Annotated in this window: 45 protein-coding genes and 4 pseudogenes (2 of these 49 running past the window's edge); 25 read left to right on the top strand and 24 right to left on the bottom strand. The window is 72.5% G+C overall.

Annotated elements, in window-relative coordinates:
* The 5 genes and pseudogenes from OO52_RS12470 to OO52_RS52605 all read left to right on the top strand — a co-directional run.
* Positions 1-427: the 3' portion of a zinc-dependent alcohol dehydrogenase gene (locus OO52_RS12470; RefSeq protein ID WP_030643387.1), read on the top strand. Its footprint begins 563 nt before the window's first position; only the last 427 of its 990 coding nucleotides appear in the window; the start codon falls outside the window, past its left edge; the stop codon is at positions 425-427.
* Between the two features lie 110 nt (positions 428-537).
* Positions 538-936: a 6-pyruvoyl trahydropterin synthase family protein gene (locus OO52_RS12465; protein WP_030643386.1), complete on the top strand. Its 399-nt coding sequence runs from the start codon at positions 538-540 to the stop codon at positions 934-936.
* The gene (locus OO52_RS12460) at positions 933-2,114 is read left to right on the top strand and encodes a glycosyltransferase family 4 protein (protein WP_030643385.1); all 1,182 of its coding nucleotides are present in this window, start codon (positions 933-935) and stop codon (positions 2,112-2,114) included. Before OO52_RS12465 ends, OO52_RS12460 begins: the two co-directional genes overlap by 4 nt.
* A gap of 721 nt (positions 2,115-2,835) precedes the next feature.
* Positions 2,836-3,894 carry a class I SAM-dependent methyltransferase gene (locus OO52_RS49565; protein ID WP_420711386.1) on the top strand — a complete coding sequence of 353 codons (1,059 nt, stop codon included), beginning with the start codon at positions 2,836-2,838 and terminating at the stop codon, positions 3,892-3,894.
* Positions 3,891-4,925, top strand: a pseudogene (locus OO52_RS52605) (lysylphosphatidylglycerol synthase transmembrane domain-containing protein); the annotation flags it as partial. The gene OO52_RS49565 and the pseudogene OO52_RS52605, both read left to right, overlap by 4 nt.
* Before the next feature lie 200 nt (positions 4,926-5,125).
* Here OO52_RS52605 and OO52_RS47145 read toward each other — a convergent pair.
* Positions 5,126-5,902 (bottom strand): creatininase family protein, encoded by a 777-nt coding sequence (locus OO52_RS47145; protein ID WP_106971976.1) that lies wholly within the window; start codon positions 5,900-5,902, stop codon positions 5,126-5,128.
* Positions 5,903-5,940: 38 nt separating this feature from the next.
* Here OO52_RS47145 and ribA point away from each other — a divergent pair, with 38 nt between their 5' ends.
* The 4 genes from ribA to OO52_RS12425 all read left to right on the top strand — a co-directional run bounded on the left by ribA (position 5,941) and on the right by OO52_RS12425 (position 10,057).
* Positions 5,941-6,612 carry a GTP cyclohydrolase II gene (gene ribA / locus OO52_RS12440; protein ID WP_030643381.1) on the top strand — a complete coding sequence of 224 codons (672 nt, stop codon included), beginning with the start codon at positions 5,941-5,943 and terminating at the stop codon, positions 6,610-6,612.
* Between the two features lie 90 nt (positions 6,613-6,702).
* Positions 6,703-7,848: an NAD(P)/FAD-dependent oxidoreductase gene (locus OO52_RS12435; RefSeq protein ID WP_030643379.1), complete on the top strand. Its 1,146-nt coding sequence runs from the start codon at positions 6,703-6,705 to the stop codon at positions 7,846-7,848.
* Positions 7,845-8,903, top strand: coding sequence for a saccharopine dehydrogenase (locus OO52_RS12430; RefSeq protein ID WP_030643377.1), 1,059 nt, complete (start codon positions 7,845-7,847; stop codon positions 8,901-8,903). Before OO52_RS12435 ends, OO52_RS12430 begins: the two co-directional genes overlap by 4 nt.
* Entirely contained in the window at positions 8,900-10,057 is a 1,158-nt protein-coding gene (locus OO52_RS12425; RefSeq protein WP_030937419.1) for a saccharopine dehydrogenase C-terminal domain-containing protein, read from the top strand. The genes OO52_RS12430 and OO52_RS12425 overlap by 4 nt, the downstream gene beginning before the upstream one ends.
* Positions 10,058-10,066: 9 nt before the next feature.
* On the opposite strand, the gene OO52_RS12420 is transcribed toward OO52_RS12425, so the two are convergent.
* From OO52_RS12420 to OO52_RS12410, 3 genes are all read right to left on the bottom strand, one after another.
* A complete protein-coding gene (locus tag OO52_RS12420; protein ID WP_030643373.1) occupies positions 10,067-11,290 on the bottom strand; it encodes a serine hydrolase domain-containing protein in 1,224 nt (407 codons plus the stop codon).
* 404 nt (positions 11,291-11,694) lie between these two features.
* Positions 11,695-13,065 (bottom strand): MFS transporter, encoded by a 1,371-nt coding sequence (locus tag OO52_RS12415; protein WP_030643371.1) that lies wholly within the window; start codon positions 13,063-13,065, stop codon positions 11,695-11,697.
* Positions 13,062-13,646, bottom strand: a complete 585-nt coding sequence (locus tag OO52_RS12410) for a TetR/AcrR family transcriptional regulator (protein ID WP_030643369.1) — start codon at positions 13,644-13,646, stop codon at positions 13,062-13,064. Before OO52_RS12410 ends, OO52_RS12415 begins: the two co-directional genes overlap by 4 nt.
* Positions 13,647-13,736: 90 nt before the next feature.
* On the opposite strand from OO52_RS12410, the gene OO52_RS12405 reads away from it, so the two are divergent.
* Positions 13,737-14,174 (top strand): PPOX class F420-dependent oxidoreductase, encoded by a 438-nt coding sequence (locus OO52_RS12405; protein ID WP_030643367.1) that lies wholly within the window; start codon positions 13,737-13,739, stop codon positions 14,172-14,174.
* 324 nt (positions 14,175-14,498) lie between these two features.
* On the opposite strand, the gene OO52_RS12400 is transcribed toward OO52_RS12405, so the two are convergent.
* A complete protein-coding gene (locus OO52_RS12400) occupies positions 14,499-15,377 on the bottom strand; it encodes an NAD(P)-dependent oxidoreductase (protein ID WP_030643366.1) in 879 nt (292 codons plus the stop codon).
* A gap of 101 nt (positions 15,378-15,478) precedes the next feature.
* Between OO52_RS12400 and OO52_RS12395 the strand changes: the two genes are divergently transcribed.
* Positions 15,479-16,069 (top strand): TetR/AcrR family transcriptional regulator, encoded by a 591-nt coding sequence (locus OO52_RS12395; protein WP_030643364.1) that lies wholly within the window; start codon positions 15,479-15,481, stop codon positions 16,067-16,069.
* A 455-nt stretch (positions 16,070-16,524) separates the two neighbouring features.
* On the opposite strand, the gene OO52_RS12390 is transcribed toward OO52_RS12395, so the two are convergent.
* Positions 16,525-17,889: an MFS transporter gene (locus tag OO52_RS12390; RefSeq protein WP_030643362.1), complete on the bottom strand. Its 1,365-nt coding sequence runs from the start codon at positions 17,887-17,889 to the stop codon at positions 16,525-16,527.
* Positions 17,890-18,054: 165 nt separating this feature from the next.
* On the bottom strand, positions 18,055-18,720 hold the full coding sequence (locus OO52_RS12385; RefSeq protein ID WP_030643360.1) for a TetR/AcrR family transcriptional regulator: 666 nt from the start codon (positions 18,718-18,720) through the stop codon (positions 18,055-18,057).
* Positions 18,721-18,885: 165 nt separating this feature from the next.
* Here OO52_RS12385 and OO52_RS12380 point away from each other — a divergent pair, with 165 nt between their 5' ends.
* Together OO52_RS12380 and OO52_RS12375 are read left to right on the top strand one after the other, a co-directional pair.
* The gene (locus OO52_RS12380) at positions 18,886-19,770 is read left to right on the top strand and encodes a shikimate dehydrogenase (protein WP_030643358.1); all 885 of its coding nucleotides are present in this window, start codon (positions 18,886-18,888) and stop codon (positions 19,768-19,770) included.
* A 156-nt stretch (positions 19,771-19,926) separates the two neighbouring features.
* Complete coding sequence (locus OO52_RS12375) at positions 19,927-21,717, top strand: sugar phosphate isomerase/epimerase and 4-hydroxyphenylpyruvate domain-containing protein (protein ID WP_030643354.1); 1,791 nt, start codon at positions 19,927-19,929, stop codon at positions 21,715-21,717.
* Here the strand turns inward: OO52_RS12375 and OO52_RS12370 are convergent.
* The 8 genes and pseudogenes from OO52_RS12370 to tkt form a co-directional block, all read right to left on the bottom strand.
* Complete coding sequence (locus OO52_RS12370; RefSeq protein ID WP_030643352.1) at positions 21,704-23,167, bottom strand: hypothetical protein; 1,464 nt, start codon at positions 23,165-23,167, stop codon at positions 21,704-21,706. The two genes, OO52_RS12375 and OO52_RS12370, sit on opposite strands and share 14 nt — an antisense overlap.
* A gap of 124 nt (positions 23,168-23,291) precedes the next feature.
* Positions 23,292-23,879 (bottom strand): histidine phosphatase family protein, encoded by a 588-nt coding sequence (locus OO52_RS12365; protein WP_030643350.1) that lies wholly within the window; start codon positions 23,877-23,879, stop codon positions 23,292-23,294.
* Between the two features lie 6 nt (positions 23,880-23,885).
* Positions 23,886-24,722, bottom strand: coding sequence for a phosphogluconate dehydrogenase (NAD(+)-dependent, decarboxylating) (gnd, locus tag OO52_RS52600; protein WP_234317058.1), 837 nt, complete (start codon positions 24,720-24,722; stop codon positions 23,886-23,888).
* A 6-nt stretch (positions 24,723-24,728) separates the two neighbouring features.
* Positions 24,729-26,276: pseudogene (gene pgi / locus OO52_RS52595) on the bottom strand (glucose-6-phosphate isomerase); the annotation flags it as partial.
* 1 nt (position 26,277) lies between these two features.
* Positions 26,278-27,204 (bottom strand): glucose-6-phosphate dehydrogenase assembly protein OpcA, encoded by a 927-nt coding sequence (opcA, locus tag OO52_RS12355; protein WP_030643344.1) that lies wholly within the window; start codon positions 27,202-27,204, stop codon positions 26,278-26,280.
* Positions 27,201-28,686: pseudogene (locus tag OO52_RS12350) on the bottom strand (glucose-6-phosphate dehydrogenase). Before OO52_RS12350 ends, opcA begins: the two are co-directional and overlap by 4 nt.
* A complete protein-coding gene (gene tal / locus OO52_RS12345; protein ID WP_030643342.1) occupies positions 28,683-29,828 on the bottom strand; it encodes a transaldolase in 1,146 nt (381 codons plus the stop codon). The pseudogene OO52_RS12350 and the gene tal overlap by 4 nt, the downstream one beginning before the upstream one ends.
* A gap of 41 nt (positions 29,829-29,869) precedes the next feature.
* The gene (gene tkt / locus OO52_RS12340) at positions 29,870-31,945 is read right to left on the bottom strand and encodes a transketolase (protein WP_030643339.1); all 2,076 of its coding nucleotides are present in this window, start codon (positions 31,943-31,945) and stop codon (positions 29,870-29,872) included.
* 146 nt (positions 31,946-32,091) lie between these two features.
* Between tkt and OO52_RS12335 the strand changes: the two genes are divergently transcribed.
* A complete protein-coding gene (locus OO52_RS12335; protein WP_030643337.1) occupies positions 32,092-32,982 on the top strand; it encodes a helix-turn-helix domain-containing protein in 891 nt (296 codons plus the stop codon).
* 24 nt (positions 32,983-33,006) lie between these two features.
* Here the strand turns inward: OO52_RS12335 and OO52_RS12330 are convergent, their stop codons facing one another.
* The 5 genes and pseudogenes from OO52_RS12330 to OO52_RS12310 all read right to left on the bottom strand — a co-directional run bounded on the left by OO52_RS12330 (position 33,007) and on the right by OO52_RS12310 (position 40,772).
* The gene (locus tag OO52_RS12330) at positions 33,007-34,401 is read right to left on the bottom strand and encodes a glycoside hydrolase family 16 protein (RefSeq protein ID WP_030643335.1); all 1,395 of its coding nucleotides are present in this window, start codon (positions 34,399-34,401) and stop codon (positions 33,007-33,009) included.
* A 451-nt stretch (positions 34,402-34,852) separates the two neighbouring features.
* Complete coding sequence (locus OO52_RS12325; RefSeq protein ID WP_030643333.1) at positions 34,853-36,688, bottom strand: LamG-like jellyroll fold domain-containing protein; 1,836 nt, start codon at positions 36,686-36,688, stop codon at positions 34,853-34,855.
* A 474-nt stretch (positions 36,689-37,162) separates the two neighbouring features.
* Positions 37,163-37,654 (bottom strand): annotated as a pseudogene (locus tag OO52_RS47135) (DUF4981 domain-containing protein); the annotation flags it as partial.
* A 116-nt stretch (positions 37,655-37,770) separates the two neighbouring features.
* Positions 37,771-39,456, bottom strand: a complete 1,686-nt coding sequence (locus OO52_RS12315; protein ID WP_030643329.1) for a carbohydrate binding domain-containing protein — start codon at positions 39,454-39,456, stop codon at positions 37,771-37,773.
* A gap of 197 nt (positions 39,457-39,653) precedes the next feature.
* Positions 39,654-40,772 carry an ATP-grasp domain-containing protein gene (locus tag OO52_RS12310; RefSeq protein ID WP_030643328.1) on the bottom strand — a complete coding sequence of 373 codons (1,119 nt, stop codon included), beginning with the start codon at positions 40,770-40,772 and terminating at the stop codon, positions 39,654-39,656.
* A 349-nt stretch (positions 40,773-41,121) separates the two neighbouring features.
* On the opposite strand from OO52_RS12310, the gene OO52_RS12305 reads away from it, so the two are divergent.
* Both OO52_RS12305 and OO52_RS12300 read left to right on the top strand, forming a co-directional pair.
* A complete protein-coding gene (locus OO52_RS12305; protein ID WP_030643325.1) occupies positions 41,122-42,027 on the top strand; it encodes a metallophosphoesterase family protein in 906 nt (301 codons plus the stop codon).
* Positions 41,975-42,667 (top strand): 4'-phosphopantetheinyl transferase family protein, encoded by a 693-nt coding sequence (locus OO52_RS12300; RefSeq protein ID WP_030643324.1) that lies wholly within the window; start codon positions 41,975-41,977, stop codon positions 42,665-42,667. The genes OO52_RS12305 and OO52_RS12300 overlap by 53 nt, the downstream gene beginning before the upstream one ends.
* 77 nt (positions 42,668-42,744) lie before the next feature.
* Here the strand turns inward: OO52_RS12300 and OO52_RS12295 are convergent, their stop codons facing one another.
* The 3 genes from OO52_RS12295 to OO52_RS12285 all read right to left on the bottom strand — a co-directional run bounded on the left by OO52_RS12295 (position 42,745) and on the right by OO52_RS12285 (position 44,514).
* Positions 42,745-42,972, bottom strand: a complete 228-nt coding sequence (locus OO52_RS12295; protein ID WP_030643321.1) for a hypothetical protein — start codon at positions 42,970-42,972, stop codon at positions 42,745-42,747.
* A gap of 313 nt (positions 42,973-43,285) precedes the next feature.
* Positions 43,286-43,843 (bottom strand): hypothetical protein, encoded by a 558-nt coding sequence (locus OO52_RS12290; RefSeq protein WP_030643319.1) that lies wholly within the window; start codon positions 43,841-43,843, stop codon positions 43,286-43,288.
* A 14-nt stretch (positions 43,844-43,857) separates the two neighbouring features.
* Positions 43,858-44,514, bottom strand: a complete 657-nt coding sequence (locus OO52_RS12285; RefSeq protein ID WP_030643317.1) for a helix-turn-helix domain-containing protein — start codon at positions 44,512-44,514, stop codon at positions 43,858-43,860.
* A 242-nt stretch (positions 44,515-44,756) separates the two neighbouring features.
* On the opposite strand from OO52_RS12285, the gene OO52_RS12280 reads away from it, so the two are divergent.
* The 9 genes from OO52_RS12280 to OO52_RS12240 all read left to right on the top strand — a co-directional run bounded on the left by OO52_RS12280 (position 44,757) and on the right by OO52_RS12240 (position 57,124).
* On the top strand, positions 44,757-45,428 hold the full coding sequence (locus OO52_RS12280; protein WP_030643315.1) for a hypothetical protein: 672 nt from the start codon (positions 44,757-44,759) through the stop codon (positions 45,426-45,428).
* 366 nt (positions 45,429-45,794) lie between these two features.
* Positions 45,795-46,793: a LacI family DNA-binding transcriptional regulator gene (locus OO52_RS12275; RefSeq protein WP_030643313.1), complete on the top strand. Its 999-nt coding sequence runs from the start codon at positions 45,795-45,797 to the stop codon at positions 46,791-46,793.
* A gap of 128 nt (positions 46,794-46,921) precedes the next feature.
* On the top strand, positions 46,922-48,274 hold the full coding sequence (locus OO52_RS12270) for an ABC transporter substrate-binding protein (RefSeq protein ID WP_030643311.1): 1,353 nt from the start codon (positions 46,922-46,924) through the stop codon (positions 48,272-48,274).
* Between the two features lie 5 nt (positions 48,275-48,279).
* Complete coding sequence (locus OO52_RS12265) at positions 48,280-49,233, top strand: carbohydrate ABC transporter permease (RefSeq protein WP_030643309.1); 954 nt, start codon at positions 48,280-48,282, stop codon at positions 49,231-49,233.
* Positions 49,230-50,111, top strand: a complete 882-nt coding sequence (locus OO52_RS12260; RefSeq protein ID WP_030643307.1) for a carbohydrate ABC transporter permease — start codon at positions 49,230-49,232, stop codon at positions 50,109-50,111. The genes OO52_RS12265 and OO52_RS12260 overlap by 4 nt, the downstream gene beginning before the upstream one ends.
* 33 nt (positions 50,112-50,144) lie before the next feature.
* Entirely contained in the window at positions 50,145-51,752 is a 1,608-nt protein-coding gene (locus OO52_RS12255) for a glycoside hydrolase family 13 protein (protein ID WP_030643305.1), read from the top strand.
* 57 nt (positions 51,753-51,809) lie between these two features.
* The gene (locus OO52_RS12250) at positions 51,810-53,987 is read left to right on the top strand and encodes a discoidin domain-containing protein (RefSeq protein WP_030643303.1); all 2,178 of its coding nucleotides are present in this window, start codon (positions 51,810-51,812) and stop codon (positions 53,985-53,987) included.
* Positions 53,988-54,175: 188 nt separating this feature from the next.
* Positions 54,176-56,224, top strand: coding sequence for a phosphocholine-specific phospholipase C (locus OO52_RS12245; protein WP_030643293.1), 2,049 nt, complete (start codon positions 54,176-54,178; stop codon positions 56,222-56,224).
* 66 nt (positions 56,225-56,290) lie between these two features.
* A complete protein-coding gene (locus tag OO52_RS12240; RefSeq protein ID WP_030643291.1) occupies positions 56,291-57,124 on the top strand; it encodes a phospholipid scramblase-related protein in 834 nt (277 codons plus the stop codon).
* 93 nt (positions 57,125-57,217) lie between these two features.
* Here OO52_RS12240 and OO52_RS12235 read toward each other — a convergent pair whose 3' ends face one another.
* Positions 57,218-57,671, bottom strand: partial view of a hypothetical protein gene (locus OO52_RS12235; protein ID WP_030643288.1) — the final stretch only. 500 nt of this gene lie beyond the right edge of the window; the window shows 454 of its 954 coding nt (coding positions 501-954); its start codon lies beyond the right edge, outside the window; its stop codon occupies positions 57,218-57,220.

Raw genomic sequence — 57,671 nt, 5'->3', positions numbered from 1 at the left:
GCTCGGCGTCGACTTCGCCGCACCGGCCGACGCCCTGGGCGACTGCGACCTCGTCGTCCACGCCAGCGCCACCGAGTCCGGCCTCACCCGGGCCCTGCAACTCCTCGCCCCGGAGGGCACGGTCGTGGAACTGAGCTGGTACGGCGACCGGCGCGTGGCCCTGCCGCTCGGCGAGGCCTTCCACTCCCGCAGGCTCACCGTGCGCAGCAGCCAGGTCGGCACCGTCTCCCCGGCCGCCCGGTCCGGCCGTACCTACGCCGACCGGATGGCGCTCGCCATGGACCTGCTCGCCGACCCCGCGCTGGACGCGCTCATCACCGGGGAGAGCGCTTTCGAGGAGCTTCCCGACGTGATGCCCAGGCTCGCGTCCGGCGAGATCCCCGCCCTGTGCCACCGGGTCCGGTACACGGAGACCGGCCTGACCTGAGAAAAGTAGTGACGAACGGCTGAACACGGGGAAGCGAAGAGCCGTACTACACGGCATCCCCCGGCGGGCAAGGCGGGGGACCAGACGCGCCGCACCTGGAGGGTCGTCCGTTGTTCAGCATCACCGTCCGCGATCACATCATGATCGCCCACAGCTTCCGCGGCGAGGTCTTCGGACCCGCGCAGCGCCTGCACGGCGCCACGTTCCTCGTGGACGCGACGTTCCGCCGCGAGCAGCTGGACGAGGACAACATCGTGGTCGACATCGGCCTGGCCACGCAGGAACTGCGTACCATCACCGCGGAGCTGAACTACCGGAACCTGGACGACGAGCCCGAGTTCGCCGGCGTCAACACCTCCACCGAGTTCCTGGCCAAGGTCATCGCCGACCGGCTCGCCGAGCGGATCGGGAAGGGCGCCCTCGGCGAGGGCGCCAAGGGCCTCTCCGGGATCACCGTCACGCTCCACGAGTCGCACATCGCCTGGGCGAGTTACGAGCGTGGCCTGTGACCGACCTGACCGTGGAGCGGGCCCGCCTCACGTACGTGCCCGCGCAGCCCAGCGCCGCCCCGAACGCCGGAATCATCCCCATGTCCCTGCGCAGTGTGCACTTCGTGATGCCTGGCGGCGTCGACGACCCGGCCGCGCCCAGCGGCGGCAACGCCTACGACCGCCGGGTCTGCCTGGACCTGCCCGGCTTCGGCTGGCAGGTCACCCGGCACGCCGTGCCCGGCACCTGGCCGCGCCCGGACGCCGCCGCCCGCGAAGCGCTCGCCCGCACGCTCCGGAGCCTCCCGGAGGACTCCGTCGTCCTCCTCGACGGCCTCGTCGCCTGCGGGGTTCCGGAGACCGTCGTCCCCGAGGCGCGGCGCCTGCGCCTCGCGGTCCTCGTCCACCTCCCCCTCGGTGACGAGACCGGCCTGGACCCGGCCGTCGCCGCCGACCTGGACACGCGCGAGCGGGCGGTGCTGCGGGCGGTGCCCGCGGTGATCGCCACCAGCGACTGGGCGGTCCGCCGGCTCGTCTCCCACCACGGACTCGCCCCCGACCGGGTGCACGTGGCCGCGCCGGGCGCCGACATCGCGCCCCTCGCACCCGGCACCGACGGCGTCTCCCGGCTTCTGTGCGTGGCCGCCGTGACCCCGCGCAAGGGCCAGCACCGGCTGGTGGAGGCGCTCGCGTCGGTCCGTGACCTGCCGTGGACCTGCGAGTGCGTCGGCGGCCTCGGCCACGACCCCGCCTACGTGACCCACCTGCGGGAGCTGATCGCCCGGTACGGCCTCGCCGACCGCCTGCACCTGACCGGCCCCCGCTCCGGCGCCGAGCTCGACGCCTCCTACGCCGCCGCCGACCTGATGGTCCTCACCTCCTACGCCGAGACCTACGGCATGGCGGTCACCGAGGCCCTCGCCCGGGGCATCCCCGTCCTCGCGACCGACGTCGGCGGCCTGCCCGAGGCGGTCGGCCGCGCCCCGGACGGCGGGGTGCCCGGCATCCTCGTCCCGCCGGAGGACCCCGCCGCGCTCGCCGCCGAACTCCGCGGCTGGTTCGGCGAACCCGACGTGCGCCGCCGCCTCAAGGCCGCGGCCCGCGGCCGCCGCGCCGCCCTCGACGGCTGGGCGACCACCGCCCGCAGCCTGGCAACGGTCCTCGGCCGCCTCCCGGAACCACCGAGGAGGACGGCGTGAGGGGGCACGGGAACGGGGGCGGGAAGCCGGCTCCGGTCCGCTCGCGGACACATGGGCGGCGCGACTCCGCTTCCGCCTCCGTCGGCGACCGGGGACGGGGAGCCCGTACGGGCAGGGTGCGGGGCGGTGAGGCCGTGCCGGTCCGGTCGGGTACGGGGCGGGTTGATTCCGGTTCGGCCGGGGGTCGGTGGCAGGGAGTGCGTATGAGCGGCTTGGGGGACGGCGAGGGCGTGCCGGTCTCGTCCGGTGCGGGGCGAGTTATTCCCGGTTCATCCGGCGACCGGGGACGGGGAGCCCGTACGGGCAGGGTGCGGGACGGTGAGGCCGTGCCGGTCCGGTCGGGCGCGGGGCGGGTTGATCCCGGTTCGGCCGGGGGCCGGTGGCGGGGAGCCCGTATGAACGGCTTGCGGGATGGCGAGGCCGTGCCGGTCCGGTCGGGTACGGGGCGGGTTGATTCCGGTTCGGCCGGGGGTCGGTGGCAGGGAGTCCGTATGAACGGCTTGCGGGACGGGGAGGGCGTGACGGTTCGGTCCGGTGGGCGCGAGCGGGTGTCGGTCGAGTCCGGGCCCGGTGGAGGGGAGTCCGTATGAGCGGGGTGCGGGACGGTGAAGCGGTGCCTGTCCGGACCGGTTCGGATGGGCTGGTTCCGGCTCAGCCCGGGCCCCGGGCGGGCGAGTCCGTGCGGAGAGTCGCGCGTGCGCGGAGCGAGGAGGTACTGGGCGTGGAGATCGTGGACACAGGGCTGGGCGCGGAGGCGGTCGGCGGAGAGACCGGTGCCGGGGGCCCTTCCGGACCGGGGGAGCGCGGCGGCACGCCGAGGACCGGGCCGACCGGAGCCGGCGGCTCCGCCGGCGACCGTGGTGCCGATCCGGTCATCGCCGGTGCCGGGCCCGTGGCCCCTCCGGGCGAGCGGGCCACCGTACGGCTGCGGGACGACGACCCGCAGGAGCCCCCCCGGTACGCGCCCGAGTGGCTGCAACTGCGGGAAGGCGCCGACGCGGCGGCCCGCGCGCAGGAACTGCTCGATCCGCTGCGGATCCGGCTGGCCGACCTGCCGGGCCGGTCCGGTGGAGTGGTCGTGCACGACCTGGGCTGCGGCACCGGCTCGATGGGCCGCTGGCTCGCGCCCCGCCTCGACGGCGCCCAGCACTGGATCCTGCACGACCGCGATCCCTACCTGCTGCACTTCGCCGCCGTGAGCTCCCCGCGCTCCGCCGCCGACGGCAGCGGCGTCACGGTCGAGACCCGGCGCGGTGACGTCGCCCGGCTCACCCCGGACGCGCTGGCCGGGGCCTCGCTGGTGACCGCGTCCGCGTTGCTCGACGTGCTCACCCGGGAGGAGATCGAGGCCCTGGCGGACGCCTGTGCGGGCGCCGGCTGCCCGGCCCTGCTCACCCTCTCCGTCGCGGGACGCGTCGAACTCACCCCGGCCGACCCGCTGGACGCCGAGATCGCCGAGGCGTTCAACGCCCACCAGCGGCGCGCCGGGCTGCTCGGCCCGGACGCGGTCACCGTGGCCCGCGAGGCGTTCGCCGAGCGCGGGGCGACGGTCCGGCTGCACGCGAGCCCGTGGCGGCTCGGCGCCGACGAGGCCGCGCTGACCGAGCAGTGGCTGCGCGGCTGGGTGGGCGCGGCCGTCGAACAGCGGCCGGAACTGGGCGACCGGGCGGAGCAGTACCTGGGCGCCCGGCTCGCCGCCTGCGCGGCCGGCGCGCTCCGGGTCACCGTCCACCACACCGACCTGCTGGCGCTGCCCCGACCGAGGGGCGCAGCGGCGTGAGCGGGAGGACGACGGCGGCGGGGACGCGGGTGCCGGCGGGGGCGGACACGGACACGGGCACGTACGCGCGTACGGCCCCGGCGGAACCGGCACGCACGGCATCTGGGCCGGCTCCTGCGCGCACAGGCGTCCGCGCGGAGCGTCTGCGTCCCGCGGCCGTGCGGCCGGACCCGGCACCGGCGCCCCCGCAAGCAACCCCCGCCCGCCGGCGCGGCAACTCCCGAGCCCTCCGGACCCACATCGGCACCCTCGTCGGAGCCGTCATCGTCACCGCGCTCCTGTGGCGGCTCGGTACCGGGGCTCTGCTGGACGGGCTGCGGCGGATCGACGCCGAGACGGTGCTGGCGGCGCTGGGCATCGGCGTCGTCACCACCGTGTGCAGCGCGTGGCGTTGGCAGGTCGTGGCCCGGGGCCTGCGACTGCGGTTGCCGCTGGGCCCGGCCGTGGCCGACTACTACCGGGCGCTGTTCCTGAACGCGGCCCTGCCGGGCGGGATCCTGGGCGATGTGCACCGCGCGGTCCGGCACGGGCAGAGCGCGGGTGACGTGCGGCGCGGCGTGAAGGCGGTCGTGCTGGAGCGGGTCGCGGGGCAGATCGCGCTGACCGTGGCGGGCGCGGCGGTGCTGCTGACCCTGCCGTCCCCGGTGCGCGCCCAGGCCCGTGGCTTCGCCCCGCTGGTGGCGCTGGCCGCCGTCGGCGCACTGGCCGTCGTACTCGCCGTCCGGATGAACCGTCCGCCGGACCGCCGGCACGGCGCGCTGCGCAAGATGCTCGGCGAGGCACACCAGGGACTGGCGTCCCGGCAGAGCGGCCCGGGTGTCGCGCTGTCCTCCGCGGTCGTCCTGGCCGGGCATCTGGTCATGTTCGTCGTGGCGGCCCGGGTGGCCGGCTCGGCCGCACCGGTCGCGGTGCTGCTGCCGCTCGCCGTGCTCGCGCTGCTGGCCATGGGACTGCCCCTGAACGTCGGCGGTTTCGGCCCCCGTGAGGGCGTCACCGCGTGGGCGTTCGGCGCGGCCGGGCTCGGCGCGGACACCGGAGTCGCGGTCGCCGTCGTCTACGGCGTACTGAGCTTCGTGGCGAGCCTGCCCGGCGCCGTGGTGCTGCTCCGGCGCTGGTACGAGACCCTGCGCACCAAGCCCGCCGCGGCGTTCGGCACCCCCGCCCCCGACGACCGCCCGCCGACCGGGGCCGCCCCCACGGGTCCCGGTCGGCAGGCGGTCGCCGGCCAGGGTCAGTCCCGGTCCGGCGCCGAGGTGAGCAGCGCGAAATACGGGTCGAAGGATTCCGCCAGGCTCGCCAGCAGTTCCTTTCCCTTTTCCGCCGAACCCAGCGAAGGACGGCCGATGACGCCCGATTCGGTATAGGCGGACATTCCCACGGTGAGCAGATGACGGCGGTCGTCGGCGACGAAATCGGCGGACTCGTGACCAGGGCGGACGAATTCGGGGTGAGCGTGCAGCAGAATCGAGGTCTCGATTTCTCCCGCGTGCATGTCGGTGAGCAGCGAGGTGACCACCCCGGCCCGCTCCCGCGCCGCCTCCCAGTCCTCGGCGGCCGGGAACAGCGCCATCCGCTCACCGCGCGCGGAGGCCTCCTGGACGACGTTGCCCAGCACGTAGTTGCCGCCGTGCCCGTTGACGACGACCAGCGCGTCGACGCCCGAGCGGCGCAGCGACGCCGCGATGTCCGAGACCACCGCGTGGAGGGTCACGGCGGAGATGCTGACGGTCCCCGGCCAGGCCGCGTGCTCGTGCGAGCAGGAGACCGTCACCGGAGGGAGGAGGTGCACCGGGTACGCGGCGGCGATCTCCCGCGCCACGGCGCAGGCGACCAGCGTGTCGGTCGCCAGCGGAAGGAACGGACCGTGCTGTTCGAAGCTCCCGACGGGAAGGACGGCGACCTGTGCTGACACGCCCGCCCCCCGGGTCCGTACGTCCTGCGTGGTGTCCGTCGGCACCACGCCGCTCACCACCCCGTACGCCGCCGTCCGCGCGCCCGAACCACTCATCTTTTCACGGCCTTTCGTCTCTGCTTAGGAATCAGATCATGACAGAAAACACCGGCGTCGACATCGGCGTACTCGGCAAGAAGTCCCCGCGGCGTTCCGGCGCGGAACGCGTCGTGAATGCACCGCTGCCCACCGTGTACGGCGAATTCCAGGCGATCGGTTACCTGGACCACGACCGCGGTGACGAGCAAGTGGCCCTGGTGTACGGCGATATCGGCAGCGAGAACGTGCTGACCCGGCTGCACTCGGAATGCCTGACCGGGGACGCGTTCGGCTCCCGGCACTGCGAGTGCGGGGACCAGCTCGAGGCCGCCATGCGCGCGGTGGTCGCCGAAGGCAGCGGCATCGTCGTCTACTTGAGGGGACACGAGGGCCGCGGCATCGGTCTGCTCGCCAAGCTGCGCGCGATGGCGCTCCAGGCGGAGGGCCTGGACACGGTGGAGGCGAACCTCGCGCTGGGCCTGCCGGTCGACGCCCGCGACTACGGCGTGGCCGCCGAGATCCTGCGCGACCTCGGGGTGCGCTCGGTACGGCTGATGTCCAACAACCCGCGCAAGCGGGAGGCGCTGGTCCGGCACGGCGTCCAGGTCGCCGAGCAGGTGCCGCTGCTGATCGAGCCGTGCGAGAGCAACATCACGTACCTGCGGACCAAGCGGGAGCGGATGGACCACCACCTGCCCCATCTGGACGCCGTCGCCCACGGCTCCTGACACGTCCGGTTCGGCGGGCCGCCGGGTGGACAGGATCAGGGACGGTCGTGATCCGCGCGGTGGGACGGAAGCGGTGAAGGAGACGGCGGCGTGAACCTTCGGGCCGAGGTGGTCATCGTCGGCGGCGGGGTGATGGGCACGAGCATCGCCTGGCACCTGGCACGCGCCGGCGTGCGGGACGTCGTCCTCGTCGAACGGGACGAACTCGCCGCCGGCTCCACCTCGAAGGCCGCCGGGGGAGTGCGGGCGCAGTTCTCCGACGAGCTGAACATCCGGCTCGGTGCGCGCAGCCTGGAGGCGTTCGGCCGGTTCCCGGAGGAGGTCGGGCAGGACATCGGACTGCACCGGGTCGGCTATCTGTTCCTGCTCTCCACGCCCGGACAGGTGGCCTCCTTCGAGGCGGGAGTGCGGCGGCAGAACTCCCTCGGGGTGCCCAGCCGCCTGCTCACCCCCGAGGAGGCCCGCCGCCTCTCCCCGCTGATCAGCACCGACGGCCTGCTGGCCGCCGCGTACTCCCCGGACGACGGCCACTGCACCCCGGAGGCCGTCGTCCACGGCTACGCGAGCGCCGCCCGCGCCCACGGCGCCCGCATCCTGCGCCACACCGAGGTCACCGGCATCGAACTGCGCGGCGACACCGTCACCGCCGTCGGCACGACCCTCGGCCGGATCGAGACCGGCACGGTGATCTGCGCGGCCGGTGCCTGGTCCCGGGCGGTCGGCGCCATGGTGGGCGTGGAGCTGCCGGTACGGCCGCTGCGCCGGCAGATCGCCGTCACCGGACCGGTGCCCGGCCTGCCGCCCACGCTGCCCATGACCATCGACTTCACCACCAGCCTCTACTTCCACCGCGAGGGCCCCGGCCTGCTGCTCGGCATGTCCGACCCGGACGAGCGGCCCGGCTTCGCCACCGACACCCACGACCGGTGGATCCCGCGGCTCGCCGAGGCGATGCGGCAGCGCGCCCCCGCCCTGCTCGACCTGCCCCGCACCGGCGGCTGGGCGGGCCTGTACGAGAACACCCCCGACCACAACGCCCTGATCGGCGAGGCGCCCACGGTGTCCCGGTTCCTGTACGCGACCGGCTTCTCCGGGCACGGCTTCCTCCAGGGGCCGGCCGTCGGCGAGGTGATCCGCGACCTGTACCTCGGCCGCGTACCCTTCCTGGACATCAGCCCCCTGAGCGCCGGCCGGTTCGCGGCCGACGCCCCGCGCCCGGAGGCCAACCTGGTATGACCGAGCTGCACCTGTGGCTGCGCCACGAGCCCCGTACGACCGAACGGCGCACGCCCGTCGTCCCCGCCGACGCCCGCCGCCTGGTCGACAGCGGGGTCGCACTGACCGTCGAGGAGTCCCCGCAGCGGATCTTCCCGACCGAGGAGTACGAGGCGGCCGGCTGCCGCCGCGCCCCGGCGGGCTCCTGGGTGGCGGCACCCCGTGACGCCGTGATCCTCGGCCTCAAGGAACTCCCCGACGAACCGGCCGAGTTGATCCACCGGCACGTCTTCTTCGGGCACGCCTACAAACAGCAGCCGGGCGCTGCCGAGCTGCTGCGCCGGTTCGCGGCGGGCGGCGGGGCGCTGCTGGACCTGGAGTACCTGGTGGACGACGAGGGCCGTCGGCTCGCCGCCTTCGGATACTGGGCGGGCTATCTCGGTGCCGCGCTCGCCGTGCTCCAGCACCGGGGCCGGCTGACGGCACCGCTCACCCCCACGACGAAGGACGACCTGGACGCCGTACTGCGGCCCGCCGTCGGGGACACGGAGTTCACGGCGCTGGTGATCGGCGCCCTCGGGCGCAGCGGACGGGGCGCGTCGACGGCCTTCCGCACGGCGGGCGTCGAGGCGACCCGCTGGGACCTGGCGGAGACCCGCGACCTGGACCGGCGGGCCCTGCTCGGGCACGACGTGATGGTCAACGCGGTCCTCGCCACCACCCTGGTCCCGCCGTTCCTGCGCGCGGAGGACCTGGACTCCCCGGCCCGCCGGCTGCGCACCCTGTGCGACGTCACCTGTGACGTCGGCTCCCCGTTCAACGTCCTGCCGGTCTACGACCGTACGACGGACTGGACCGAGCCCGTGCGCCGGCTGCGCAAGGAGCCGCCGCTGGACCTGATCGCCATCGACAACCTGCCGTCCCTGCTGCCCCGGGAGTCCAGCGTCGACTTCTCGGCGGCCCTGCTGCCGCTGCTGCTCGCCTTCGGCCCGGGCGGCGCCTGGGGCCGCTGTCTCGACCGGTTCCACCAGACCTGCCGTGAACTCGGCATCGAGGGAGGGGAGTCGCACCCATGACCGACCGTGTCCCGGCGAGCGGAACCGTGCACTGGGTCGGCGCCGGACTGTCCACCGGCAGCGGGCTCGCCGGCCTGTGCCGTACGGCCGGCCGCGTCCTGCTGTGGCACCGCACCGAGGACCGCGCGGCCCAGGCGCTGGCCGGCCTCGGCCTGACCGGACGCGCCGAACCCCGCGCCCTGACCGCCCCCGCCGCCCTCGCCGCCGCGCTGGAGCCCGGCGACGTCGTGGTGTCGATGCTGCCGGCGCCGGAGCACGCGGAGCTGCTGGCCGTCTGTATGCGGGCCGGGGCGCACTTCGCCTGCTCCAGCTACGTGTCGCCGCAGCTGCTGGCGCACGCGGAGGCGGCACGGGCGGCGGGCGTGGTGGTGCTCACCGAGGCCGGCCTGGACCCGGGCATCGACCACCTCTTCGCGCACAGCCTCATCGGCCGGGCCCGGGCGCGCGTCGGCGAGCACACCCCGGCTTCCTACCGGCTCACCTCGTACTGCGGCGGTGTCCCGGCCGTGCCGAACGACTTCCGCTACCGCTTCAGCTGGGCGCCGCTCGGCGTACTGGGCGCCCTCCGCTCGCCCGCGCGGTACCTGGAGAACGGCGTCGAGACCACGGCCGACCGGCCCTGGGAGGCGACCCGGCCGCTCGTCCTGGACGGCGAGACCTTCGAGGCCTACCCCAACCGCGACAGCATCCCGTTCATCGCCCAGTACGGCCTGCCCGCCGCCTGGACCCCGCGCACCTTCGTCCGGGGCACCCTCCGGCTGGACGGCTGGCTGAAGGCGTGGGAGCCGGTCTTCGAAGAGCTGACGACGGGCGACGACGAGCGGATCGCCGCGCTGGCACGGCGGTTGGCGGCCGCCCACCCGACCACGGACGCCGACCGCGACCGGGTGGTGCTCTCCGCCTCCCTGGAGGTCGACGCGGGCGAGGGCAGGCCGTGGACGGGCGCCTACCTGCTCGACCTGACCGGTGACGCCGAGGAGTCCACGATGGCCCGCTGCGTCTCCCGCCCGCTCGCCCTCGGCGTCCGGCACATCCTGGACGGCAGCCTGCGGGCCGGTCTGCACCGGGCGGCGGAGACCGCCCAGCGCGCGGACCGGTGGCTGGCCGAACTCGCCGACGAGGGACTGGAGTTCACACTGACCCTGGGCCAGTAGGCCCCCGGGTCAGTCCGTCACCGCCTCGTGCACCAGCCGCCGCAGCTCGGGGAAGACCTTCAGCTTCTTCGGGCGCACCTGGCTCATGAACTGCACGGTCAGGTCGTGGTCCGGGTCGACCCAGAACGCGGTGGTGGCAACGCCGGTCCAGCCGTACGTGCCGAGGTGGGACGGGGCCAGGGTGCGGGCCGGGTCGGTGACGACGGAGACGTTGAAGCCGAAGCCGAGGCCGTCCATGCCCGGTTCCTGGTGGACGGGGGCGCCGAAGGAGCGGATGGTGGCGCCGCCCGGGAGCTGGTTGCGGGTCATCAGGGCGAGCGTCTCCGGGGCCAGCAGCCGTACCCCGTCCAGCTCGCCGCCCCGGCGGAGCAGCTCCATGAGCCGGTGGAAGTCGTACGCCGAGGACACCAGGCCGCCGCTGCCGGACAGGAACCGGGGCCGGCCGCGCACCGGCAGACCCGGCACCGGCTCGATCCCGCCCTCGTCCGTCTCGCCGTACAACTCGGCCAGTCTGTCCGCCTGTTCGGCCGCGATGTGGAAACCGGTGTCGGTCATGCCGAGCGGGCCGAGGATCCGCTCGGCGAAGAACGCGTCCAGCGGCTGCCCGGACACCACCTCGATCACCCGGCCCAGCACGTTGGAGGCGACCGAGTAGTTCCACTGGGTGCCCGGATCGAACTGCAACGGCATGCGCGCGTAGACCTCGACGGTCTCCGCGAGGTCCTTGCCCGGCGGCACCGAGTACTCCAGGCCCGCCTCGCGGTAGAGCGCGTCCACGGGGTGGCGGTAGTAGAAACCGAAGGTCAGGCCCGCGGTGTGGGTGAGCAGGTGCCGGATCAGGATCGGTCCGGCGGCCGGGCGGGTACGCACGTCGGCGCCCGAACCCTCCACATACACGCGGGGGTCGGCGAAGGCGGGCAGATGGCGGTCCAACGGGTCGTCGAGGGACAGCCGGCCCTCCTGCACCAGCATCAGCACCGCGACGGCGGTGACCGGCTTGGTCATCGAGTAGATCCGCCACAGCGTGTCCGGTTCGACCGGCAGCCCGGCGGCCACGTCCCGCAGTCCGTACGTCGTCAGATGCGCGACCCGGCCGCCGCGGGCCACGGCCACCAGGAAGCCGGGCAGGCGTCCCGCGTCGACGTGCTGGGCGAAGTGCCGGTCCAGGCGGTCCAGCGCCCCGGCGTCCAGCCCCGCCTCCGCCGGCTCCACATCCTGTCGCAGCTGTCCCATCGCTCTCCTCCGGTCGCGTCGTCCCCGATGCGTCCCGACTCCCGCGCGGGCCCGCACCCACCTCTCATCGTCGCGCAGGACCGCTGGTCCGGAGGGGGCCATCCGAGGAGTATGTGATCGATTCGACGTGGGGGGGAGCCAGGGGAGACGGCGCCGGCGGGCGGGGCCGGTGGGTGCGTGCGGCTGCTCCCGACGGGGCGGGGCGAGGGCCGGTGGGTCGCGTCGTCATGGGGTGTCCGGGTCCCCGCGGGGCCCCTCATGGAGCGTCTCGAATTGCCGCGGGCATCCCTCTCAGCGCCGCGGAGGAGCACCGGCCGGTGACGGGGGGCGTGGCCGACGGGGCGGGGAGGGGGCCGGTGGGTGCGTCGGTCAGGGTGCGTGGCGGCTTCCTGTGGCGGCGTTGGTCATGGTCGCGGAGGAGCAGCGGCCCGGCTCGGTGCCTCCGGGGTGTGGGGAACCGGGGGCGTGGCCGCTGCCGACGGGGCCCGACGTGCGCGGGTGGGCAGCGCGCGGGTCGCCGGCAGGGCGAGGGCGGTCAGGGCCGCCAGGGTGAGCAGGGTCGGTCCGGTGCCGGCGCTCAGCAGCGCGGTCGCGCCGGCCACGCCCACGGCGGGGCCGACGTTCAGCGCGGTCTGCTGCAACCCGCCCGCGACCCCGGCCACCGCCACCTCCGCCCGCCGCACGATCACCTGGGTAGCCGCCACCATCACCGTGCCGAACCCGGCGCCCAGCAGCGCGAACCCGCACCCGAGCGCGGGCGTGCCGGTGGCCCCGGACAGCACCAGGACGCCGAGCGCGAGCACCGCCGTGGCCCCCGCCGTCGCCGCCCGCGCACCGCACCGGCGCAGCAGGGCGGGGCACAGCGACGCCGCCACCACCATGAGCACGGCCAGCGGCAGGCTGCGCAGGGCGCTGTGGAACGGGTCGAAGCCGAGGTGGCGCTGGAGGACGTACGTGGCGACGAACAGCGTGCCGAACAGGGACGCGGAGACGGCGACCAGGATGCCGAGCGCCGCCCCGACCGCACGCGAGCCGATCACCTCGGGCGGCAGCAGCGGGCTCGCCGTACGCCGCTCGTGCCGGACCAGGACGGCGGCCGTCACCCCGGACAGGGTGAGGCCCGCCCCGGAGACCGGCCGTGCCGTGACCGCGTACACCAGGCCGGCCAGGGTCACCGCGAGCAGGACGGCCCCGGGCAGGTCCAGCGGGGTCCGGGCGGGTACCGGGCGCCGCTCCGGGCGGAGCAGGGCGGGCAGGCCGAAGCCGAGCGCGGGCAGCACGTTGACGAAGAACACCGCCCGCCAGCCGAGACCGGTCACCAGCGCCCCGCCCACCAGCGGACCCGCTGCCGCCGCCAGCCCGATCGCGGCGGTCCGCACGGCCAGCGGCGACGCGAGCCGGTCCGGCGGGTAGGCGGCCCGCAGCATGCCCAGCGTGGCCGGCTGCAACAGCGCCCCGAACACGCCCTGCGCCGCCCGCAGTCCGATCACCCATCCGACCCCGGGCGCGAGGCCGATGCCGACCGAGGCGGCGCCGAAGCCCAGCATGCCGAGCCCGAACACCCGCCGCTGCCCGTACCGGTCGCCGAGCCGCCCCGCGAACACCAGCAGGCTCGCCACCGCCACCAGATAGGCGGTGCTGGTCCACTGGACCTCGGCGAACGACGCGCCCAACTCCCGTTGCAGACTGGGTTGCGCGACGGTGAGGACCGTACCGTCGAGCGCGACGACCACCGCGCCCGCCACGCTGCTCGCCAGTGTCCAGGGCCGGTTCACCGGCCGCCCCCGGGGCCGCCGAGGTACGCGGCGAGGACGGTGTCGAGCAAGGGGCCGAAGTCCTCCTCTTCCAGGGCAAGTTGCAGGCTGCGCCAGCGCCAGAGCTGGGCCGTTCCGTGCAGGTTCGCCCACAGGGCGCCCGCCACCCGCCGGGCGTCGGCCCCGGGGTCCGCGTCGCCGATCAGCCGCGCCAGCAGGGTGAACAGCGGAAGGCTCGAGTCCCGCAGACCCAGGTGACCGCTCTCCAGCAGATCATGACGGAACATCAGCTCGTACATACCGGGACGCTCCAGCGCGAACTCCAGGTATGTCCGTGCCAGCGCCGCCACTTGGGCGCGCGGCCCCCCGGTCTCCCGCTCCAGCGCCGCGTGCGCCCGCCCGGCCAGCTCGGTGAAGCCCCGCCGGGCGATGGCGGACAGCAGTTCCAGGTGGGTGGGGAAGTAGCGGCGCGGCGCCCCGTGCGACACGCCCGCGCGCCGGGCGATCTCCCGCAGGGTCAGCGCCTGCGGGCCGTCGGTGGCGAGCAGCTCCACGCCCACGTCCACCAGCCGGGCCCGCAGGCCCGCGTCGGAGTCAGTCATAGACAGTGTCTACCAGGCCTCGGTAGACACTGTCTACCGAATCCTCGTCGGTTGGGAATGCGCCGGGAGCCGCCGTGAGTTGACCCCGATATGACTCAGGACTCCACGCAGGACGCGCTGCTCGGCCTCCTCTCCGCGGGACACGCCGGCGTACTGGTCACCCTCAGGCGCGACGGCCGCCCCCAGCTCTCCAACGTCAGCCACGCCTACTACCCCGACGAGCGGGTCATCCGGATCTCGGTCACCGACGACCGCGCCAAGACGCGCAACCTCCGCCGGGACCCGCGTGCCTCGTACCACGTCACCAGCGACGACCGCTGGGCCTACACGGTCGCCGAGGGCACCGCCGAGCTGACGCCGGTCGCCGCCGACCCGCACGACGAGACCGTCGAGGAGCTGGTCCGGCTCTACCGGGACGTCCTCGGCGAGCATCCGGACTGGGACGACTACCGGGCCGCGATGGTCCGCGACCGCCGCCTCGTGGTGCGGCTGCACGTCGAGCGGGCGTACGGCATCCCGAAGGGCTGACCCGCGCCGGGCCGCCCGCTTACGGCGCATCGAGGGGCGACGGGTCCGCACTGGGATGCCCGCTTACGGCGCCTCGAAAAGCGACAGGCCCGTGCCCGGCCGTCCGTTCACGGCGCTTCGAGGAGCAGCGGGTTCGCGCTCGGATACCCGCTTACGGCGCATCGAGGGCCGACGGGTCCGCGCTCGGATGCCCGCTTACGGCGCCTCGAAAAGCGACAGGCGCGTGCCCGGCCGTCCGTTCACGGCGCTTCGAGGAGCAGCGGGTTCGCGTCCGACTGCCTGGTCACGGCGCCCGGAAGAACCGGTCCACGCAGAGCCGCCCGGTCACGGCGACTCCGCGGTCCGTGCCTCGATCGCGCGCAGGACGGCGACCATGTCCTCGCCGCCGTACCCCCGCGCCACCGTCTCCTCGAACAGGGTGTGGCAGACGTCGAGGAGCGGTGAGGCGAGGTGGGCCTTGCGGGCGGCCTCGGCGATCAGCCGGTTGTTCTTGAGGACGTCCAGCGCCGCCGCCTGCACCGCGAAGTCCCGCTCGCGCAGCTTGGGCGCCTTCATCCGGGACACCCCGCTGGCCATCGGGCCCGCGTCCAGGACGTCCAGGAACAGCCGGCGGTCCAGGCCCTGCCGCTCGGCGAAGTGGAACGCCTCGGTCAGCCCGGTCACCTGGGTGATCAGGAAGATGTTCACCGCCAGCTTCATCAGCAGCGCACCCGGCACCGCACCGCACACGAACGCCTCCCGGCACATCGGCGCGAGCAGCGGCCGCACGGCGGCCACGGCGGCCTCCTCCCCGGCCAGCATGCCCACCAACTGCCCCTGCTCCGCCGGCACCCGGGACCCGGAGACGGGCGCCTCGACATACCGGCCGCCGGCGGCGCGGATCTCGGTCTCCAGGGTGTGGGAGTACTCCGGGGAGGTCGTGCCCATGTGGACGACGGTCCGGCCCGCGACCCGCGCGGCCAGCCCGGGCGTGCCCCGGTCGAGGACCGCGTCCATCGCCGTCTCGTCGGCGAGCATCAGCAGCACCACCTCCGCCCGCGCGAACACCTCGCCGGCGTCCGCGGCAACCTGGGCGCCGGCCGCGCGCAGCGGCTCCGCGCGCTCCGGGGTCCGGTTCCAGACCACCAGAGGGGTGCCGGCCGACGTCAGGCGCAGGGCCATGGGCCGGCCCATCACTCCAAGACCGATGAATCCGACGTGCATGGCAGGCCGCCCTCCGCGCCACGGTCGACTATGACACCGGTCATAGTAGCCGCCGCTATGACGGCGGTCATAGAGTGGCGGCGGAGGAACGGAGGTCGACGATGACGCAGGCGCGGCGCGGACCGCGGGAGCGGATGGTGTTCAGCGCGGCCCAGCTCATCCGGCGGCAGGGGGTCACCGCGACCGGCATGCGCGAGGTGGCCGCGCACGCGGAGGCACCGCGCGGCTCCCTCCAGCACTACTTCCCGGGCGGCAAGGAACAGTTGGTCAACGAGGCGGTCGCGTGGGCCGGCCGGTACGCGGGCAAGCGGGTCGCCCGCTTCCTCGCGGGACTCGACCGGCCGACGCCGAGCGGCCTGTTCGCGGCGATGGCCGCGCAGTGGGCCGACGAGTACGCGGCGGACGGCTTCGCGGCGGGATGCCCGGTCGCCGCCGCCACCGTCGACTGCGCCACCTCCGGCGACTCGACCCGGGAGGCGGCGGCCACCGCGTTCGCGACCTGGCGGGGTCCGGTCGCCGGGGCGTTGACGGACATGGGCGTACCGCCTGCCCGCGCCGAGTCCCTGGCCACCCTCATGATCAGCACGTTGGAGGGCGCGATCCTGATGGCGCGCGCCGAGCGGGACGTACGGCCGCTCACGACGGTCGTGGAGGAACTCGGCCCGCTGCTGGACGCCGCCAAGGGCTCCTGACCACCCCGGCCCGTGGCCGCGGGCCTCCGGTCACCCAGTCCCGGTGACGGCCGTGGCACACCGGGCCGGCGATGATCGGGCGCACGCCCGGACCGGGGTGCCCAGGGGCCCACGACCGCGCGCCGGAACCCGACCGCCGGCCCGGTGCTCGGCGACCGGCCCCGGGCCGCCTTGTTCCGACCGGCCCTGCGATACCTTCCGTGTCCTCCGGTGTCAGGCCGGAACCCGTTCCCGGCGGGCGCCTCACCACCGACACCGTGCTCGGCGACCAGCCCCCGGCCTCCTCGTTCCGGCCGGCCCGGTGATCGTCCTCCGTGTCCCCCGGTGTGCGGCCGGAACCCGCTCCCGGCCGGACGCCGCCCACCCCGACCGCACCACCGGCCCGGTGCTCGGCGACCAGCCCCCGGCCTCCTCGTTCCGACCGGCCCGGTGATCACCCTCCGTGTCCTCCGGTGTCAGGCCGGAACCCGTTCCCGGCGGGACGCCTCCCGCGTGGTCCGCTCGCCGAGCAGTTCCGTCGGCACCCGGTGCGTCTCGCGGGCGGTGAGCGCGGCGAGCGCCGGCGGGACGCACAGCGCGGCCGTGAACAGGGCCACCGCCGCCCAGTCGTCGCCGCCCGGACCGGCGATCTCGGCGGCGAAGGTGACCGCGAACCCGGCCACCGCGAACCCGGTCTGCGTGCCGATCGCCAGGCCGGAGAGCCGGACCCGGGTCGCGAACATCTCGCCGTAGAAGGCGGGCCACACGCCGTTCGCCGCGCTGTAGACGATGCCGAAGGCCACGACGCCGAGGAGCAGCGTCAACGGATAGGAGCCGGTGGAGATCGCCCACAGGTAGCCGGTCATCGCCACCGCGCTGCCGACCGCGCCGATCAGGTACACCGGCCGGCGCCCGATCCGGTCCGAGAGCGTCGCCCACAGCGGGATCGCGCCGAGCGCTACCAGGTTGGCCAGCGCGCCCACCCACAGCATCGCGGTACGGGACATGCCGACCGCGTCGCTCGTGGCGTAGGCCAGCGCCCACACCGTGAAGACCGTGCTGACCGACGCGATGAGCGCGCCCGCGATCACGCGGAGCACGTCCGCCCAGTGCTCACGCAGCAGCACCGCGAGCGGCAGCCGGGCCACGCCCCCGTCCGCCGCCTGCCGGGCGAAGGCCGGGGTCTCGTGGAGCCGGCGCCGGATGACCCAGCCGACGACGGCGACGGCCACGCTCAGCCAGAACGGCACCCGCCAGCCCCACGACAGCAGTTGGTCCTCGGGAAGCCGGGCGACCGGGATGAAGACGAGGGTGGCGATGAGCTGGCCGCCCTGGGTGCCGCTGAGCGTGAAGCTGGTGAAGAAGCCGCGCCGGTCCGGCGGCGCGTGTTCCAGGCTCATCGAACCGGCGCTCGCCTGCTCGCCGGCCGCCGAGACGCCCTGGAGGACGCGGCACAGCACCAGCAGGACGGGCGCGAGCGTGCCGACCTGGGCCCGGGTGGGCAGACAGCCGATCAGGAACGTCGACAGGCCCATCAGCATCAGCGTGAACACCATGATCTTCTTGCGACCGAGCCGGTCGCCGACGTGCCCGAGGACCAGCGCGCCGAGCGGCCGGGCCGCGTAGGCGACGCCGAAGGTGGCGAGCGAGAGCAGGGTCGCGGTCGCCGGGTCGGAGGCGTCGAAGAACACCTTCGGAAAGATCAGGGCGGCGGCGCTGCCGTAGAGGAAGAAGTCGTAGTACTCCAGGGCGCTGCCGATCCAGGCGGCGGTGGCCGCCTTCCAGGGCTGGCCGGGCGGGGCCGCGGAGCCGGGGGCGGGAGCAGGGGCGGGGACGGACACGGCGGTGCTCCTTCGGGGAGGACTCCACCCTGCGAGGAGAGGGGGGAGCGAGCGGCGGGACGCGGGCCGGATCACGGCAGCTAATTAACCCACTGGGTAGTTAGTCGCGGTGGGTGGGATGTTGCGCCCGCGTTTCCCCGGTGTCAAGAGCAGTGCGCGAAAGCGTCAGCCGGCCGCCCGCTCCGCCGTCAGGTAGGCGATCACCATGTCGCCGAGCATGGTCTGGTAGTGCTCCCGCTGCGCCGGGTCCACCAGGTCCCGGCCGAACAGGGCGCCGAACGTGTGCCGGTTGGCGACCCGGAAGAAGCAGAAGGAGCTGATCATCGCGTGCAGGTCGACCGCGTCCACGTCGGCCGTGAACAGCCCGGACTCCTGTCCGGCGGCGAGGATGCGGCGGATGACGTCCAGCGCCGGGGAGCCGATCCGGCCCAGCTTCTCGGAGGCCGCGATGTGCTCGGCGCCGTGGATGTTCTCGATGCTGACCAGCCGGATGAAGTCCGGGTGCCGCTCGTGGTGGTCGAAGGTCAGCTCGGCCAGCCGCCGGATCGCGGCCACCGGGTCCAGGTGGTCGACGTCCAGCTCCTGCTCGGCGTCCCGGATCACCCCGTACGCCCGCTCCAGCACGGCCGTGAACAACTGCTCCTTGCCGCCGAAGTAGTAGTAGATCATCCGCTTCGTGGTGCGGGTGCGGGCGGCGATCTCGTCGACGCGGGCGCCGTCGTAACCGGCGCGGGCGAACTCCTGCGTGGCCACGTCGAGGATCTCGGCCTTGGTACGGGCGGCGTCGCGCACCCGCCCGCCGGGTCGTACCGGTTCGTCGACGCTGGTCATCGCTGTCCTCCGGGCCGTGAGGCGCCGGGGCGGCGCGCTCGTTCGCGTGCCGGTGATTGTAGAAGCAGGGCCCGGGGACGCGGCGAGGGTCTTCCGGATGGTCCCTGCGGCTGATATAGCTAACGTACTAGTTCGTACATTAGCTTCGTCCCGGGAGGTCCCCGCGTGGCCAAGGACTCGTATCTCGTCGGGCTGATCGGGGCCGGGATCGGCCCCTCGCTCAGCCCGGCCCTGCACCACCGGGAGGCGGACCGGCAGGGCCTGCGGTACCTGTACCGGCTCCTGGACACCGATGTCCTCGGCGTGTCGCCCGAGGCGGTCGGCGACCTGGTCCGCGCCGCCCGCGACCTCGGTTTCGACGGCCTCAACATCACCCACCCCTGCAAGCAACTGGTCCTGCCGCACCTGGACGCGCTCGACCCACGGGCCGAGGCGCTCGGGGCGGTCAACACCGTCGTCTTCGACGGCGGCCGGGCCGTCGGCCACAACACCGACGTCACCGGCTTCGCCGCCTCCTTCGCCCGGGGTCTGCCGGACGCCCCCATGGAACGGGTCGTCCAGCTCGGCGCGGGCGGCGCCGGCGCGGCCGTCGCGCACGCCGTCCTCACCCTCGGCGCCGGCCGGGTCACCGTCGTGGACGCCCGGCCCGAACGGGCCGCCGACCTCGCGGCCTCCCTCCAACGGCACTTCGGCCCCGACCGGGCGGGGGCGGCGACGGCGGACCGGCTGGGGGCGTCGCTGCGCGATGCCGACGGTCTCGTGCACGCCACGCCCATCGGTATGGCCGCCCATCCCGGTCTGCCGTTGCCGGCGGAACTGCTGCGGCCCGGGCTGTGGGTCGCCGAAGTGGTGTACCGGCCGCTGGAGACGGAGCTGGTCCGGGCCGCGCGGGCGGTCGGCTGCGCCGTGCTGGGAGGGGGCGGCATGGCCGTTTTCCAGGCGGCGGACGCGTTTCGGCTCTTCACCGGGAGGGAGCCGGACAGTACGCGGATGTTGGCCGACATCGAGGAACTGGCCGGGGTGGAGCACTCGGGGAGCACCGCCGGCTGACGGATGCGGACCCACCGCGGCCGGGGTCGCGCCCGAGCCGGCCAAGGGTCGCCGACCGCCGTGGCCGGTCGCGCCCACGCGGCGGAGCCGCACGTCGAACACAGCCCGCGCCCCCCGGGCGCGGCTCAGTCACCGTGCACACCAAGGAGCAGCGTCTTGCACACCTCCATCGCCACCGTCTCCCTCAGCGGCCCTCTCACCGAGAAGCTCACCGCCGCCTCCCGTGCCGGGTTCGACGGGGTGGAGATCTTCGAGAACGACCTCCTCGCCAGCCCCCTCTCGCCCGAGGAGATCCGCGCCCGCTGCGCCGACCTCGGTCTGGCCGTCGACCTCTACCAGCCGATGCGGGACATCGAGGCCGTGCCGGACGAGGTCTTCGCACGCAATCTCCGCCGTGCCCGGCACAAGTTCGAGCTGATGCGGCGGCTCGGCGCCGACACCGTGCTCGTCTGCTCCAGCGTCTCCCCGGACGCCCTGGACGACGACGCCCTCGCCGCCGGGCAGCTCAGCCGACTCGCCGACCTGGCGAGCGAGTTCGGCATCCGGGTGGCCTACGAGGCGCTCGCCTGGGGACGGCACGTCAGTACGTACGACCACGCCTGGCGCATCGTGGAGGCCGCCGGGCACCCGGCCCTCGGCACCTGCCTGGACAGCTTCCACATCCTGTCCCGGGGCAGCGACCCCAAGGGCATCGAGGACATCCCCGGCGAGAAGATCTTCTTCCTCCAGCTCGCGGACGCCCCACTGCTCGCCATGGACGTCCTCCAGTGGAGCCGCCACTACCGCTGCTTCCCCGGCCAGGGCGGCTTCGACCTCGCGGGCCTGCTCACCCATGTGCTGCGCACCGGCTACTCCGGCCCGCTCTCCCTGGAGGTCTTCAACGACGTCTTCCGGCAGGCCGACGCCGGTCCCACCGCCGTCGACGCCCAACGGTCCCTGCTGCTCCTCCAAGAGTCCGTCGGCGTGGCCGAGTTGCCCGAGCCCGTCGTCCCGACCGGGGTCGCCTTCGCCGAACTCCTCACCCCGGACGCCGAACCCGTCACCGCCCTGCTCGGCGCCCTCGGCTTCACCCGGGCCGCCCGGCACCGCGGCAAACCCGTCGACCTGTGGCAGCGCGGCGACGCCCGCGTCCTGGTCAACACCGGCCCGGCCGCGCGCCGCGCGGGCACCCGGCTCGCCGCGATCGGCCTGGAGTCCCCGGACCCGGCCGGCGCCGCCCGCCGCGCGGAAGCCCTGCTGGCCCCGGTGCTGCCCCGGCGGCGCGCCCCCGAGGACGTCCCGCTCGACGCGGTGGCCGCACCCGACGGCACTGAACTCTTCTTCTGCGCCACCGGGCACCCCCGACTCCCCGACTGGCGTGCCGACTTCGAGCACCTGACGGACGTCCACGGGCCGGCCGCCCGCATCGACCATCTCGCGCTCGCCCAGCCCTGGCACCACTTCGACGAGGCGACGCTCTTCCACCGCAGCGTCCTCGGCCTGCACGCCCAGGAGAGCGTCGACCTCGCCGACCCCTACGGGCTCCTGCGCAGCCGTGCCGTCACCAACGCCGACGGCAGCGTCCGGATCGCCCTCGCGGTCGGGGCGGCCCCCGGTGACGACACCGTGCACGCGGCGCACATCGCCCTCGCCGTGGACGACGTGGTGGCCGCCGCCCGCGCCTTCCGTGCGGCGGGCGGACGGCTGCTGCCGGTACCGGCCAACTACCACGACGACCTCGCCGCCCGGTACGAGTTCGCCGACGGGGAGCTGGAGACCTACCGGGACCTCGGCATCCTCTACGACCGCGAGGCGGGCGGCGCCTTTTGGCACTGCTACACCGAGACCGTCGGCCGGGTCTTCTTCGAACTGGTCCAGCGCGATCCGGGCTACCAGGGGTACGGCGCCGTGAACGCGCCGGTGCGGCTGGCGGCCCAGCACGCGGCACGCGGCCTCACTGGCGGCTGACCGTGCGGGTGACACCGGCGATCACCGTCGTCGCCAGGATCCAGCCGGCGAGGACGAGGACGTAGGCGAGCACCTGGTAGCCGTCGCGCGGCGCGAACGCGGAGTCCTGCCCGAAGGAGATCACCGGCAGCAGCAGGTCGAGCGTGTAGAACACCGGGTGGAACGGCGGTGCCTCGCCCGCCTTCAGCGGCCGCGGGTGGTGCAGCGCGAAGACGACGGAACCGAGCGCGAGCAGCGACAGCAGCCAGCCGGCGGCCCGCAGCGGCCGGAAGCCGTAGCCGACGGTGACGTCCTGGACGAGGCCCCACAGCCGGCCGTACCAGGGGAGCGTGTGGCGGTGCCGGCGCTGCTTGGCGAGCTGCACCAGCCGGGCCGCGTGGTCGTCGCCGACGCGGCGGTAGGCGGCCGTCAACTGCTCGTAGGCGTGCGGGATGTAGCCGTCGCGGTCCCGCTCCAGCATGGGCAGGCGGCGCTCGGCGGGTTCGTGCGGGACGAGGGAGGTGTACGACAGGTGGTTGAGGAGCACCTTGCCGGGCGCCGACTCCGGTTCCAGGAACAGGACGTCGATCTGCGCGCGCCGCAGGTTGAGGGCGCCTTCCATGGGCGGCCCCTTGCGCAGCCACAGCTCGCCGATGGTCGTGCTGCTGGCCCGTAGCGCCGAACTCCCCGGATGGGAAAGGGCGGTGTACGACAGGTCGAGCCGCCCGGCGATGCGGGCGCCGCGCAGGCCCGTCGAGCCGCGCACCTGCGCGTACCGCACCAGCATGTCGCCGTCGACGGTGAAGGTCTCCGCCTCCAGCGCGGCGTGCCCGGGGTTGTCGAGCCGCGCCTCGCTGAGGTTGACCGACCCGGCGACGGTCGCGCCGCTCAGCCGTGTCTGCCCCTGGGTGCGCAGCCCCGGTGCCCACAGGTCGGCGCCGACCGCGGCCTGGTTGAGCTGGAGCACCGGCTCCGCCGCGTCCGGCGCGGCCACCTCGGCGCCCTCCAGGTACAGGCTGCCGGCGATCCGGGCGCCGCCCAGCCGCACGATCCCGGTGCACCGGGCCCGGGTCAGCCGTATGACACCGTCGACCTGCACGGCGTGAGCGACCAGTCCGGGCAGGACGGACTCGCTGAGGTTGAGTTCGCGCAGCCGGGCGGCGTGGCACCGCGGGGCCTCGTCGAAGTGGCAGTGCCGCAGCCGCACCGGGTGGTCGATGGTCGCGTACTGCAGATCCAGCCGGCCCGTGATCCGGGCGCCCGCGAGACTGAGCGCGGCCGTCTCGCCGTCCTGCCGCGGCCCGCCGAGGAGCAGCGCCCGCAACACCCGCGCCCGCACGGTCCGTTCGGCGCCCCAGCCCGCACCGTCGGCGGGGTCGTCGTCGGGTGACGCCCGGAAATCCACGGCCTCCCCGCGCGGAAACGCCCGCCACACCCGTTCCTCGGCCGCCGTCAGATCGTTGATCTCCACCAGCGGGACTCTCACCCGAGGGCCAGGTACCTGTCAATCCGCCCGGACCGCCGGGAGGTTGCACGCGTGTGCCCCCGGTGCGCCGCTGTCGGCGGACCGGGGGCACACGGCTGTGCGGTGCCGGCTACGGCCGTACGTTCCACTCCGTGATCACCGGGCGGTCGTGTTCCGTCGACAGACGGCTGACCGTGCCGGTGGCGAGCTGGAACAGCCGGCCATCGGCGGGCGGCAGGCCCAGCCGGCGGGCGGTGAGGACACGCAGGAAGTGGGCGTGGGCGACGAGGACCACGTCCCCCTGCGCGAGGGCCGGGGACAGGCGGGCCAGGACCCGGTCGGCGCGGGCGCCGATCTCCTCCGGCGACTCGCCCGGGTGTCCCTCGGGGCCGGGCGGCACGCCGTCGGTCCACAGGTCCCAGTCGGGCCGGGTGCGGTGGATCTCGGCGGTGGTGATGCCCTCGTAGCCGCCGTAGTCCCACTCGTGCAGGTCGGGGTCCGGCACGACCCCGGGAATGCCCGCCAGTTCGGCGGTGCGCAGGGCGCGGCTCAGCGGACTGGCGAGCGCCAGGGCGTAGGTCCGGCCGGTGAGGAGCGGGGCGAGGGACTTGGCCTGTTCCTCGCCGTGCTCTGTGAGGGCCAGGTCGGTCCAGCTGGTGTGCTGTCCCGACAGGCTCCACTCCGTCTCACCGTGGCGGACCAGCAGGAGGTCCCCCACGGCAGGTCAGTCCTTCTTCTCGACCGCGTGGCCGCCGAACTGGTTGCGCAGCGCGGCGATCATCTTCATCTGCGGGGAGTCGTCCTGCCGGGAGGCGAACCGGGCGAACAGGGACGCGGTGATCGCGGGCAGCGGCACGGCGTTGTCGATGGCCGCCTCGACGGTCCAGCGGCCCTCGCCGGAGTCCTCCGCGTAGCCGCGCAGCTTCTCCAGGTGCTCGTCCTCGTCCAGGGCGTTGACCGCGAGGTCCAGCAGCCAGGAACGGATGACCGTGCCCTCCTGCCAGGAGCGGAACACCTCGCGGACGTTCTCCACCGAGTGCACCTTCTCCAGCAGCTCCCAGCCCTCGGCGTAGGCCTGCATCATGGCGTACTCGATGCCGTTGTGGACCATCTTGGAGAAGTGCCCGGCGCCGACCCGGCCCGCGTGGACGTAGCCGTACGGGCCCTCCGGCTTGAGCGCCTCGAAGATCGGCTGGAGCCGGTCCACGTTCTCCTTGTCGCCGCCGACCATCAGTGCGTAGCCGTTCTCCAGGCCCCACACACCGCCGGAGACACCGGCGTCGACGAAGCCGATGCCCTTGATGCCGAGCGCGGCGGCGTGCTTCTCGTCGTCCGTCCAGCGGGAGTTGCCGCCGTCGATGACCGTGTCGCCGGGGGACAGCAGGTCGCCGAGTTCGTCGACGACGGTCTGGGTGGCCGTGCCGGCCGGGACCATCACCCACACATGGCGGGGCGCTTCGAGCTTGTCGACCAGTTCGGCGAGGCTCTTGACGTCGGAGACCTCAGGGTTGCGGTCGTAGCCGACGACGGTGTGGCCGGCGCGGCGGATCCGCTCGCGCATGTTGCCGCGCTTGGCGAGGACCTTGCCCAGCTCCACGCCCCACTGGTCGAAGGAGTCGATGTTCCACACCGCGCCCTGCACGAACACCTTGTGCTCGTAGAGGGCGATCAGCTGGCCGAGCACCGACGGTGTCAGCTCGGTGGCGAGGATCGTGGTGGTGGGGTGGTCGCCGCGGAAAGTGCGGTGCGCGACCTGTTCCTCGGCCACGCCCTCCGCGCGGACCTCCTCGGCCGTCTTGCCGAAGGCGAGGGCCTGGGTCTGGGCGAAGAAGTTGGCCATCAGCAGGTCGTGCTGGGACTTGAGTTCCTCGCTCAGTTCGCCGATGGGGCGGGCGAAGCCGATGAAGTCGGCCGGGATGAGCTTGGTGCCCTGGTGGATCAACTGGTAGTAGGCATGCTGGCCGTTGGTGCCCGGGGTGCCCCAGACGACCGGGCCGGTCTGCCACTCCACCGGGTTGCCGTCGCGCTGGACCGACTTGCCGTTGGACTCCATGTCGAGCTGCTGGAGGTAGGCGGTGAACTTCGACAGGTAGTGCGAGTACGGCAGCACCGCGTGGGTCTGGGCGTCGAAGAAGTTGTCGTACCAGATGCCCAGCAGGCCCAGGAGCAGCGGGGCGTTGGCCTCGGCGGGCGCGGTGCGGAAGTGGTCGTCGACGATCCGGAAGCCGTCCAGCATCTCGCGGAAGCGGTCCGGGCCGATGGCGATCATCAGGGACAGGCCGATCGCGGAGTCGTACGAGTACCGGCCGCCGACCCAGTCCCAGAACTCGAACATGTTGTCCGGGTCGATGCCGAACTCGGTGACCTTGCCGGCGTTCGTGGACAGCGCCACGAAGTGCTTCGCGACCGCCTTCTCGTCGCCGTCGAAGGCCTTCAGCAGCCAGGAGCGGGCGGAGGTGGCGTTGGTGATCGTCTCGATCGTGGTGAACGTCTTGGACGCCACGATGAACAGGGTCTCGGCCGGGTCGAGGTCGCGGGTGGCCTCGTGCAGGTCGGAGCCGTCCACGTTCGACACGAACCGAAACGTCAACTCCCGCGCGGTGTAGGGGCGCAGGGCCTCGTAGGCCATCGCGGGGCCGAGGTCGGAGCCGCCGATGCCGATGTTGATCACGTTGCGGATGGGCTTGCCGGTGTGGCCGGTCCACTCTCCGGAGCGGACCCGGTCGGCGAAGCCCGCCATCTTGTCGAGCACGGCGTGCACCTGCGGGACGACGTTCTCGCCGTCGACCTCGATCACCGCGTCCCGGGGGGCGCGCAGCGCGGTGTGCAGCACGGCCCGGTTCTCGGTGAGGTTGATCCTCTCGCCGCGGAACATGGCGTCCCGCAGCGCGAACACACCGGTGGCGGTCGCCAGTTCCTGGAGCAGGGCCAGGGTCTCGTCGGTGATCAGCTGCTTGCTGTAGTCGATGTGCAGGTCGCCGACCCGCACGACGTACCGCTCGGCGCGGCCGGGGTCCGCCGCGAACAGCTCGCGCAGGTGCGGCTGGCCCTGGGCGCGGTGGTCGGCCAGCGCCGTCCACTCGGGCCGGTTGGTGAGCTTGGGGTACTCGGCCATCTCAGGCGTTCTCCTTGGAGCCCTCGCCCTGGAGGGCGATGGCGTACATCTCGTCGGCATCGAGCCGGCGCAGTTCCTCGGCGATCAGTTCGGAGGTCGCACGCACCTTCAGCGCGAGGGTGCGCGGCGGCTGGCCCGGCAGGGTCAGCGTGGCCAGCGGGCCCTCGGGCCGGTCGACGACGATCTCACCGTTCGCGGTGCCCAGACGTACGGCCGTCACGAACGGGCCGGCGCTGTGCACCCGGTCCACCGGGACGCCCAGGCGGGCCTGGAGCCAGCGGGCGAGCAGCTCGGCGCTGGGGTTGTCGGCCTCGGCCTCGACGGCCGCCGAGGTCACCTTCACGCGGGCCTGGTCCATGGCCGCGGCCAGCATCGACCGCCACAGGGTCAGCCGGGTCCAGGCGAGGTCGGTGTCGCCAGGGGCGTAGGTGCGGGCCCGGGTGTCCAGGACCTCCAGCGGCCGCTCGACGGCGTACAGGTCGGTGATCCGGCGCTGGGCGAGCGCGCCCAGCGGATCCTTGGACGGCGCCTCGGGCGCGTCCACCGGCCACCACACGACCACCGGGGCGTCCGGCAGCAGCAGCGGCAGCACCACCGAGTCGGCGTGGTCGGACACCTCGCCGTAGGTGCGCAGCACGACCGTCTCGCCGGTGCCGGCCTCGGAGCCGACCCGGACCTCGGCGTCGAGCCGCGAGTGGGTGCGGTCCCGCAGGGTACGGGCCTGCCTCCGGATGACGACCAGGGTGCGCGAGGGGTGCTCGTGCGAGGCCTCCTCGGCCGCCTTGATCGAGTCGTAGGCGTTCTCCTCGTCCGTGACGATGACCATCGTCAGGACCATGCCCACAGCGGGCGTCCCGATGGCGCGGCGGCCCTGCACCAACGCCTTGTTGATCTTGCTTGCCGTGGTGTCGGTCAGGTCGATCTTCATGGCCTGCGCCAGCTCCGTCCGTCTCGTGCGAGCATCTCGTCGGCTTCCCTCGGTCCCCAGCTGCCCGACGCGTACTGCGCCGGCCTGCCGTGCGCCGCCCAGTACTCCTCGATCGGGTCGAGGATCTTCCAGGACTCTTCCACTTCCTGGTGACGGGGGAACAGGTTGGCGTCGCCGAGCAGTACGTCCAGGATGAGCCGCTCGTACGCCTCCGGGCTCGACTCGGTGAACGACTCGCCGTAGGCGAAGTCCATCGACACGTCCCGGATCTCCATCGACGTGCCCGGCACCTTCGAACCGAACCGCACGGTCATTCCCTCGTCCGGCTGGACGCGGATGACGATCGCGTTCTGCCCCAGTTCCTCGGTGGCGGTGGAGTCGAACGGCGAGTGCGGGGCCCGCTTGAAGACCACCGCGATCTCGGTGACCCGGCGGCCGAGCCGCTTGCCGGTGCGCAGGTAGAAGGGGACGCCCGCCCAGCGGCGGTTGTCGATGCCCAGCTTGATCGCGGCGAAGGTGTCGGTCTTCGACTTGCGGTCGATGCCGTCCTCCTGGAGGTAGCCGACGACCTTCTCGCCGCCCTGCCACCCGGCCGCGTACTGGCCGCGCACGGTGTGCCGGCCCCTGGAGCAGGTGGTTCTGGATGACGTCCCGGGCGGCGCCGATGCCGTCGTAGTAGCCGGCCCGGCCGCCGATGCCGATGTCCTCGGCCATCGTGATCTGCACGTGGTCGACGTAGGACCGGTTCCAGATCGGCTCGTACATCTGGTTGGCGAAGCGCAGCGCCAGGATGTTCTGGACGGTCTCCTTGCCGAGGTAGTGGTCGATCCGGAACACCTGGTCCGGCTCGAACACGTCGTGCACGATCGTGTTCAGCTCGCGCGCGCTGTCCAGGTCGTGCCCGAACGGCTTCTCGATGACCGCGCGCCGCCAGGAGCCCTTCGGCGGGCTCGCCAGCCCGTGCTTCTTGAGCTGCTGCACCACCTTGGGGAAGAACTTCGGCGGCACCGAGAGGTAGAAGGCGAAGTTGCCGCCGGTGCCCCGGGAGGAGTCCAGCTCGTCGACGGCGTCCTTCAGCTGCTTGAACGCGGTGTCGTCGTCGAAGTCGCCGGGGATGAACCGCATGCCCTCGGCGAGCTGCTGCCACACCTCCTCGCGGAACGGGGTGCGGGCGTGCTCCTTCACGGCGTCGTGCACGACCTCGGCGAAGTCCTGGTCGGCCCAGTCCCGGCGGGCGAACCCGACGAGGGAGAAGCCCGGCGGCAGCAGACCGCGGTTGGCCAGGTCGTACACGGCCGGCATCAGCTTCTTGCGGGACAGGTCACCGGTCACTCCGAAGATGACCAGGCCCGACGGCCCGGCGATGCGGGGGAGCCGGCGGTCGCGGGCGTCCCGCAGCGGGTTCACCCAGTCGGCGGCCGGGGCAACCGGCACGCGCACCTCCTCGGGTGCGGGCGCCTGGGCGGGTGCGTTCTCGGTCATCGGGCGTCAACTCCCTTGCTCTTCAGGGACTTCGCTACGGCGTCCAGAAGGTCCTGCCAGGCCACCTCGAACTTGGCGACACCCTCGTTCTCCAGTTGCCGGACGACCTCGTCGTAGGAGATGCCGAGCCGCTCGACGGCGGCCAGGTCGGCGCGGGCCTGGGCATAGCCGCCGGTCACCGTGTCCCCGGTGATCTCGCCGTGGTCGGCGACCGCGTTCAGCGTGGCCTCAGGCATGGTGTTGACGGTGCCCGGCGCGACCAGCTCGTCCACATACAGAGTGTCCTTGTACGCGGGGTCCTTCACACCGGTGGACGCCCACAGCGGGCGCTGCTTGTTCGCCTTGTCCGCGGCGAGGGCCAGCCAGCGGTCGGACGCGAAGACCTCCTCGTACGCCTCGTAGGCGAGGCGGGCGTTGGCGAGGGCCGCGCGGCCCTTGAGGGCGAGGGCCTCGTCGGTGCCGAGCGCGGTCAGGCGCTTGTCGATCTCGCTGTCCACGCGGGAGACGAAGAAGGACGCCACCGAGTGGATGGTGGCGAGGTCGACGCCCCGCTCGCGGGCCTTCTCCAGGCCGGCCAGGTAGGCGGCCATGACCTCGCGGTAGCGCTCCAGGGAGAAGATCAGGGTCACGTTGACGCTGATGCCGAGGCCGATGACCTCGGTGATCGCCGGCAGGCCCGCCTTAGTCGCCGGTATCTTGATCATCACGTTGGGCCGGTCGACCAGCCAGGCGAGCTGCTTGGCCTCGGCGACGGTGGCCTCGGTCTCGTGGGCGAGCCGCGGGTCGACCTCGATGGAGACCCGGCCGTCCCGGCCGCCCGAGGCGTCGTACACGGGACGCAGGATGTCGGCGGCGTCCCGCACGTCGGCGGTGGTCATCATCCGTACGGCCTCGTCGACCGTCACCCCGCGTACGGCGAGGTCGGTCAGCTGCTCCTCGTAGCCCTCACCGGAGCCGATGGCGGCCTGGAAGATGGACGGGTTGGTGGTGACACCGACGGCGCTTCCGCTCGCCACCAGCTCGGCGAGGCTGCCCGAGGTGATCCGCTTGCGGGACAGGTCGTCCAGCCAGATCGACACGCCCTCGTCGGCGAGGCGCTTGAGGGCTCCCGGGGTCGGGATTGCTTCGGTCACTGTGCTCATCTCTCTTTTTGTGCGTCGGTGTGCGTCGGTGTGCGTCGGTGTCAGGCGCGCGCGGCGGCGAGCGACTCGCGGGCCGCCGCGGCGACGTTCTCGGGGGTGAAGCCGAACTCGGCGAACAGGGTCTTGGCGTCGGCGGAGGCACCGAAGTGTTCGAGCGAGACGATGCGTCCGGCGTCGCCCACGAACCGGTACCAGGTCAGGCCGATGCCGGCCTCGACGGCGACCCGGGCCTTCACGGCCGGCGGCAGCACCCGCTCGCGGTACTCGCGCGGCTGCTCCTCGAACCACTCCACGGACGGCATGGACACCACCCGCGTGCCGATCCCCTCGGCCTCCAGCCGCTCCCGCGCGGCCACGGCGAGCTGCACCTCGGACCCCGTCGCGATGATGATCACCTCCGGGACCTCCGTCGAGGACTCGCGCAGCACGTAGCCGCCCTTGGCCGCGTCCTCGTTCGGCGCGTACACCGGCACGCCCTGGCGGGTGAGCGCGAGCCCGTGCGGGGCGGGGTGCGTGGCGTGCCTCTTCAGGATCTCGGCCCAGGCGATCGCGGTCTCGTTGGCGTCGGCCGGGCGGACGACGTTCAGGCCCGGGATGGCGCGCAGCGAGGCCAGGTGCTCGACCGGCTGGTGGGTGGGGCCGTCCTCGCCGAGGCCGATGGAGTCGTGCGTCCACACGAACGTCACCGGCAGCTGCATGAGCGCCGACATGCGCACCGCGTTGCGCATGTAGTCGGAGAAGACGAGGAAGGTGCCGCCGTAGATCCGGGTGTTTCCGTGCAGGGCGATTCCGTTCATCTCCGCGGCCATGGAGAACTCGCGGATGCCGAAGTGCACGGTACGGCCGTACGGGTCCGCCTCGGGCAGCGGGTTGCCCTCCGGCAGGAAGGAGCTGGTCTTGTCGATGGTGGTGTTGTTCGAGCCGGCGAGGTCGGCGGAGCCGCCCCACAGCTCGGGGATCACCGGGCCGAGCGCCTGGAGCACCTTCCCGGAGGCGGCGCGGGTGGCGACGGACTTGCCCTCCTCGAAGACCGGGATGCTCTGCTCCCAGCCCTCGGGCAGCTCGCCCTTGCTGACGCGGTCGAACAGCTCGGCCCGCTCGGGGTTGGCGGCACGCCACTCGGCGATCCGCTTGTCCCAGGCCGCGTGCGCCTCGGCACCCCGGTCCAGGGCCCGCCGGGTGTGCTTCAGGACCTCGTCGGCCACCTCGAAGGTCTGCTCCGGGTCGAACCCGAGGAGGCGCTTGGTGGCGGCGATCTCCTCCGCGCCGAGCGCGGAGCCGTGGGAGGCCTCGGTGTTCCGCGCGTTCGGGGCCGGCCAGGCGATGATCGTGCGCATCGCGATGATCGACGGCCGCTCGGTCTCGGCCTGGGCGGCCTTCAGCGCGGCGTGGAGGGCGGGGACGTCGATGTCGCCCTCGGCGGTGGGCGCGACGCGCTGGGTGTGCCAGCCGTAGGCCTCGTACCGCTTCAGCACGTCCTCGGAGAAGGCGGTCGCGGTGTCGCCCTCGATGGAGATGTGGTTGTCGTCGTAGAGGAAGACCAGGTTGCCGAGCTTCTGGTGGCCGGCGAGCGAGGAGGCCTCCGCGGAGACGCCCTCCTCCAGGTCGCCGTCGGAGACGATGGCCCAGACGGTGTGGTCGAAGGGGGAGGTGCCCGCGGGGGCGTCCGGGTCGAACAGGCCGCGCTCGTAGCGGGCGGCCATCGCCATGCCGACGGCGTTGGCGACGCCCTGGCCGAGCGGGCCGGTGGTGGTCTCCACACCCGCGGTGTGCCCGTACTCGGGGTGGCCCGGCGTCTTCGAGCCGTGCGTGCGGAAGGCCTTGAGGTCGTCGAGCTCCAGCTCGTAGCCGGCGAGGAAAAGCTGCGTGTAGAGGGTCAGCGAGGTGTGGCCGGGGGAGAGGACGAACCGGTCACGGCCGGTCCACTCCGGGTCGGCCGGGTCGTGTTGCATCACCTTCTGAAAGATCGTGTACGCGGCAGGCGCCAGGCTCATCGCGGTGCCCGGGTGTCCGTTGCCCACCTTCTGCACGGCGTCGGCCGCCAGAAGTCGGGCGGTGTCCACGGCGCGCCGGTCGAGGTCGGTCCACTCGAAGCTCTCGGAAGTCTGCGTAGTCATCTTCAAGAAGTCCTCGTTCAGTGCGGGGAGGCTGGCCGGACGCGTTCAAACTTAAAAGTCTGACTTTTTCGAGGAAAGGTCGGGGTGTGTCAGCCTGTGGTGAATCTGGGACAGTGATCACGAGACAGAGATGGGACGAACCGGGCATGGCTGGCATAAGACACCAAGCTGAGGGTGACGGGATCAGAACGTTCCCCTTCCCGGCCGACCTGGCCGTCGGCGGCGTCGGCATGCAGATCGGCCCGATGGGCACCGACCACCGCTGGCACGTCGACGCCCCCCTGCACCGCGTCCACCGTATCGACTTCCACGTCGTCATGCTCTTCACCGGCGGCCCGGTACGGCACATGATCGACTTCGCCGAGTACGAGGTCACGGCCGGCGACCTCCTGTGGATCCGCCCCGGACAGGTCCACCGGTTCTCCCGCGACTCCGTGTACCGCGGAACCGTCCTGACCATGCAACCCGGCTTCCTGCCCCGCGCCACCGTCGAGGCCGCGGGCCTGTACCGCTACGACCTGCCGCCGCTGCTGCACCCCGGCCCGGCACAGCTCGCCGCGCTCCAGGCGGCCTTCGACCAGCTCCGACGCGAGTACGAGGACACCGAGACGCTCCCGCTCAGCCTGCACACGGCCGTCCTGAGGCACAGTCTGACCGCGTGCCTGCTGCGCCTCGCCCACCTCGCCGCCAGTTCGGCCGAGACCTCCCGGCAGCACACCGACAGCACCTTCACCCGCTTCCGGGACGCCGTCGAACAGGGCTTCCCCACCAACCACAGCGTCAGCGCCTACGCCGACGCCCTCGGTTACTCCCGCCGCACCCTGGTCCGCGCCGTCCGCGCGGCCACCGGCGAGACACCCAAGGGCTTCATCGACAAGCGCGTCGTCCTGGAGGCCAAGCGCCTCCTCGCCCACACGGACCTGCCGATCGGCCGCGTCGGGGTGGCCGTGGGCTTCCCCGACGCGGCGAACTTCTCCAAGTTCTTCCACCTGCACGCCGGTCAGACGCCGGTGGCCTTCCGGGCGGAGCTGCGTTGAGCGCCGCGCCGCGGGTCTTTCCGGTCAGTGACCGAAGTCGAACCAGTTCACGTTCACGAAGTCGGCCGGCTGACCGCTGGTGAAGGTGAGATAGACGTCGTGCGTGCCGGTCACCCCGCCGATGTTGGCCGGGACCGTCCGCCAGGACTGCCAGCCGCCCGTGTTCGCCAGGGCGAAGCTGCCGACGGGTGCGTTGGCGCGGCTGTCCAGGCGCACCTCGACCAGACCGCTGACCCCGCCGGCCGCACCGCTGGCGACCCGGGCGTAGAACTGCCTCGCCGCGGTGGAACCGAAGTTGACGCCCTTGTACAGCGCCCAGTCGCCGTTCGCGAGGGATCCGATGTCCTGGCCGCCGCCGGTGTCCGTGGTGGTCTCCGTGACGACGCCGGACTGGCCGTCGTAGGACTCGGCCTGGACGGGGCTGTAGGCGTCCCGGTCGCCGGTCGGCGGGGGAGTTGTGCCGCCGCCGGAGGACCGCAGGACCTGTACGTAGTCGACGACCATCGGGTGGCCCGGCTCGGTCCCGCTGTCGGGACCGCCGCCGAACGCGGCCGGGAAGCCGCCGCCCATGGCGACGTTGAGGATGATGAAGTAGCCGTGGTTCGTGGCGTTCGCCCACGTCGTCGCGTCCACCTGGTTCGCCCTGACCGTGTGGAAGTTGACGCCGTCGAGGTAGAAGCGGATCTCCTCGGGGCTGGTCGAGCGGTCCCACTCCATCGCGTAGGTGTGGAAGCCCGCCTGACAGGTGGTGCCGGTGCAGGAGGTGGAGTTGCCGATGCCGGAGGTCTCGTTGCAGGGGCCGCTCGGATTGGTGCCGCAGTGCATCGTGGCCCAGTCGGTGTTCAGACCCTGGACGTTCTCCATGATGTCCAGCTCGCCGATGCCCGGCCAGTTCCAGTAGTTGCCGCGGAACGGCGCGCCGAGCATCCAGAACGCCGGCCAGTAGCCCTTGGCGGCGGCGCCGGTGACGTTCGGCATCTGGATCCGCGCCTGGACGCGCAGCTTTCCGCCCGCCGGGGGCTGGAAGTCGGTGCGGGTGGTCTCGATCCGACCGGAGGTCCAGTTGCCGGAGGCGTCGCGGCGCGGGGTGATGAGCAGGTTGCCGTTCCCGTCCAGTGCGACGTTGCCGGTGCTCGACGTCATCGTCTCGACCTCGCCGGTGCCCCAGTTGGCGGCCCCGCCGGGGTAGGACGTCCCGGTGTCGTACTGCCAGTCGGTCGTGTTGACGCCGGAGCCGGCCGCGCCGTTGAAGTCGTCCACGAAGACCTGCGTCCAGCCCGAGGGCGGGGTGGGCGCGGACGCGTCGGCGGGCGCGGTGGCGGCCGTGGCGAGGGCCGCGGCCAGGCCGAGGGCGGCGACGGCGGTGGCGAACGCGCGCCGCAACGGGCGGGGTCTGGGGATGCCGGAGGATGCGCTCATGGGGAGCCTCTCGGGTGCGGGTGTGTGCGGGGTTTCCGTGAGAGCGCTCCCAAGGGTGCTGTGGCACGCCTGCTTGAGAGCGCTCTCACGGTGCCGCCAATGTGCTCCCCGACTCCGGGACCGTCAAGACTTGAAGCAAGGAAAGTCCTTGCCGCGTAAGGAAGTTCAGGGGGTGAAGCCGCCCGTACCGGCTCAGACCGCGCTGCCCGCCGTCCGGTCCGCCCAGGACAGGGTCCAGCCGTTGAGCCCGTTGGCCGGGCCGACGGTCCGCTCGCCGGAGCTCCGGACGATCACCACGTCCCCGAGGTGGCCGGCCGCTGGGCGCGCGGCACGTCCGGTGAAAGGGGGGGTGCTTCCTGACATGCCGGCGAGAACGACGGGCCCGCGCCGGGGCGCCCCGGCGGGCCGGCGCCGCCTCAGGCACCCGTCAGGTCGGTGATCCTCGCGGGGCTCAGTGGGTCATGAAGGAGGTGACGGGCAGCGCCCGGGACACGATGCGGACGTCACCGAGCCGCCCGTGCAGGATCTGGTCGATCTTCCCGGCGTACTCGTAGCCGCCGAGCAGCCAGGGCAGCCCGGCCGAGGCGATGCCGACGGCGGTGGCGTGCGGGTTGCGGGCCACGGGGCAGCCCTGGACGTACATCGTCGTGTGCCGCCCGTCGTTGACCACGGCCACGTGCCACCACTTCTCCCGGGCGGTCTCGTCGCCCCAGTTGGTGGCCAGCCGCCGCTGGTCGAGCGGATGGGCCGCCCACTGCGGACCCGGGCCGTCGGAGATCGACAGCGTGGCCAGCGGCTCGTCCGGGTCGTCGGTGACCGGGCCGACGGAGCCGTTGCGGCCGGTGCGGCCGACCAGACCGGACCAGGCATGGTGGCCGGCGTCCCAGTCGGCGGGCAGACGGTAGAACGCCTCGATGGTGTAACCGCGCTCGAAGGTCGCCGAGTTGAGCGGAGCGCCGTCGACCGTGCGCAGGTAGGCGCCCCGCAGCGGGGACTTGAAGCCCTGGAACTCCAGGCTGCCGTGGCCGGGCTGGTCGGGATGGTGATCGGAGGACCAGGTCAGCGTGCCGCCGCCGACGGAGACCACGGTGAGGTCGTTGCCGCGCCCGGACAGATCACGGACGGTGCCCGTCACCGCCGTACCCTCGGCGTGGCCGTCGAACCGCCAGTAGGCGACCGTGCCCGGTACCAGCAGCCGGGACACGGGCCGCGCAGGGCGAGCCGGTACCGGGTCGAAGCCGGAGAACCGGTCGCTGAAGTCGATCTCGACGGAGAAGCGGTCGGTGTCGCCGCTCAGCTCGATCTCCTGCCGCTCCAGCTCGTTGAGGCCCTGGGCGGCCCGGCCCAGGATCCATGGGGAGATCGTCTCCACGTCGATGACGTCGCGGTCCAGGTCGAACCGGTAGAGGCGGATCATCGCCGCGCCGCCGAAGTAGCGGTTCTGGTAGTTCGTCAGGTGCAGGTGCACCTCGTGGCCCGCCGCGTTCTTGCGGACCGCCCGGCCCGCGGGCCAGTAATGGCCGTTCAGGGTCAGGAAGATCTGGTCGTGGCCCTCGATCAGCCGGTCCCACAACTGCTGCCCGTACGCGGACAACGTGTTGTCCTCGACGACCAGTTCGTGGGTGATGAGGACGACCGGCGTCCTCGGGTGCCGGGCGAGGACGTCCTCAGCCCAGGCGTACCCCTGGTCCGACAGCCGCCAGTCCAGCGCGAGCACCATCCACTCGCGGCCGGCCGCCTGGAACAGGTGGTAGGTGTTGTACCCGTCCGGAGAGGCGCCGCCGAAGGTCGGCCTGCCCCGGAAGCGCTCCGGGCCGAAGGTGTCCAGGTACGGGGTCGGGCCGCGCTGGTCGTCGGTCGAGGACCGGACGTCGTGATTGCCGGCGAGCACGCTGTAGCCGACGCCCCGCCGGTCCAGGACGGCGAACGCCTCCCCGATCGCGGCGCATTCGGCCTCGGCGCCGTTCTGCGTGAGGTCGCCGAGGTGGGACAGGAAGACGATGTTCTCGTCCCGGCCGTGCTCCAGCAGGTACCGCAGGGACGCCTCGACCGGTCGCCGGTCGATGCTGGGCCCGTCGTACAGGTACTGGGTGTCGGGCATCACGGCGAGGGTGAAGCGGCGGCTGTCCGGGTCCGGCCGCCAGGCCGGGGCCGCCTCGGCGGTCGCGGGCAGCGCCGCACCGGCGGTGGCGACGGCGCCGAGCAGCGCGGTCGCCCTCAGGAAACCACGCCGGCCGGCACCGGTCCGCGCGGCCTCTTCCTGGGCGGGGTCATGCGATGTGCACACGGGTGCTCCGTAAAGGTGACAGGGAGGACGAAGGTGACGGAGAGGCAAGGGTCAGGGGACGTGCCGGGTCGGCGTGGTGGTGGTTCTGGCTGCGGTGGGGTGCGGGGGTGTGGTGGCGGTCGTGGCGGCGGCGGGGCGCGGGAGTGTGGTGGCGGTTCTGGCGGCGGCGAGGTGGGAGGGCGCAGGGGCGGTTCTGACCACGGCCTGGTGGGAGGGCGTAGTGGTGGTTCTGGCTGCGGCGGGGTGCGGGGGTGTGGTGGCGGGCGTGGCCACGGAGAGGTGCGAGGGCGCAAGGTCGGTTCCGACCACACCCTGAGGGGAGGGCGCGAGGTTGGTTCTGACCAGGGTCAGGCGTGAGGGTGCCGTGGTGGGACCGTGGGCAGTCGTGCGCGGAGCGAGCCCCGCCGCGCGGCCCGGGGCCGGTGGCGCCGAGCCGTCCGAGCGGGCCGTCGTCGGAACGCGGCCGGTGACGACCGCCCGCAGCGGGACGCACGGCGCGCACACCTCCGTACCGCGCGGTGCCCCCGGCCGGTCCTCGGCCGTCACCACGCGCAGCGTCAGCCAGGCCGGAACGCCGTCCGCGGGCAGCCTCCACGGCAGGGGTACGGCCGCGGTCTCGCCCGGCCGCAGATCCGGCAGCTCGGCGGGTGCGGTCAGCCCACGGCCGTCGGCCAGGGCCAGTTCCCAGGTGGCCGCCAGCCAGCCGAGGCCCCGGACGCGCTGCCGGTTGGTGACCACGATCCCCTCGTGCCGGTGGCACCGGATGCCGACCGGCGCCGAGACGTCGCCGCCGTACGCCGAGCGGCGGCCGGGCGCGGCCACACCGCTGTCGTCCGCCCCGGTGCCCACGGGCCCAATCGGTCTTCCGTCGTTCACGCGCCGCACGATTCCGTGGCCCCGGGACCCCCCGGTGAAGCCGCACTGAAGACCCGGCGTTGACTCGATGGCCGCCCAGTGATCCACGAGCGCACGCCCGCGGACGCGTCGAGCGCCGCACCGAGGTCCACCCGGGCCTGGGGCCACTCGCATGAAAACGGAGGGCCGCTCCGCCGAGCGGCCCTCCGCGTCACCTCACCGTCGCGTCAGCCGGTGAAGCCGGCCGTGATCGAGGTGAACTGCCAGTTGCTCTGGCTGATGCCGGAGCAGTTCTCGGCGACACCGCCGCCCGGGCAGGGCCGGTCGCGGTTGACCGACCAGAAGGCCAGCCGCGCGATGTGGTGCGAGTTCGCCCAGTCCCGGATCTGCGTCCAGATCGCGGGAGTCGTCGTCTCCTGCTGGTCGGACAGGCCGTTCATGCCGGAGATGCCGATGTGCGCGTAGGCGGTGGCGTCGTCCCAGCCGAAGGTGGACTTCAGCTTGTTCTTCAGCCCCTCCGCCGCGTTCACCGTGTTGCCGTACATGTCCGAGCCGCCGCCGAAGTCGAACGGCATGATGGTGAACACGTCGATGTTCGCGCCGAGCGCCTGCGCCTGCTCGATGAGCCGGTTGCCGTAGTACGTCGGCCCGGTGGTGGACGTGCCGAACGTGACGATGGTCTTCAGGCCCGGGTTGTTGGCCTTGACCGTCTTCAGCGCGGTGAGGATCTTCGCCTGGACGGCCTCGTTCTCGAACTCGTCGCTGTTCTCGATGTCGAAGTCGATGGCCTTCAGGCCGTAGGCGTCGACCACCTTCTGGATCGCCCCGGCGAGCGCGCTCGCCGAGGAGCAGTTGGCGCCGAGCTTGCTGCCCGACCAGCCGCCGAACGACGGCACGATGTCACCGCCGGTGGACCGGATCTGGTTGATCGCCGACTGGTCCACGCCGCCGGTCAGCGGCCGGCTGCCGTCCCAGGCCGGGGTGCAGCCGCCGGAGTCCAGTACGAACGCCATCGTGAACCACTTGGTCCCGGTCGCGTTCATCACCGTCGTCGGGTTCGGCGGATCGCCCCAGCCCTGGTACAGGTACGGCGCCGCCTGCTTGAAGCCGGTGCCGCCGCCGGTGCCCGCGTCCGTCGTCACCGTCACGGAGTTGGAGGCCGGCGAGGTGTTCCCGGCCGCGTCCCGTGCCTTCACGGTGAAGGTGTAACCCGTGCTCGGGGACAGCCCGCTCACCGTGGCCGACGTACCGGAGACGCTGAGGAGCTGGTTGGCGCCGCTGTAGATGTCGTACGCCGTCACGCCCACGTTGTCCGTGGCCGCGTTCCACTTCAGCGACACGCTCGACGACGTCTTGCCGGTGGAGGTGAGCCCGCTCGGCGCGGTCGGCGCCTGGGTGTCCCCGCCGCCCCCGCCGCCCGGGCCGTCCAGGCCGATGTCGTCGGCGTAGTAGGTGCCCTGGCCGTACCAGCCGTGCACGTAGATGGTGGCGCTCGTCTGCGAGGCACCGGTGGTGAAGGAGACGCTGAGCTGGCTGTACGCCGACGGGGACGAGGTCCACGTGGACGCGCCGCCGTTCACGCCGAGGTACACGTAACTGCCGCGCACCCAGCCGCTGAGGCTGTACGTCGTGTTCGGCTGCACGGCGACCGTCTGGCTGCACTGCGCGTTGTCGCTCGACGTCACCGCGCCTTGCAGCGCCTTGGTGCCGCCGTGCACGGGGGAGGAGACGACCGAACCGAGGTTGCCGGTGCAGGTCCAGGGGGAGAGGCCGCCGGACTCGAAACCGGGGTTGGTGAGGATGTTGGCCGCGTGGGCCGTACCGGGGAGGGCGATGGCCCCGCCGACCGCGAGGGCGGCGGAACCGAGCAGAGCGAGAAGCCGGCGTCTGGGACGCCCGAGTGTGTCGCGCACGCGATCTCCCTGTCAGGGGTGGGGTGTTCGGGAGTGCAGGGGAGTGCGGAAGCGTTGCGTCAACGAATTTGGTATGGACCAATCCACCCTGTCAAGGCGAAGAACGGAATTGGTCCATACCGGTGTGCACCAGCGCCCCGGTGGGGGCGCGGGGAACCGCGCGACGGGCCACGGCGGACCCGCAGCCGGCCGGCGGCCTAGAGCGGCAGTACCTCGCCCGCCGAAGCCGCCCGCACGGGCGCCGGCACCGCGGGCAGCAGCACCTCGGACTCCACCCGTTGCCGCGGAAGCGACGCGGGCGCCAGCGGACGCGGCCCCGACACCACCGTGTAGTCCTGGCCCAGGAACGGCGGCTCGATCACCCCGGGGTCCTCACCCAGCGCCAACTGCACGGCGGCCCACGGTGCGTTCACCCCACAGAGCGACAGCTGGTGCAGGCCCCCGGCGGGCCGGGTGTTGACGTCCAGCAGCACCGGCCGGTCGCCGAGCATCCGGAACTGGATGTTGGACAGATGGTGCAGCCCGAAGCCCTCCGCGATCAGCCGGGCCGACGCCAGCCACCGCTCGTCCAGGGTGAAGCCCCGGCGGCGGCCGTTCTTGGTGCGGCCCACCGCGAGCCGCACCCGGTTGTCCGGCCCGGTCAGGCAGTCGACGGACACCTCGGGCTGCTCCAGGCGCGGCATCACCAGCCAGTCCACGGGCTCCTCGGCCCGTCGCAGCGCCTCCACGACCAGGTCGAGCTGGACGTACGGGCCCGGGAAGCCGGTCAGGTGGCTGAGCGAGAAGGGGGAGCGGGTGATCATCCGGAAGCCCACCCCGCCCGCGCCGGCCGCCGGCTTGAAGCACGGCCGGTGCCCGGCCGCCTCCAACTCCTCCACCGCGGCGATGAGTTCGTCCGCCGTGCGGACCCGGTGCCACGGCGGTACCGGGACGCCCACCGAGCGGACCGCCTCGTACGCGACCGCCTTGTCCTCGAACACGGCGACCGCCTCGGGCGTCGGCGCCAGCAGCGCCGTACCGGCCGCCGCGAACTCGGCCCGCTGCGCCACGATCGCGGCCTGGTGCAGCCGGGGCACGAACACGTCGATGCCGCGCCGAGCGCACTGGTCTAGGGCGTACTCGACGTACGCGGCCGGGGACAGGCCCTCCGGCTCCAGCTCGGCGGTGTCGGCGGCGGCCAGCACGGGGGAGTCCGGATCGCCGTGCGTGGCGTGGATCTCGACCGCGCGGTCGCTGGGATTTCTCCGCAGCTGATCCATGAAGAACACGTTCTCCGCGTACGTGCGGTTGAGCCAGACGCGTACGCGAGAGAGCATGCAGGCCGCCTTTCGGGTGTGCGGGCAGGGCGGAGCGGCCCGTGCCCGGGCAGGAGGGAGGAAGGGTCACCAAACAGCCCCGGAAAGAAGGGGGGTTGAGGGCGCTGGTGTTGGGGCGATCATACGGCTTTCCAGGGGTCCCTCGTGCAACGCGGGTGTTACGGATTCGCGGGGTCTCCGGTCACGGATTCGCAGGGCGCCCGGTCACGGATTCGCGGGCCGTCCGGATCGGGGACGCACCCGAGGCGGGCCGGGCCCGGATCGCGACACGCGGCGAGGGAACCTCTTGTCCGGTGCCGGGGACATGTGCTCTCGTTGTTCCATCGGATGATCGGAAGGGGTGTGCGGGGTGGACTCGACGGCCGGGGCCGGACAGCTGCTGGCCATCAGCGACCTGCACATCGGTTATCCGGACAACCGCGCCCTGATCGACGGCATGCGGCCCGCCGGCGACGACGACTGGCTGATCGTGGCCGGTGACGTCGCGGAGACCGTCGCCGACATCCGCTGGGCCCTCGGCACGCTCGCGAGCCGCTTCGGCAAGGTGCTGTGGGCACCCGGGAACCACGAGCTGTGGACCCATCCGAGCGATCCGGTCACCCTGCGTGGCGTCGCCCGCTACGAGCACCTGGTCGAGGTGTGCCGCGAGCTGGGCGTCGTCACCCCCGAGGACCCCTACCCCGTGTGGCACGGCGCGGGCGGCCCGGTCGCCGTGGCCCCGCTCTTCCTGCTCTACGACTACTCGTACCTGCCTGCCGGCTCCGCCACCAAGGCGGAGGGCCTGGCCTACGCGGAGAGCACGGGCATCGTCTGCAACGACGAGTTCCTGCTGCACCCCGACCCCTACCCGAGCCGTGAGGCGTGGTGCCGGGCGCGGGTCGCAGAGACCGAGCGCAGGCTGGCCGAGCTGCCCGAGGACCTGCCGACCGTGCTGGCCGGGCACTGGCCGCTGGACCGGCACCCCACCGAGGTCCTGTGGCACCCCGAATTCGCCATGTGGTGCGGTACCACGCTGACCGCCGACTGGCACCGCCGGTTCCGGGTCGCCACCATGGTCTACGGCCATCTGCACATCCCGCGCACCACCTGGCACGACGGAGTCCGCTTCATGGAGGTCTCCGTGGGATACCCCCGCGAGTGGCGCAAGCGTCCGGATCCGCCGGGAAGGCTGCGCCGCGTCCTGCCGATGGAGGTCGAAGCAGGTGATCGAGGAGCTGCTCCCGGAGTCGGTCGTGGCCGTGGAGGCGCGCGCTGACGACCCGCTGTGGGACTCCCCGCTCCACCCGGCGGAGGAGGCGCTCGTCGCGCGCTCGGTGGCCAAGCGGCGCCGTGAGTTCGCGGCCGTCCGGGGCTGCGCCCGGCGCGCCATGGAGAAGCTCGGCGTGCCGCCGCAGCCCGTGCTCACCGGCGAGCGGGGTGCCCCGCTCTGGCCGGACGGGCTGCTCGGCAGCATGACCCACTGCGACGGCTACTGCGCCGCCGCGCTGGTCCGCGCCACCGACCTCGCCTCCCTCGGCATCGACGCCGAACCGCACGGGGCGCTGCCGGAGGGCGTGGGCTCCTCCGTCTTCCTGCCCGCCGAGGCCGAGCGGCTCGACCGGCTGGCCGCGCGGTGGCCGTCCGTGCACTGGGACCGGCTGCTGTTCAGCGCCAAGGAGTCCGTCTACAAGGCGTGGTTCCCGCTCACCCGCACCTGGCTGGACTTCTCGGAGGCCGACATCACCGTGCGGCTGGACGCCGACGGCGAACCGTCCGGCGCCCTGCACGCCGAGCTGCTCGTCCCCGGTCCCGTGATCGGCGGCCACCGGCTCCAGTCCTTCGAGGGCCGGTGGACCGTGCGGCACGGCGTGGTGGCCACGTCGGTGGTCATACCGCACCCCGCCCCACGGCCCTGACGGCGATCCCACCCGGCCCCACCGCCACCGTCGCCCTGCCGTGCGGGTGACGGCGGCGGCGCTGGCCGCCCCGGCGCTCAGACGGGCCGGCACCAGTTGCGCAGGAGCCGGAAGAACTCCGCCTCGTTGCCCGCGAGTCCCGCCCGGGCCAGTGCCCGTTCCGCCTCCGCGAGCACGACGGGCGGGACGACGGCGGGCCGGTCGTGGTCCGGCGGCCCGTCGAAGGCGGCGCGCACCGTATGCAGCAGGCGCAGGTAGGCCTGTACGGCGGTACGCTCACGGTCGGTCAGTACGGCGGTGGGCATCGGTCGGCTCTCCCCGAATAGGCGTCACGGTCACGCGCCCTGCGGCGCCGTGCACCGCGTCGTACGGCGCACACTCCCAGCTTGCCGCCCACCACTGACAACGCCGCCCGGCTCCGCGCCGGTTAGCCCGCTTAGCCGAGGAGGAACCGCCCCGTTCGCCCCGCGCGATGGGCCACCCGATCCGGCGAAACGTTTCTCAACTTCCGCGCGCCACACCCCGCTCCGGGGCGGCGAGCCGCCGGCTCCCCGCGCGGACGGCGTCGAGCGCACCCCGAGCGCCACCGGGCCGCTCGGCCGGCGCGCCCGGCCCGGTTCAGCCCTGCGGGCCCGGGTACCCCAGCGACGCCTCGATGCGGCCGGCCACGCCGTCCCGCTGCACCGGCCCACGCAACGACGAACCGGCCAGCCACGTACGGCACTTGCTGGCCAGCAGCAGCCCGAACGTCTCGGCGTCCCGCTCCTCGGCGACGTCGAAGCGGCTGCGGGCCGCGACGCGTTGCACCGCGGCCTGGAGCGCTTCCTGGTCGGTGTCGTCGCGCAGCAGCCGGGTCGCGGCGCCGACACCGTCCATGTGGAGCCCGCAGTGGTCGGCCTGCATGTGCCACAGCTCGTGGCCGAGGATCACCAACTGGTGGTCAGGTGCGGTGCGTTCCTCCACCACGACGACGTCCCGGTCGGTCAGGTCCAGCCAGAGCCCGCTGGCCGTGCCGGGCGGGAAGGCGGCCGTACGGAAGTGCACCGGACGCCCGCGCCGGCGGCTCATCGCCTCGCACAGCGCGCGGTACAGCTCACCCGCAGGCGCGGGCACGGGCAGCGTGAGCCCGCCCACCAGTTCGTTGCACAGCCGGCGCATGTCCCTGCCGATGCCCACAGTTCTCCCCCGGCTCACGACTCGGGCCGCTTGACGCTCTCCAGGAGCATGTCGAGCCACTCGGCGACCTTGTCCCGGTGCTGGTCGGTGGGCAACTGCGCGGCCCGCCAGGCGATTCCGCGGACCCCGTGGTCCTGCAGCAGTCGCTCCAGCGGATCCTCCGGGTCCTCGGCGGCGGCCCGCTCCCGGTCCGCGAGCTTCTGCAGCAGCTCCTGCTCGGTGCGCTGCAGCGCGCCCGCGAGCGCCTCGGGGTCCTCCGCGGTGAGGAAGCCGGCGTGCACCCGGAAGAAGCGCTGCAGGGCGTCGCAGTGCTCCATGGTGGGCCGCCGGTCGCCGTTGATGAGGGCGCCGGCCTGCTGCCGGGACATGCCCGCGCCGTCGGCGATCTCCTGCTGGGTGTACCGGCGTCCGCCCGGCTTCAGCCGGGTGCGGCGCAGCAGGTCCAGGCGCTGCAGGAAGCGGGCCTGGACGTCCGGCTCGCCCGCGGGCCGACCGCTGAGCAGAGCCTTGACCACTGGCTCCGGCACCCCGCAGGCGATGGAGAGCCGCCCGACGTCGAAGACCTCGGCATGCGGGACGCCGAGGCGGTCGGCGAGCGCGGTGACGCGGGCGACGACGGCCGGCAGCTGGGCGGTCGCCGAGGCGCCCGGATCCTCGTAGCCATCCGTCACCGACAGAACTCCTACGTCTCTAGAGGGCTTCAGATGCGTCCGTGCTTCTCACGAGCGATCGCCGTGAACTTCCCGGAGATTAGCGGGTGTCTCGAACTCACATCCAGGTGTCGCCACAACTGTGGCGAATTTCAGCCGTCAACCGGCACGAAATGCCACGATAGTTGACATGGCTCTTGCCTGGGCAGCAGGATCGCACTCGCCGCGAGAAAGGCCGCAGAGGCAAGAGGGGTGACCTCCCGATGGCATATCAGGCAGGAGGGCAGCGGCCGGCACCGCGGCCCGTCCCCGACACCTGCGAGATCCAGGCGTACCTCCAGGACTACGGAGCGCTGCTGGAGTCACAGTCCTGCCCGTCCCTGGTCGTCGACCACCACTGGAACGTGGTCATGGCCAACAGCGCGTTCGAGACACTTTTCCTCGGTGTGCGCCCCCACCCGACGGCCATGCCGGGGGAGAACTTCCTCCGGTTCGTGCTCTTCCACCCCGACGCCGGCGAGGTCCTCGGCGAGCACGAGTCCGGCTGGTGCCTGCCGATGCTGGCCCAGCTCCGGACCGTCCTGGAGACCCACGGACACGACCACGATCTCCAGGCGGTCCGCCGGGAGATCGCCCAGGACCCGATCATGGAGGCCGCCTACCGGCAGGGCCTGCCGCACTGGATCCGGGCCGTCGGCGAGGCCGCGACCCGCCTCGACGGCGCCGTACGCCTCCTGCACCACCCGGACCCGCGGCGCGGGCGCACCGAGTGCCGCATCGTCGAGGAGATCCCCCAGCCGCTGCGGGAGCTGGGGTACCGGCGTCTGACGATGGTCCTGCGCGACCCCCGCCGGCCCGCCGCACCGGTGCGTCGTCCGCGCCGCTCGCGGGACGCCTCCTCGCACCTGACGGTCGTGCCGTCCACGGAGGACTGACCCGGCACCGCCGGCGTTCAGGTCGCCGACGGCGCCGGGCCGGCACGACGGCTCCGCCGGCCGGCGCGGGCCTGCCGTTTCTCTGGCGGGCGCCCCGAGTTCTTGCGCACCCGTGGGCTCGTGCGGACGCCCCCGAGTTCGGGCGCCACGCCTCTGGCTCGTGCGGGCGCCACAGACTCCTCACGCACGCCACAGCCTGGTGCGGGCGCCACAGCCTCCTCGCACACCACCGACGCTCGTGCGGGCTCCACCCGCTCCTCACGCACCCCACCGACTCATGCGCACGCCACCCACTCCTCACGGACCCGATGCCCCGCCGACGTCGCAACGCAAGCCACTTGCGTGATTTGCGCTACGCTTGCGTCCATGACGCGACGACTTGCGGAAGTGGCGAAGAAGGTCGGGGTCAGCGAGGCCACGGTCAGCCGGGTCCTCAACGGCAAGCCCGGAGTCTCCGAAGCCACCCGGCAGGCGGTGCTGACGGCTCTCGACGTCCTCGGCTACGAGCGCCCGACCCAGCTGCGCGGTGAGCGCGCCCGGCTCGTCGGTCTCGTCCTGCCCGAGCTGCAGAACCCGATCTTCCCGGCGTTCGCCGAGGTCATCGGCGGTGCCCTGGCCCAGCTCGGGCTGACCCCGGTGCTGTGCACCCAGACCAAGGGCGGGGTGTCGGAAGCGGACTACGTCGAGCTGCTGCTCCAGCAGCAGGTCTCCGGCGTCGTCTTCGCCGGCGGCCTGTACGCCCAGGCCGACGCGCCGCACGACCACTACCGGCTGCTCGCCGAGCGCAACATCCCGGTCGTGCTGGTCAACGCGGCCATCGAACACCTCGGCTTCCCGGGCGTGTCCTGCGACGACGCCGTCGCCGTCGAGCAGGCCTGGCGGCACCTGGCCTCCCTCGGCCACGAGCGCATCGGGCTGGTGCTCGGCCCCGGTGACCACGTGCCGTCGGCGCGCAAGCTGGCCGCCGCCCGGGCGGTCGCCGGCGATCTGCCGGACGAGTTCGTCGCGCGGGCCATCTTCTCCATCGAGGGCGGCCACGCGGCCGCCGCACGGCTGATCGACCGGGGCGTCACCGGCATCATCTGCGCCTCCGACCCGCTGGCGCTCGGCGCCGTGCGGGCGGCGCGCCGCAAGGGGTACGACGTTCCGGGCCGGATCTCGGTCGTCGGCTACGACGACTCGGCGTTCATGAACTGCACCGAACCCCCGCTGACCACAGTCCGCCAGCCCATCGAGGCCATGGGGCGCGCGGCCGTGGAACTGCTGAACGCGCAGATCGGGGGCACCGCCGTACCCGCCGAGGAGCTGCTGTTCGAGCCGGAGCTGGTGGTGCGCGGCTCCACCGCGCAAGCCCCGCGGGACTGAACTCCGGAAGATCCAGCCTGCTGTCGAACAATTGCAGATTCTGCGCGACATCTTGCGGTCCGATGTCGGCGGTGCTTGAGTGTGCGACGCCCACCGCTCCTGCCATGAGTGCCATGAGGGGTCCACCGATGAGACACACCGGGTTCCGCCGTGCCGTCCTCGCGATCGGCGTCTGTTCCTCCCTCGCCCTCGCCGCCACCGCCTGCGGGTCCGGTGACGACGGCTCGGCGAGCGGCAAGACCCGCATCACCGTCAACTGCGAGCCGCCCAGGAGCGCCAAGCTCGACCGCTCCTTCTTCGAGGCGGACATCGCGGCCTTCGAGGAGGCCAACCCGGACATCGACGTCGTCGCGCACGACGCCTTCCCCTGCCAGGACCCGAAGACCTTCGACGCCAAGCTCGCCGGCGGCCAGATGGAGGACGTGTTCTACACGTACTTCACGGACGCGCGGCACGTCGTCGACGTCCGCCAGGCCGCCGACCTCACCCCGTACCTCAAGGAACTCAAGAACTACGACAGCATCCAGAAGCAGCTGCGGGACATCTACACCGTCGACGGGAAGGTCTACGGCATCCCGCGCACCGGATACTCGATGGGGCTGATCTACAACCGCGCGCTCTTCGAGAAGGCCGGCCTGGATCCCGACAAGCCCCCGGCGACCTGGGACGAGGTCCGCGCCGCCGCCAAGAGGATCGCCGCCCTCGGCGACGGCACCGTCGGCTACGCCGACTACAGCGCGCAGAACCAGGGCGGCTGGCACTTCACCGCCGAGCTGTACTCCCAGGGCGGCGACGTCGTCAGCGCGGACGGCAAGAAGGCCACCATCGACACCCCCGAGGGCCGCGCCGTCCTGAAGAACCTGCACGACATGCGGTGGACCGACGACTCGATGGGCAGCAAGCAGCTCCTCGTCATCAACGACGCGCAACAGATGATGGGTTCGGGCAAGCTCGGCATGTACCTCGCCGCCCCCGACAACATCCCGATCCTCGTCAAGGAGAAGGGCGGCAACTACAAGGACCTCGCCCTGGCCCCCATGCCGGGCGGCAAGGGCACCCTCATCGGCGGCGACGGCTACATGTTCAACAAGAAGGCCACGCCCGCCCAGATCCGGGCCGGCCTGAAGTGGCTCGACCACATGTTCCTCACCCCCGGCAAGGGCTTCCTCGGCGACTACGCGCGCGCCAAGAAGCACGACGCCCCCGTCGGCCTGCCCGAGCCGCGCCTGTTCACCGGCGCCGCCGACGCCACCGACCAGCGGGTGAAGAAGGCCAACGCCAACGTCCCGGTGGAGAACTACCAGGCGTTCCTCGACGGCAACCACAAGCTCCAGCTGAAGATCGAGCCGCCGCACGCCCAGCAGATCTACTCCGTCCTCGACGGCGCCGTCTCCGCCGTCCTGACCAAGAAGGACGCCGACATCGACCAGCTTCTCAAGGAGGCGTCCGGCAAGATCGACAGCATTCTGGCCCGGAGCTGACCACCATGACGAAGACGGCCGAGCGACGGCCCGAGGCGCAGGCCTCGGCTCTCCCGGTCCAGGCGCCGCCCCCGGCAGGGGACCGGAGGCGGCGCCGCCTGACCGACCAGATCCGCGCCTACGGCTTCCTCCTCGGCGGCCTGCTCTGCTTCGCCCTGTTCTCCTGGTACCCGGCGATCCGCGCGGTCGTCATCGCCTTCCAGAAGTACACCCCGGGCTCACCGCCCGAGTGGGTCGGCACCGCCAACTTCACCCGGGTCCTGCACGACCCCGAGTTCACGGCCGCCTGGCGCAACACCCTCACCTTCACCCTGCTGGCCCTCCTGATCGGCTTCGCGATCCCCTTCGTCCTCGCCCTCGTGCTCAACGAGCTGCGGCACGCCAAGGCCTTCTTCCGGGTCGTGGTCTACCTGCCGGTGATGATCCCGCCGGTGGTCAGCGCCCTGCTGTGGAAGTGGTTCTACGACCCCGGAGCCGGCCTGGCCAACGAGACGCTCCGCTTCCTGCACCTGCCCACCTCCAACTGGTCCAACGGCGCCGACACCGCGCTGATCTCGCTGGTCATCGTCGCCACGTGGGCCAACATGGGCGGCACCGTCCTCATCTACCTGGCCGCCCTCCAGTCCATCCCCGGCGAGCTGTACGAGGCGGCCGAACTGGACGGCGCGAACCTCCTCCAGCGCGTCCGGCACGTCACGGTCCCGCAGACCCGGTTCGTGATCCTGATGCTGATGCTCCTTCAGATCATCGCCACCATGCAGGTGTTCACCGAACCGTTCGTCATCACCGGCGGCGGCCCCGAGAACTCCACCGTCACCGTCCTCTACCTCATCTACAAATACGCCTTCCTCTACAACGACTTCGGCGGCGCCTGCGCCCTCAGCGTGATGCTCCTGCTGCTGCTCGGCGCCTTCTCCGCGGTCTACCTGCGGCTCACCCGCTCCGAGGGGGACGCATGACCACCGGCACCCGCACCCTGATCTCCCCGGCCACCCTCGCCCGCCCGCGCGGCAAGGCCCTCTACTGGACGGTGTTCACGGCCGTCGTCGTCCTCTTCGCGCTCGCCTTCCTCTTCCCCGTCTACTGGATGGTGACCGGCGCCCTGAAGTCCCCGGACGAGGTGGCCCGGACCCCGCCGACGCTCCTCCCCGAGCACTGGCACCTCAGCGGCTACACCGACGCCTGGGACCTCATGGAGCTCCCGCGGCACCTGGGGAACACGCTCGTCCAGGCGGCCGGTGCCTGGGCCTTCCAGCTGGTGTTCTGCACGGCCGCCGCCTACTCCCTGTCCAAGCTGAAGCCCGCCTTCGGCAAGGTGGTGCTCGGCGGCATCCTCGCCACCCTCATGGTCCCGGCACAGGCGCTGGTCGTCCCGAAGTACCTGACCGTCGCCGACCTGCCGCTGATCCACACCAGCCTGCTCAACGACCCCCTGGCCATCTGGCTGCCGGCCGTCGCCAACGCCTTCAACCTCTACCTGCTCAAACGGTTCTTCGACCAGCTCCCGCGCGATGTCCTGGAGGCCGCCGAGATCGACGGCGCCGGCAGGCTCCGCATCCTGTGGTCCGTCGTCCTGCCCATGTCCCGGCCGGTGCTCGGCGTGGTGTCGATCTTCGCGCTGGTCGCCGTCTGGCAGGACTTCCTGTGGCCGCTGATGGTCTTCTCCGACACCGGAAAACAGCCGATCAGCGTGGCCCTGGTCCAGCTCTCGCAGAACATCCAGCTCACCGTGCTCATCGCCGCGATGGTGATCGCCAGCATCCCGATGGTGGCGCTGTTCCTCGTCTTCCAGCGGCACATCATCGCCGGGATCAGCGCGGGCAGCACCAAGGGCTGACGCCGCCGCCCCGTCTACAGAAAGGCAAGCTCAGTGGGACAGCCCAGCCATGCCCGGAAAGACCCTGACTGGTGGCGCTCGGCCGTCATCTACCAGGTGTACGTCCGCAGCTTCGCGGACGGCGACGGCGACGGCACCGGCGACCTCGCGGGCGTCCGCGCCCGGCTGCCGTACCTCGCCGAACTCGGCGTTGACGCCCTGTGGTTCACGCCCTGGTACGTGTCTCCGCTGAAGGACGGCGGCTACGACGTCGCCGACTACCGGGCCATCGACCCCGCCTTCGGCACCCTCGCCGAGGCCGAGAAACTCATCGCCGAGGCCCGTGAGCTGGGCATCCGGACCATCGTCGACATCGTGCCCAACCACGTCTCCGACCAGCACCCCTGGTTCCGGGCCGCGCTCGCCGCGGGGCCCGGCAGCCCCGAGCGCGAGCTGTTCCACTTCCGGCCCGGCCGCGGCGCGCACGGCGAACTCCCGCCGAACGACTGGCCGTCCCAGTTCGTCGGCTCCACCGAGCCGGTGTGGACCCGGCTGCCCGACGGCGACTGGTACCTGCACCTGTTCACCCCCGAGCAGCCCGACCTCAACTGGGCGCACCCGGCGGTCCGCCAGGAGCACGAGGACATCCTGCGCTTCTGGTTCGAGCGGGGCGTCTCCGGCGTCCGCATCGACTCGGCGGCCCTCCTCGCCAAGGACCCGGACCTCCCCGACCTCGCCACGCACCCGGAGCCGCACCCGTTCGTCGACCGCGACGAACTCCACGACATCTACCGCTCGTGGCGCCGGGTCGCCGACGAGTACGGCGGCGTGTTCGTGGGCGAGGTCTGGCTCCCCGACCCCGAACGCTTCGCCCGTTACCTGCGCCCCGACGAACTGCACACGGCCTTCAACTTCTCCTTCCTGTCCTGCCCCTGGGACGCCGGCCGGCTGCGCGCCTCCATCGACACCACGCTCGCCGAGCACGCCCCCGTCGGCGCCCCGGCCACCTGGGTGCTGTGCAACCACGACGTCACCCGCACGGTGACCCGGTACGGCCGCGAGGACACCGCCTTCGACTTCGCCACCAAGGCCTTCGGCACCCCGACCGACCTCGCGCTCGGCACCCGCCGGGCGCGGGCCGCCGCCCTGCTGTCGCTCGCGCTGCCCGGGTCGGTGTACCTCTACCAGGGCGAGGAGCTGGGCCTGCCGGAGGCCGAGATCCCGGCCGACCGCATCCAGGACCCGATGTACTTCCGCTCGCGGGGCGTCGACCCCGGCCGCGACGGCTGCCGGGTGCCGCTGCCGTGGGCCGCCGAACTGCCGTACGCGGGCTTCGGTTCCCGCGAGGAGCCCTGGCTGCCGCAGCCGGCCGACTGGCCCTCGTACGCGGTCGACCGTCAGCAGCGGGACCCCCACTCCCTGCTCACGCTCTACCGCGAGGCCATCGCGCTGCGCCCCGAGTTCGGCGACGGCCCCCTGACCTGGCTGCCCGCCCCCGACGGCGTGCTCGCCTTCTCCCGCGCGGACGCGGCGCTGTGCGTGGTCAACCTCGCTGCCACGCCCGCCGACCTTCCCGCGCACTCCCGGCTCCTGCTCAGCAGCGGCCCGCTGGACGACGCGGGCCGGCTGCCGCAGGACACGGCGGCCTGGCTGCGCGCCTGAGCCGCGCCCGTACGCACCTTGCTATCCCACGCACCCCCACCACGAAGGGATCAGCACATGCACAGCAGCACCGCCGGACACCTCCGGCGCATGCCGGCCATCGGGGCGGTCGTCGCCCTCGCCGCCGGAATGCTCGTCACCGTCGCCCCGGCCGCCCACGCGGCCGCGGGTGCCACCCTCCCCTTCACCTCCGTGGAGGCCGAGTCGGCGACCGGCAACGGCACGAAGATCGGCCCGGACTACACGCAGGGCAGCCTCGCCTCGGAAGCCTCCGGCCGGCAGGCCGTCCGGCTGTCCGCCGGGCAGCGGGTGGAGTTCACCGTGCCGCGCGCCGCCAACGCGGTGAACATCGCCTACAGCGTGCCGGACGGCCAGTCCGGGGCCCTCAACGTGTACGTCAACGGCACCCGGCTCACCAAGACCCTGCCGGTGACCTCCAAGTACTCGTACATCGACACCGGCTGGATCCCCGGCGCCAAGACGCACCACTTCTTCGACAACACCCGGATGCTGCTCGGGCAGACCGTCCAGGCCGGCGACAAGGTCGCCGTCGAGGCGGCCGGCGTCCAGGTCACCGTCGACGTCGCCGACTTCGAGCAGGTGGCAGCGGCCGCCGGCCAGCCCGCCGGATCGGTGTCCGTCGTCTCCAAGGGCGCCGACCCCAGCGGCAACGGCGACTCCACCCAGGCCTTCCGGGACGCCATCGCCGCCGCACAGGGCGGCACGGTGTGGATACCGCCGGGCGACTACCGCATCACCTCCTCGCTCAGCGGCGTGCAGAACGTGACCCTGCAAGGTGCCGGCAGCTGGTACTCGGTCGTGCACACCTCCCGCTTCATCGACCAGTCCGGCTCGGCGGGCAACGTCCGTATCAAGGACTTCGCGGTCATCGGCGAGGTCACCGAACGCGTCGACTCCAGCCCGGACAACTTCGTCAACGGCTCGCTCGGGCCGAACAGTTCGGTCTCCGGCATGTGGATCCAGCACCTGAAGGTCGGCCTGTGGCTCACGGGCAACAACGACAACCTGGTGGTGGAGAACAACCGCATCCTCGACACCACCGCCGACGGCCTCAACCTCAACGGCACGGCGAAGGGCGTCCGCGTCCGCAACAACTTCCTGCGCAACCAGGGCGACGACTCCCTCGCCATGTGGTCGCTGTACTCCCCGGACACCGACTCCAGCTTCGAGAACAACACGATCTCGCAGCCCAACCTCGCCAACGGCATCGCCATCTACGGCGGCACCGACATCGCCGTACGGAACAACCTGATCTCCGACACCAACGCCCTCGGCAGCGGTATCGCCATCTCCAACCAGAAGTTCCTCGATCCGTTCAGCCCCCTCGCGGGCACCATCACGGTCGACGGCAACACGCTGGTGCGCACCGGTGCGATGAACCCCAACTGGAACCATCCGATGGGCGCGTTGCGCGTCGACTCCTACGACAGCGCCATCAACGCCACCGTCAACATCACCAACACGACGATCACCGACAGCCCCTACAGCGCCTTCGAGTTCGTCTCCGGCGGCGGGCAGGGCTACCCGGTGCGGAACGTCAACGTCACCGGCGCGACCGTGCGGAACACCGGCACGGTCGTGGTCCAGGCCGAGGCGCAGGGCGCGGCGACCTTCAAGAACGTCACCGCCACCCAGGTCGGCGCGGCCGGCGTCTACAACTGCCCCTACCCGGCGAACTCCGGCTCCTTCGCCCTCACCGACGGCGGCGGCAACTCCGGCTGGTCCAGCACCTGGTCGGACTGCTCCACCTGGCCGCAGCCCGGACAGGGCAACCCGGAGCCCGACCCGAACCGCAACCTCGCCAAGGGCCGTCCGGCCACCGCGACCGGCTCCCAGGACGTCTACACCCCCGGCAAGGCGGTCGACGGTGACGCGAACTCGTACTGGGAGTCCGCCAACAACGCCTTCCCGCAGTCCCTCACGGTCGACCTCGGCTCCTCCTACGCCGTGCGCCGCCTGGTGCTGAAGCTGCCGCCGTCCTCGGCCTGGGGTGCCCGTACCCAGACCGTCACGGTGCTCGGCAGCACCGACGGCTCCGGCTACTCGACCGTGCTGGGCGCGCAGGGCTACCGCTTCGACCCGGCCACCGGCAACACCGCGACCGTGACCCTGCCGAGTGGCACGAACCTGCGCTACCTGCGCCTGACCGTCACCGCCAACACGGGCTGGCCGGCTGGCCAGTTCAGCGAGGTGGAGGCGTACACGACGTCCTGAGCGCCGTCGTCCGCCGCCGCGTCACCGGGTCAGGGGCGACCCGGTGACGCGGCACCACGCGTACCGCCGAGTTTCACACGGGCGCCATCACACCCTTCCCTGACGTTTGCTGCTCTTGGAACACTCGCTCCGCGCGGATTCCGTCATCTGGCGGCATCGCGTACGTCAGGATGAGAGGACCCTCACCCATGCCCGAAGTCAACCGGCGGCGCTTCCTCCAGATCGCCGGCGCCACCACGGCGTTCACGGCGCTGTCCAGCAGCATCCAGCGCGCGGCCGCCCTGCCCGCCCACCACCGCACCGGATCGGTGGAGGACGTCGAGCACATCGTCGTCCTCATGCAGGAGAACCGTTCTTTCGATCATTACTTCGGCTCGCTCAGAGGAGTCCGCGGCTTCGGCGACCCCCGTGCGGTCACCCAGAACGGCAGGTCCGTCTGGAAGCAGTCCGACGGCACGAAGGACGTCCTGCCCTTCCACCCGGACGCCGACGACCTGGGCCTGGCCTTCATCCAGGACCTCCCGCACGGCTGGAACGACGGACACACCGCCTTCGCGGGGGGCAAGTACGACAAGTGGGTGCCCGCGAAGTCCGCGACGACGATGGCGTACCTCACGCGCGAGGACATCCCCTTCCACTACGCCCTCGCGGACGCCTTCACCATCTGCGACGCCTACCACTGTTCGTTCATCGGCTCCACGGACCCGAACCGCTACTACATGTGGACGGGCTACACCGGCAACGACGGCAAGGGCGGCGGCCCGGTCCTCGGCAACGACGAGGCGGGCTACGGCTGGACCACGTACCCCGAGCGCCTGGAGCGGGCCGGGGTCTCCTGGAAGATCTACCAGGACGTCGGCGACGGACTCGACGCGAACGGCGGCTGGGGCTGGATCGACGACGCCTACCGCGGCAACTACGGCGACAACTCGCTGCTGTACTTCAACCAGTACCGGAACGCCAAGCCCGGCGACCCGCTGTACGACAAGGCCCGCACCGGCACCGACGCCCGCAAGGGCGAGGGCTTCTTCGACCGGCTGAAGGCGGACGTCCAGGGCGGCAAGCTGCCCCAGGTCTCCTGGATCGTCGCCCCCGAGGCCTTCACCGAGCACCCGAACTGGCCCGCCAACTACGGCGCCTGGTACGTCTCCCAGGTCCTGGACGCGCTCACCTCCGACCCCGACGTGTGGGGGAAGACCGCGCTGTTCATCACCTACGACGAGAACGACGGCTTCTTCGACCACGTCATCCCGCCCTACCCGCCGGCCTCGGCCGCCCAGGGCAAGTCGACGGTCGACCCCGCGCCGGACCTCTTCAAGGGCGACGCCGGCCATGTCGCCGGCCCCTACGGGCTCGGCCAGCGCGTGCCGATGCTGGTGGTCTCCCCCTGGAGCAAGGGCGGGTACGTCTGCTCCGAGACTCTCGACCACACCTCGATCATCCGGTTCATCGAGCGTCGTTTCGGTGTACAGGAGCCGAACATCTCGCCCTGGCGGCGGGCCATATGCGGCGACCTGACCAGTGCTTTCGACTTCTCCCGCAAGGACACCGCGCGGGTCGTGCTGCCCTCCACGGCCGGTTACCAGCCCAAGGACCACGACCGCCACCCCGACTACGTCCCCAAGCCTCCCGCGAGCGGCACCCTTCCCAAGCAGGAGCAGGGCAGCCGGCCCACCCGGCCGCTGAAGTACGCCCCCGTGGTGGACGGCACGGCGGACACCGCGGCCGGCAAGTTCACGCTCACGTTCGGCTCCGGGGCGCACGCGGGCGCCGTCTTCCTCGTCACGTCCAACAGCCGGACCGACGGCCCCTGGACGTACACCACGGAGGCCGGCAAGACGCTCTCGGACACCTGGAACTCGGCGTACTCCGGCGGCGACTACGACCTCACCGTGCACGGCCCCAACGGCTTCCTGCGCGTTTTCAAGGGCCGCAACAAGGTCGCCGGTCCCGAGGTCACCGCCCGGCACAAGGGCGACGACATCGAGCTCACCTTCACCAATAAGGGCTCCGGCACGGCGAAGCTGAAGCTGGTCAACGGCTACCACGGTGGCCCGGCGACGGTGACGGTCCGGCCCGGCGCGACCGTGCGGCACACCGTCGCGCTCGCGGCGAGCAAGCGCTGGTACGACCTGACCGTGACCTCCGAGGCCGACCCGGCCTTCCTGCGCGGCTTCGCCGGGCACGTGGAGAACGGGCGGCCCGGCGTCAGCGACCCGGCGATCGTCACGGGGTGAACGGGCGATGAACACCGCTCCGTGCGGGCTGGTCAGGTACCGGTCACAGCAGGGTAGTGTGCCCCGGTGACCACGCAATCGAACACTCCTGCAGGCTGGTACCCCGATCCGCACGGAGCGGCGCAGACGCTCCGCTACTGGGACGGCACGCAGTGGACCGAGCACACCAATCCGGCCCAGCAGGGCGCCGGACAGGTCCCGCCGCAGCAGGCCGCCTTCCCGCAGCAGCAGGCCGGCGACGCCAAGGTGCAGCGTCAGGTGCAGCAGCAGGCCGGTGTCGCGGCCGGCGGCCCCGGCGGCGGCACCCTCTTCACCGAGCCCGTCCTGGTCGTGAACCAGAAGGCCAAGCTGATCGAGCTGACCAACGAGTACAAGGTCATGGATCAGAGCGGCCGGGAGATCGGCTCGGTCACCCAGGTCGGGCAGGGCGTGCTGCGCAAGATCCTGCGCTTCGTCTCCAGCCTGGACCAGTTCCTCACCCACAAGCTGGAGATCCGCGACGCCTACGGCCAGCCGCAACTGCTGCTGACCCGGCCCGCGAAGATCTTCAAGTCGCGGGTGGTCGTGACCCGCCCGGACGGCTCGCCGGTCGGCGAGATCGTCCAGAAGAACATGATCGGGAAGATCAACTTCGCGATGATGGCGAACGGCCAGCAGGTCGGCGCGATCAAGGCGGAGAACTGGCGCGCCTGGAACTTCGCGATCGTCGACCACGCCGACAACGAGGTCGCCCGGATCACCAAGACCTGGGAAGGCCTCGCCAAGACGCTGTTCACGACGGCGGACAACTACGTCCTGCAGATCCACTACCAGCTCCCCGAACCGCTGCTGAGCCTCGTGGTGGCCACGGCGCTGACGGTGGACACCGCGCTCAAGCAGGACGCGCGCGGCTGGGGCTGACCGGCACGTCCGGACGGCAGGAAGCAGTACGGCGACGGCGGCCGGTGCCCGCGGAACGCTCCGCGCACCGGCCGCCGCCGTATGTCCGGGTGGTCACAGTGCCGTGAGATGCCCCGGCTGGTCCGGCTGCCGGGGCAGCAGCACCGGTTCCGCGGTCGCCGTGCCCGGCTCCAGTGCCAGCACCGCTGCCACCGGGTGCTCGTCGTCCGCGTCATGGCCGCCGGACGCGGGTGCCGTCCGGGTCAGCAGCACGACGCCCCACGCGGCCAGCCCCGCGCCGGCCAGGGCCAGCAGCACCCCGGCGGCACCGCCCTGGAGGCCCTGCCCGAGCAGGCTGAGGCCGATCACCGCGGCGGCCACCGGGTTGGTGAGGGTGACCACGGCCAGCGGGGCGCCTAGACCGCCGCGATAGGCAGTCTGGGACAGCAGCAGCCCGCCGACGGCGAACGCGGCGACGAGCACGGCGACCACGATCACCTCGGTGCTCAGCGCCGGGCCCGACCGGTCCGTGGCCGCGACGGTCACCGTCTGGGTGAGCGCGGAGGCG

Origin of the sequence: Streptomyces flaveolus, assembly GCF_000716535.1 — a bacterium.
Taxonomy (GTDB): Bacteria; Actinomycetota; Actinomycetes; order Streptomycetales; family Streptomycetaceae; genus Streptomyces; species Streptomyces flaveolus_A.
Note: the sequence above shows the minus strand (reverse complement) of the source record. Positions and strands in the feature narration are given on the sequence as shown.

What these genes read in the sequence shown, in the direction of transcription:
- OO52_RS47145 (WP_106971976.1), bottom strand. Translation starts at nt 5,902, where the DNA reads ATGAGTGGTTCGGGCGCGCGGACGGCGGCGTACGGGGTGGTGAGCGGC.
- ribA (WP_030643381.1), top strand. Translation starts at nt 5,941, where the DNA reads ATGACAGAAAACACCGGCGTCGACATCGGCGTACTCGGCAAGAAGTCC.
- OO52_RS12430 (WP_030643377.1), top strand. Translation starts at nt 7,845, where the DNA reads ATGACCGAGCTGCACCTGTGGCTGCGCCACGAGCCCCGTACGACCGAA.
- OO52_RS12425 (WP_030937419.1), top strand. Translation starts at nt 8,900, where the DNA reads ATGACCGACCGTGTCCCGGCGAGCGGAACCGTGCACTGGGTCGGCGCC.
- OO52_RS12420 (WP_030643373.1), bottom strand. Translation starts at nt 11,290, where the DNA reads ATGGGACAGCTGCGACAGGATGTGGAGCCGGCGGAGGCGGGGCTGGAC.
- OO52_RS12410 (WP_030643369.1), bottom strand. Translation starts at nt 13,646, where the DNA reads ATGACTGACTCCGACGCGGGCCTGCGGGCCCGGCTGGTGGACGTGGGC.
- OO52_RS12405 (WP_030643367.1), top strand. Translation starts at nt 13,737, where the DNA reads ATGACTCAGGACTCCACGCAGGACGCGCTGCTCGGCCTCCTCTCCGCG.
- OO52_RS12400 (WP_030643366.1), bottom strand. Translation starts at nt 15,377, where the DNA reads ATGCACGTCGGATTCATCGGTCTTGGAGTGATGGGCCGGCCCATGGCC.
- OO52_RS12395 (WP_030643364.1), top strand. Translation starts at nt 15,479, where the DNA reads ATGACGCAGGCGCGGCGCGGACCGCGGGAGCGGATGGTGTTCAGCGCG.
- OO52_RS12385 (WP_030643360.1), bottom strand. Translation starts at nt 18,720, where the DNA reads ATGACCAGCGTCGACGAACCGGTACGACCCGGCGGGCGGGTGCGCGAC.
- gnd (WP_234317058.1), bottom strand. Translation starts at nt 24,722, where the DNA reads ATGCGCGAGCGGATCCGCCGCGCCGGCCACACCGTCGTCGGCTACGAC.
- opcA (WP_030643344.1), bottom strand. Translation starts at nt 27,204, where the DNA reads ATGAAGATCGACCTGACCGACACCACGGCAAGCAAGATCAACAAGGCG.
- tal (WP_030643342.1), bottom strand. Translation starts at nt 29,828, where the DNA reads ATGAGCACAGTGACCGAAGCAATCCCGACCCCGGGAGCCCTCAAGCGC.
- tkt (WP_030643339.1), bottom strand. Translation starts at nt 31,945, where the DNA reads ATGACTACGCAGACTTCCGAGAGCTTCGAGTGGACCGACCTCGACCGG.
- OO52_RS12335 (WP_030643337.1), top strand. Translation starts at nt 32,092, where the DNA reads ATGGCTGGCATAAGACACCAAGCTGAGGGTGACGGGATCAGAACGTTC.
- OO52_RS12330 (WP_030643335.1), bottom strand. Translation starts at nt 34,401, where the DNA reads ATGAGCGCATCCTCCGGCATCCCCAGACCCCGCCCGTTGCGGCGCGCG.
- OO52_RS12310 (WP_030643328.1), bottom strand. Translation starts at nt 40,772, where the DNA reads ATGCTCTCTCGCGTACGCGTCTGGCTCAACCGCACGTACGCGGAGAAC.
- OO52_RS12295 (WP_030643321.1), bottom strand. Translation starts at nt 42,972, where the DNA reads ATGCCCACCGCCGTACTGACCGACCGTGAGCGTACCGCCGTACAGGCC.
- OO52_RS12280 (WP_030643315.1), top strand. Translation starts at nt 44,757, where the DNA reads ATGGCATATCAGGCAGGAGGGCAGCGGCCGGCACCGCGGCCCGTCCCC.
- OO52_RS12275 (WP_030643313.1), top strand. Translation starts at nt 45,795, where the DNA reads ATGACGCGACGACTTGCGGAAGTGGCGAAGAAGGTCGGGGTCAGCGAG.
- OO52_RS12270 (WP_030643311.1), top strand. Translation starts at nt 46,922, where the DNA reads ATGAGACACACCGGGTTCCGCCGTGCCGTCCTCGCGATCGGCGTCTGT.
- OO52_RS12265 (WP_030643309.1), top strand. Translation starts at nt 48,280, where the DNA reads ATGACGAAGACGGCCGAGCGACGGCCCGAGGCGCAGGCCTCGGCTCTC.
- OO52_RS12260 (WP_030643307.1), top strand. Translation starts at nt 49,230, where the DNA reads ATGACCACCGGCACCCGCACCCTGATCTCCCCGGCCACCCTCGCCCGC.
- OO52_RS12250 (WP_030643303.1), top strand. Translation starts at nt 51,810, where the DNA reads ATGCACAGCAGCACCGCCGGACACCTCCGGCGCATGCCGGCCATCGGG.
- OO52_RS12245 (WP_030643293.1), top strand. Translation starts at nt 54,176, where the DNA reads ATGCCCGAAGTCAACCGGCGGCGCTTCCTCCAGATCGCCGGCGCCACC.